Genomic DNA, 57,283 nt, shown 5'->3' with positions numbered 1-57,283 from the left:
AGCACGAACCAGGCCGCGTCCGCGCCGGTGACGGTCACCGCGTTCCCCGTGGCGCTTCGGGTGCCGCCCTCGGTGAGCACCTGGACCTGCGCCTCGTGGACCAGCCCGTTGTCGGCGAGCGCGCCGCGCACGGTCAGCCGCCCGTCGGCCGCGACCACCTCGGTGCCCGGGTGGGGCCCGGTGTGGCGCAGGGTGAAGGACACCCGTCCCGGCCGGTCGGCGGAGAACCGGCCGACGATCACCCCGGCCGGGTGGGAGGCGAAGTACTCCCGCAGGTAGCCCACACCGCCGGCCCGGTAGCTGACCCGCGCGACGGCCTCAGCAAGGCTCAACTCGCGCCGATAGTCGTCGACTTCGACCGGCGTGTCGGACTCCTGGGGAAACTCGACGGTCAGCTCTCCGAACGTCTGGTAGGCGCCGTAGCCGGTCTTGGGATGGCCGAGGCGCCCGGCCACCTCCTCCGGCGTGGCACGACCGCGCGCGTCCAGCGTGGCGCGCACCTCGGCGAGCGCGCCCGGCCTGGGCTCGGGCCAGTTGCCGAAGTCGTAGCCGGGCGAGCCCGGCCCGCCGGTCCACAGGGTCTTCTCGTTGAACTGGACGCGTTCGGTGGCGACCGTGCCGTAGATCGTGGCGCCCAGCGCGCCGTTGCCGATGGGCAGGGTCTCGCTCTCCCAGTCGCGCGCCGGCCTGGCGTACCAGAGCGTCAGCTCCGGCGACGGCCCGGCCGGCGGCCTCGCTCCCTCGGTCATGCCCGCCGCACCTCCCTGGCTGCTCCCTCGGACGGCCGGGGCGGGCCGTCCGGCGCGGCGCCCCGCGGCCGGGGCGTCGACGCCGAGCCAGGCTAGACATCCCATCGCACACCGACAAGAGGCGGCGAGCGTACCGGTTGAAACCACCTGGAACCGGCAACCAGCCGCTCGGGCCCGTCCATTACATGGGATGACCGAGCCCGTGAGCGGCGGGCGGCTCCACGGGAAGGATCAGGCGGCGACCAGCCGGGTCGCCGTGCGCGCCCCTGGGCTGGCCTCGACCAGGCCACGCACCAGCGCGTCGCCCGCCGCCGCCAGCGCCGCGTCGTCCATCGCGCCGAGCGCGTCCAGCACGAAGAACGCGCGGGTGGTGCTGAGGGTCAGCTGGGTGCGGGTGCACTGGCGCCAGTTCCAGCGGCGGCAGGTGACACCCAGGTCATCGCGCCAGACCGGCTCGCCGGGCTCGGGCGACTCCACCACCGGCTCGCCGCCGGCGGTGGTGACGAACTCCTCGTCACCGACGGCGCGGGCCAGCCGGGGCACGCCCCGGTAGTGGTCGAGGTCCTCGCCGCCGAGCGGCACCGCGTGGGCGATGGAGACCGCGTTGTAGATGTCGGTGAGCCGGTTGATCCGCGGCAGCCCGGCCGGCACCCGGCGGAGCAGCGCGTCGGCGCTGGGCCGGGTCCGCTTGGGCTTCATGCCCGCCGCCTTGAACGCGTCCCGCCAGGCGAGCACATGCGGGTCGTCCTCGTATGAGCCCTCGGCGTACCGCTCGGTGACGGTCCGCTCCGCGCCGGCCAACAGCCGTTCGCTCACCTCGTCGGAGGGCCCGGGGACCAGCCCCTCGGCCACGATCAGCAGGGCCCGGTAGTCCGGGCGGAGCGCCGTGATCTCCGGCGCCACGGTGGCCTGGGCCAGCCAGTCTTCGAGGGTGGTACCGGGGTGGGAGGCAGAGGTGGACACATCGCTCCAGGTAACGGTGGGTGACGGCGGCCAGTGTAACGGCGACCGCTGACACCCCGGTCCGGGTCACCGCGCGATGGACCGGCCACCGAACCGACGGTCCCGCCGTGTATCCCGTGGGACCGGGCCGGCCCCGGTCTCGCTCGGATCCTCCGGCGGCCCGCCCGCCGATCACCGGCTCGGCCCGCCGAACCGGTGCGCACCCGCTCGTCGGGCGGCGACACCGGGGCGGGCGACTACGGGCCGCCGGTGTGGCGGTGGCTCCGGGACGGCCCCGGCCCGACGGCCGGGCTCGGCCACTCCGCCAAGGGCTGGCCGAGCGGGGTGGCCTGAGGGCCCCGACGACTCGGGGCCCAGGCCATCGGCGGGTCAGCGGCGGCCACCCCGGGCCACCCGCACCACCACGGCCGGTCGCTGTGGCGACCTGCCGCTTCGGCACGGTGTGGGCGGCCTGGCGCTCGGCGTGCGCCGGCGCACGCCGAGCGACCACCGGGGTATGTCGGGACGCCGAAGGCCGGTTCCGGGCCAGGGGGTTCGCCCCGCCCATGGCCGGCCACGGGTGGCCCCGCCAGGTCAGCCGCCCGGCCAGACCATGGGGAAGAGCCGTCGGCGGGCGGCCCGCCAGAGGTAGTCGGCGCCCTCGGAGCCGGCCGTGCCCGGAGCGTCCCCCAGGAACCGTTCGGCCAGCGCGGCGTGCCGGCCCCGCCAGGTCACCACGGCCTCGTCGAAGCCGAGCAGCGCGGCGTGCACCCGGTCCAGCGCGGCGGCCGGCGGCCCGGCGGCGCGGTAGCGCGCCAGGGAGTCGGCGACCGAGGGCGCCGCCAGCCTGGCCCGGAGCCGCTCCCGGTCGGCCTCGGTCAACCCGTGTGTGAGCAGCAGCCGTTCGTCGCGCAGGCCGCAGAGGAACTCGATCTCGCGCCACTGCACGGACTGGAAGCCGCTGGTGTTGCCCAGCCTCGCCCGGACCCGGGCGAAGGCCTCGGGGGTGAGCGTGGAGAGCGCGTCGAACTGGTCGTTGAGCACCCGCATCATCTGCGGCAACGCCTCGACGCGGTGTGCCGCCACCGTGCCGTCGCCCGCGCGCAACGCGCGTCCGGCGGCCTCCAGATGGCACAACACGATGGCGAACCAGATCTCGCACGACTGGTGGGTGGCGAGGAACAGCGTCCAGTCCGGGTCCTCCTCGTGCACCCTGGCCACCGGAAGCAGCTGGTCAAGGCGGAGCAGTTGCCCGTAGCTGAGCGGGGGTGGGTCGGGATTGCCGACCTCCTCCGCCAGTTCGTTGACAGTCATGCCCCCAGCATCGCAGCCGGGCCGGTGGATGACGCCGGGCCGTCCCCGCGCGGCCCGGGAGACGACGGGGCCCGTGGTGCGCGGGTCAACCCGTGTGACGGGCGGGGCGGTTGGGGTGAGTTACGGGCCGCCTCGGGGCGGCCGGCGAACGATTGGGGAGCGGTCAGCGGACCGTGGACACCGGTCAACGGACGTCGGTCAGCGGACCAGCGGGAGGAAAATGGTGTCGACGATCTCCTCGATCACCTCGGGGGCGACCGGCCGCAGCGTCATCATCGCCTCGCTGCGCAGCAGTTCGAAGGGGAGCGAGGCGATCCGGGGCGTGAGCTTGGCGGGATCGATCTCGCCGCGCTCGATGGCACGCCCCATGATCTCGTCGCGCCCGGAGCGGCGGCCGGCGAGGACCGCCTCCCGCAGCTCGGCGAAGCTGGACTCGGTCTCGGCGAAGTAACCGGCGAGCAGCATGCTGAGCTGGGCGAGGAACGGGCCCCGCTTCTCATTCATCTCGGTGAGGGTGGCGATCAGGTCGCCGCGCAGCGACCCGGTGTCGGCCGGGGCGACCAGCTGGATGACGTTGCGGCGGACGACCGCCGCCTCGACCAGCCGCTGCTTGTCCGGCCAGCGCCGGTAGAGCACCGGCTTGCTGGTGCCGGCCCGCCGGGCGACGGAGTCCACGGTCAGGTTCGCGTAGCCCCGTTCGCTCAACTCGTCCCAGGCCGCCTCAAGGATCGCCGCCTCAAGCGCTTCGCCGCGCCGTCGCCCCACAAACACTCCTTAGAAACTTTGACGTTCCTTATCGCCGTACTCTACTCTGTCAAATAAGAAACGTGTGCGTATCTAATGGCGGGTGGGGGACCGGCGGAGCGTCACGCCGGGACGTACGCGAGCCCGCGGTGAGGAGACCTGGATGGAACCGAGCAACACCGAAAGCCGGGCACCCCGGTTACACACCGGCTGGAACGGACGGCTCATCGGCCTGGTGGCCCTCCTGGCCATGGTGAACTTCGTGGTCGACTCGGCCATCACCGCGCCACTGCTGGTCCTCCCCGAGATGCTCGACCACTTCGACACCGACCAGGCGGCCTGGCTGAACGCCACCGCGATGCTGGCGGGCGTGATGTGGGCGCCCCTGCTCGGGAAGAGCGCCGACATCCACGGCAAGCGCGCGATGCTGGTACTGACCCTCCTCCTCAGCTGCGCGGGCGCCCTGCTGTGCGCGGTGGCCCCCGGTATCTGGCTGTTCGTGCCGGGACGGATGCTGCAGGGGGCTTCGCTGGCGGTCGTGTTCCTCTCCGTCGCCATCGTCCGAGGGATCTGCGCGCCCCGCGTCGCGATGGTCGTCGTGGGCATCGTGACCTCCGGCTCCGCGGTGCTCAACATCGCGTCGCGCTTCCTCGTCGAAGACCTGGCCAGGGAGTTCGGCTTCCAGGTCCTGTTCCTGCTGTCGGCCTGCGTCGCGGCCGCGATGGCGGTCTGGGTACGCGCGGCGCTGCCCGAGTCCCCGGTCAGGACACCGGGCCGGCTCGACGTCGCCGGCGCCGTCCTCCTCGGCGGCGGACTCGCCGGGGTGCTCGGCTACGTCAGCCTGGGCCCGGACCTCGGCTGGCTCGCCGGCGGGCCGCTGGCGCTCCTCGTCGGCGGGGCCGCGGCCCTCGCCAGGTGGTTCCTGGGCGCGCGCCGCAAGCCGGACCCGCTGATCGACCTCCGGGACCTCGGTGGCCCGCTGGCGCTCATGCTGCTCGTCGTCTTCCTCGGAGCCGGCTCCTACCAGAGCATGCTGCAGCTCATCCCGCTCATCGGCGATGTCCCCGCCGACCAGGGACTCGGGTACGGACTGGCCGACGAGGGGTCCGTAGCCCTGCTGCTCGCGGCGCCGGGCGTCGGGGTCACGCTCGGCGGCCCGGCCGCCGGCTGGCTCGCCGCCCGCGTCGGACCGGCCTCCACGCTGGCCTGGTCGGTCCTGCTCGGGACCACGGCGACGCTCGGCATGTTCCTCGGGGCCTCCCGGCTCCCCGCCGCGCTCTGCTTCGCGTTCCTGTTGGGCGTCACGGTCGGGGCGCTCGGCACGTCCGGCTTCAACATGGCGGCCAGCCTGGCCGCCCCCGAACGGCAGGGCATCGTGTCCAGCCTCGTCATGGTCATGGTCTCGATCGGGTCCGTGGTGCTCAACTTCGTGGGCGCGGCCGTGCTCAGCTCGACCACCGTGGTCATCGACGGCGAGACGACGAACTCGGCCACGGGCATCTTCGGCTGCGTCGCCATCGCCTCCGCCGCGTTCGCCCTCGCCGGGGTGCTGGTCGTCCTGCTGGTGCGCGGCACCCGCGGCGTCCACCAGGCGCCGCCGCTCGTACTGGAGCGGAACCCGGGCTGAGCGCCCCCGACCCGGCCGACGGAAACCGACGGCTCCCTCGGGCACCGGGGCAGCCGCGTCGCACCTCCCACCTTCCCAGCGCAACCAAGGAGTTGACACATGAACCGCAGTCCCGCACCGAAAGGCCGGGTCCTGGTCTCCGGCGCGAGCATCGCGGGCCCGGCCGCGGCGTTCTGGCTACACCGCTACGGATTCGCCGTGACGGTGGTGGAGAAGTCCCCCACGCTCCGGAGCGGCGGCTATCCGATCGACGTGCGCGGCACCGCCGTGGAGGTGGCCCGCCGGATGGGCGTGCTGCCACGGCTCCGCGACGCGCATATCGACGCGCGCCGCCTCACCTTCCTGCACGCCGACGGAAGCACCGCCGCGGTGGTGCGCCCCCAGGCGGTGGCCGGCGGCGTCGAGGGGCACGACGTCGAGGTGCCACGCGGGGAGCTGGCGGACATCCTGTACGACACCGTCCGCGACGAGGTGGAGTTCGTGTTCGACGACTCCATCGCCGCGCTCACCGAACACGAGCACGGTGTCGACGTGACCTTCCGCAGCGGCGTCCAGCGCGACTTCGACCTGGTCGTGGGCGCGGACGGGCTGCACTCGCACACCCGGGAACTGATCCTCGGACCCGAGCGGCGGTTCCGCCGCCACCTCGGGTACCGCTTCGCGGTCTTCTCCGTACCCAACACCCTCGGGCTCTCCCATGAGGCGGTCATCTGGAACACCCCCGGCCGGGCCGCCGCGCTCTACGCGGTCAGGGACAGCGCACAGCTCCACGCCTTCCTCACCTTCGTCCACCAGGAGTCCCCCGGTGCCGCGCCGCGCGACACCGAGGCGCGACGCGACCTCGTCGCCGCCGTCTTCGCCCGGGACGGGTGGGAGATACCGACGCTGGTCGGCGCCCTGCGCGCGGCGCGTGACCCGTTCCTCGACACCGTGAGCCAGATCCACCTGCCCCGCTGGTCCCACGGCCGGGTCGCGTTCGTCGGCGACGCCGCCTACGCTCCGTCGTTCCTGACCGGCCAGGGGTCCAGCCTCGCCCTCATCGGCGCCTACGTGCTCGCCACGTCGTTGGCCGCCCAGCGCGACCACACGGCGGCCTTCGCCGCCTACGAACGCGCCATCCGGGCCTTCGTCGAACGCAACCAGGCACAGGCGGGACAGGGCGAGGCGGCCCTCTTCCCCACCACCACCGAGGCCCTTGACCAGCGCAACGCCAGACTTCGCGACCTGGCCGCCGCGCCACCGGCCACCGGGCGGCCGGACCACACCACGCTCACCCTGCCCGAGCCCCCTCCCGGCCACCGGATCACCGCCGCGGCCCCCTCCACCGGCGGCACCGGTTAACCGGGAGCCTCGGACGGGCTGGGGGCGCGGCGGGCGGGGCGGCTCAGGCCGGCCCGCCCCGGCCCTCGGCCAGCGCGTGCTCGACGTTGCGCGCCATGGTGGCCAGCGTCCGGACGGTGTCGCTGTACTGGTCGGGGGTCACCCCGTTCAACACCAGCACCCGGGTGCGCTGCACCTCGCGGGTCAGCTCCCGGTGGACCGCCCGGCCCTGCTCGGTGAGGGAGACCAGCTCCGCGCCGCGCGCCCGGCTGATCCAGCCCCGCCCGGTCAGCTCGTCGAGCAGCGGCTCGACCGCCAGCTCGCCCGGGCGCCAGAACGGGGCCAGGGCCTGGGCCAACTCCCCGCCCGTCCGGGGCCGCTGGGCCAACGAGTGCAGCACCTGCCACTGCCGGCGCACCAGCCCGTGGCCGGCCAGCGTGCCCTCCAGCTGCGCCTCCAACAGGTTGTCCAGATGTCTCAGCCAGTATCCGATCGGCCGCTCCGGCTCCATGTCGCCCCTCTCTCCCCCGGCTGGTCCGCCCCCGCGTCTTCCCCGGCACCACCCGCCGCCGGTGCGCCCCGGCGGCATGCATGTTCCTTTACATGTAACTCTACATGCGACCGGGCACGCTATCCTCTCCGGGCCGGGGCGGCCGGGAACAGACGGGACACAGCGATGCGGCGGAAACGATGACGCCTGAGGGACCGGCGGCCGGAACGGACGCCGCCGACCGGGACGTGGCGGCGATCGAGCGCGCCATGGTGGCGATCACGAGGGCCCGCGCCCGGCGCGCGCTCGCGCGGCTGAGCCGGCGCAGGAGCGCGCCACCGGGCCGGACGCCGGCCCTGCCGGACGCCGTCTTCGAACTGCTGGACGCCGTGGCCGCGGCGAACGGCCGCGGCGAACAGCCCACGGTTGGCGAGTTGGCGCCGACGCTCGGCGTGGACCAGCCGCGGGCCAGCCGCCTGGTGGGCCAGGCCGTCGAGGCCCGGCTGCTGCGCCGCGGCACCGACCGGCGGGACGCGCGGCGGGCGCCGGTGGTACTGACCGCGGAGGGGCGCCGGACACTGGACGCCGTCAGCGCCTTCCGTCGGCGGGTGCTCGGCGAGGCCCTCGCCGCCTGGCCGGCGGCCGACCGTGCGGCGCTGGCCCGGCTGCTGCCCCGACTGGTGCGGGACCTGGCGGCGGTGACCGAGGGGAGCCTGCCGGGGCCGCCCCCGGCGGGCTGAGCCACGCACTGGCGCACGCCCGGGGCGTGCGGACCAGCCTCGCGCGCCAACGGCGAGATGACCGGAAGCCGACGCCGGCCCCGCCGCCCCCGCACCGCTGGCGCCCGGGCCGGACCGGAACACCCCGGCGCCGACCGGGCGGCGGTTGGCCGAAGCAACGGGCGAATTTCGGGCGCGCGTGCGGGAGTTTCCCGCCACCCCGGCGCCCGCGCTTTCCGATCGCACAGCGTGAGAGGGGAGCCGCCCGGCTCGGCCGAGGAGGCACGGTAACCGGCCATCCAGGCGGAGCCCGGCGGCGAAATGGTCCGGACGACTGTCAGACCCCAGCCCTAAGGTAGCCGGCAGATCACCCAGGGTGACGGCGTGGGGTCGTGCCGCCGCGCCGTCAGCCCGCTGGTCCCAGCCGAAAGAGGCGATGCCGTGCGACCGTTCCCCCTCCCCCAGACGTCCGAGTCCCCCCACGCCCCCGGGGCCCGTCCCGCCCGGCGGTGGCCCCGATGAGCGGCCGCCGGGGCGCCGCCCGCGGTGCCGAGCCGACCGATCCCGACTCCCCGGAGGAAGTGTCCGAGTCCGAACGCGAGTTGTTCGGCGGCCAGCTGGTGTACGACACATCCTGGGCCCAACACGAGTCCGACCGCTACCAGTTGAACCTGCGTGCCATGCTCCGTGCCCTGCCCCGACTGGTCGGCGGCGCCGTCGGCCTGGCCTGGCGCGCCGACCGGGCGGCCACCACCCGGGTGGCGGTCGCCGAGCTGCTGCGCGGCGTCTGTCAGGCGCTCGGCCTGCTCGGCGTCAACTGGCTGCTGACCAGACTGCTGGCCGGCGGCGAGATCACCGACCGGCTGCGGGACGCACTGCCGGTGGCGGTGCTGCTGGGGCTGGTCGCCGGGCTCGGCGCGGTCTGCGGAGCACTCTCCACGCTGGCGGCCGGGCCGCTGGAGCCGAAGGTCGAGCGCGTGGCCAGAGAGCGCTACCTGGAGCGGGCCTACCAGGTGGAGATGGCGGCGATGGAGGACGACGACTTCCACCGGCTGCTGGAGTCCGCCCAGTACGGCGCTTCCTCGGCGCGCCGCATGATCCCCCACAGCGTCGCGGTGGTCGGCTCGCTGCTCTCCCTGGTGGCGGCGGGCGCGGTGCTGACCGCGCTCCATCCGGTGCTGCTGCCGATGCTGGTGGCCATCGTGCTGCCCCGCGCCTGGGCCACCCTCAGCGTGTCCAGGCGGCGCTACCGCAGCTTCCACCGCTGGGTCCAACACAGCCGGGGCGCGGCGATGTTGAGCCGGCTGATGACCGACACCGACGCCGCGCCCGAGATCCGGGTGCACGGGATCGGCCCCTACATCCTGCGGCACTTCCGTGGCATGTCGGTCAGCCAGGAGGCCGAGCAGGCACGCCTGGCCCGGCTGGCGGCCCGCACCGAGCTGCTGGCCGCGGTCTGCACCGGCCTGTTCACGCTGGCCACCTACCTGCTGCTGGCCGGGCTGCTGTGGTCGGGCGTGATGGCGCTGGCCGCCGCCGGCACGGCCGTGCTGGCCATCCGCACCGGCACGGGGAACCTGGACGGTCTGGTCCGGCAGCTCAACTACCTGCACGAGGAGTCGCTCTACGTGGGCGACCTGGACCGGCTGCTCGCGGAGTCGGAGGACCGCCGCATCCCCCGTGGCGGGCGCCGGCTGCCTGACCCGGTGCGGTGCGTCGAGTTCGACCGGGTCTCCTTCGCCTACCCGGGTGGGGACGGCGAGCCGGTCCTCCGGGAGGTCTCGCTCCGGCTGCCGACGGACCGCGGCGCGGTGGTGGCGCTGGTCGGGGAGAACGGCTCGGGCAAGAGCACCCTGGCGAAGCTGCTGTGCGGGCTCTACCTCCCGGACGGCGGGACCATCAGGTGGGACGGCGTCGAGGTGACGGAGCTGGACCGGCAGGAGATCTTCGACTACTGCGCGATCGTGCACCAGGACCACTACCGCTGGCCGATGACGGCCCGGGTGAACACCACCATCTCGCGCACCGACCGGCCGGTGGACGAGCGGCGGTTGGCCGGCGCCGCCGCGCACGCGGGCATCGAGCGGCTGGTCGCCGAGCTGCCGAAGGGCTGGGCCACCCTGCTCTCCCGCACCTTCCGGGGCGGCCACCAGCTCTCCGGCGGCCAGTGGCAGCGGATCGGCATCGCCAGGGCGCACTACCGGGACGCGCCGCTGCTGGTGGTGGACGAGCCGACGGCGGCGCTGGACGCCAAGGCGGAGGCGCGGGTCTTCGACCAGATCAGGGCGCTGGCCGACCGGGGGCAGACCATCGTGTTGATCACCCACCGGATGGCCTCGGTACGCCACGCCGACCAGGTGCACGTGCTGCATCAAGGACGGTTGGTGGAGTCCGGCTCCCCGGAGGAGCTGCTGGCTGACGAGGACGGCCACTACCGGGCGCTCCACGATCTCCAGGCGGCGCAGTTCCGGCCGGTGCCGGCGCCGCGCCCGGCCGACGGCGGGCCGACCGCCGGGGACGAGGCGGCGGCGCCGGTGGACTCCGGCCGCCAGGAAAGCGGGGGCGGGGGTGAGTTGACGGGCGCCGGCGCGGGCTGACCGGCGGCCGGCCCGGCGGTGGCCCCGAGCGGGCCGGGGCCACCAGCCAGCCGCCGGGCCGGACCGTGGCGAGCGGGGCTGGCAGGGCGGGCGGGACGGTTCCGGGGGCGGGGCGCGCCTCGCGCGGGCTAGATCCCGAGCAGGTCCACCAAGTCGTCGGCGTGCTCTTCCTCCTCCTCCAGGATGGACTCCAACAGCCGCCGGGTGGTGGGGTCGTCGTTGCCGAGCCAGCGGATGATCTCCTGATAGGTGGAGATCACGATCCGCTCCGCGAGCAGGTTGTCCTTGAGCATCCCCTTGAGGTCGCCGTCCTTGGGGGTGGTGTAGTCGGTGGTGGCCCGCTGGGCCAGGGTGGCGGGGTCGAAGTCCGGGTCGCCACCCAGCTGGGAGATGCGCTCCGCCGCGCGGAGCGCGTGGTCCAGCTCCTCCTTGGCGTGCTCGGTGAACTCGGCGGAGACCTGGGCGCGGTCGATGCCCGTGGCGGCGATGGCGTGCCGGGTGTAGCGCAGCCAGCACACCACCTCCGTGGCGACCACGTCGTTGAGCACCCCGATGACCCGGTCGTGGTTGAGGCCGTAGGTGTCGGTCACCGGCCCCGCCTCCATCCGCTTCCTGGCCTCGTCGCGAATCCGGGTCACATCGAGGACGAAGTCGTCGGTCATGCGGGGTCTCCTTCGTGCGGGGGTGGGCGGCGCCTTCGGCGGTCCGGGCGCCCCGGTTCCGGACAGTAGGCAGCCGTCAGCGGCCCGCCGACCGGCACACGCGGAGGCGCCGCCGGCCGGTACCCCAATGGCGCAGTCCGCGCGACGCGGCCGGTGCCCCGGCCGCGTCGGGGGTCAGCCGGCGGGGGCCGGCTGGTCGCGCGGGCACCACACGGTGCCCCGCCCGGCGATCCGGCCGTGGGCCAGCGCGTGACCGCAGCGGGGGCAGGTGCCGCCCGGCTCGTCGCGGTGCCCGGTCAGCCAGGACCCGCGGGGCGGCACCCGGCCGGCTCGGACGGAGATCCGCAGCACCTGCTTCAACGACCGGCTGATCCGACCGGTGGCCGCGCGGTCGAGCCGGTCGGTGCGGTGGGCCGGGTGCAGCCGGGCGTGCCAGAGGACCTCGTCGGTCAGCAGGTTGCCCAGCCCGGCGATCCGGGACTGGTCGAGCAGCGCGGCCTTCAGCTGCCGGGGGCGCCCGCCGAGCGCCGCGTCCAGTTGCTCGCGGGTCAGCGAGAGCGCGTCCGGGCCCTGGTCGGCGAGGAGCCGGTCCACCTCCCCCGGGGTGGGGGCGAGCCAGAGCCCCTTCAGCTTGCGCTGGTCCCGGAAGCGCAGCTGCCGGCCGTCGTCAAGGGTGAACAGCACCCGGTCGTGGGCGGCGGGCCGCTCGTCGGCCGGGGCGCTGACCAGCTGTCCGGTCATCCCGAAGTGGAGGAGGACAGCCGGCCCCCCGGTGTGCAGGACGAGCCACTTGCCGTGCCGCTCCGGCCGCCCGATGCGGGCTCCGGTCAGCGCGTCCCGCAGCCGACGGGCGCGCAGCCCGCCGCGCAGCACCCCCGCGTCGGTGACCTCGACCCGCGTCACCCGGTGGCCCCGGCCGCACCGGTCGAGCACCCGCCGGTACTCCTCGACGTCCGCCAGCTCCGGCATGGGGCGACTCCTGGCTCCCGGGTGGGTCGGCTGGGTGGGCTGCTGACCGGTCCAGTCGGGGCGTGGCCGGCGGCACCGGCCGGCCCGCGTCGGCCGGCACGCCGGAACGGCGCCACCCCGCTCCCCCAGGGTGCGCGCCGCCCGAGGCGCCGGCAACTCGGCGCCCAGGGGAGCAGGCGCCGCCCGGCCGGCCGCCGGTCCCCCGGATATTCGGGTGGGACGGCGGCGCCACGGGACGCAGGATGGGCGGATGGATGACGACGGCTACCACGACCTGATCGCCGAAGGACTCAACGCCCCGTTCGAGGGATGGGACTTCGGCCGCTGGCAGGGCCGCCTGACCGACCCGGAGGCGGCCCTGCCGTGGAGCTACCGAAGGCTGGTGAGCGAACGGCTGCCGGCCGTCGGCTCGCTGCTCGACCTGGGCACCGGCGGCGGCGAGTTCCTCTCCACGCTGACCCCGCTGCCCGCCCGCACGGCCGCGACCGAGGACTACCCGCCCAACGTGCCGGTGGCCCGGCGCCGGCTGGCACCGCTGGGCGTGCGGGTGGTGGAGCCGACAGCGGACGGGCGGCTGCCCTTCCCGGACGGCACCTTCGAGCTGGTGACCAGCCGGCACAACGCCTACCACCCGGACGAACTGCGCCGGGTGCTCACCGACGACGGCGTGCTGGTCACCCAGCAGGTGGGCGGCCGGGACCTGGAAGAGCTCAACGCCGCGTTGGGTGCCCCGGCGCACGGCTACCGCGACCTCTGCCTCGACTCGGCGGTCGCCGAGCTGCGCGCCGCCGGGTGGCGGGTGAGCTGGCAGGCGGAGGCGCGGGTCCCCGAGCGGCTGCCGGACATCGGGGCGCTGGTCCTCTTCCTGCGGATCACCCCCTGGCAGGTGCCGGACTTCACGGTGGAGCGCTATACGACGGCGCTCCGGAGGCTGCACCGGGAGATGCGGGCCGGCCGGCCGCTGGAGGTGAGTTGCCACCGTTTCGCGCTGGTCGCCCGACCGGGTCGATCCGCCGGAAACGCCCACCCCGCCATCCCGGAGCCGCTATCCTGAGCAGAACCCGCCTCCGTCGGGGCTGGCCCAGCCAGCCCGGATGGTGCCAACGCGGGCCATCTTCGGGCCCGGCCCACCAACCGGGTCACTACCGGGCCGCACGGCGCCCAACTCGTCCCTATTGTCCGCCAACTCCTCGGGTTGGTAGACAACTGCCGATCAGTGGTGGCGAAGTAGCGGACTGGTCCACCAGCTTGGCTGCGGCACCCCGCGTACCGTCGGCGGGACGAGCGGCACGGGCGGCCGTGCCCACCGGTCCCCGGGCCCCGTGCCCCGCGGGTCCCGCTGGGTACGGACGCGAGACGCCGGCACCGAACGCCGACACGGGACGGACGATGGCACGGGACAGCACACGCCACCTCAAGGAGGCCCTCAGCGCCTGGCAACAGGCCCGCGACCTGCGGGCGAGCGGCCGGACCATCCGGTCGGGGCTGGCCTACCAACGCGGCGTCAACGCCCTGCTGCTGTACCGGACGCAGCCGGCGCGGACGGCGTCCGAGGCGGGCCGAACCGCGCGGGCCGACTTCGGGCCGGTGTTCCACGCGCTGGGCGCGCTCACCCGCGAGGGCGTCCCGGTGATGGCGGACGCCAGGTCCCGCCGGTTCGCCTCGCTGCACGCCAGGACCGGGCTGGCCGCCGCGCACCTGGCCGACCCCAGCCGGGGTGTGCCCGAGGCCATCGGCCCGACGCTCTCCACCACGTCGGAGTCGCTGACGCGGATCGCGCCCGGCGACGAGGCGCCGGTGCCGCCCGACGAACGGATCGCCGGGGCCGCCGCCTCGCGCCTGCTGATGGCCCGGCTGATGGCCGACTACCCGGCGGTGCTGGCGCGGGAGCGGCGGCGCTGGACGGTGGTGGACTCGGAGCCGCTGACGTTCGTCCGGGAGCGCCGCCGGTTCCGCGCCGCGGTGCTGCCGGACTGTGTCGGGCTGGACTTCCGGGCCGAGGTCCGCCGGCTGGCCGGGGACGGCGAGCGGATCTACACGGAGCTGACGCGGGCCCTGCCCCACTACCGGGAGGCGCTGGAGCGGGCGCGCGAGGAGCGGGCGGCGATCCTGGCGCTGGTCGGCGACTGAAGCCGACCCCGCCCACCGCCCACCGGCCACTCCACCCCCAACGGCCGCCTCGTCGGCGGCGGCGAACCCGCGCCTGGCCCGGGGAACCGGGCGCCGGCCGTTCGGCGTCCACCAGGTGTTGTTCCCCTCGATCCGGCGGCGGCCGGATCGAGGGGAGCCTTCTCACTCCGCCGAACCCGCCCGCCCGGGGGCCGGTCCGGCGCTCAGCTGGCGCCCTCGTCCAGCACCCGCTGCAGCTCGCCGCTCGGGTGCACCTGCCGGTAGCTGCCGTCGAGCAGCCCCACCGCCTCGGCCTCGGTCCGATCGACGGCACGCAGCGCACCCGCGGCGGTCTCGGCCGCGCCGCCCTCCCCGCGCACGGTGCCGGGCGGCAGCATGTCCGGCCGGTGGTAGATCTCCGGCTCGCTGGGGAACGGCGTGCACAGCGACGCGTCGTGGTCGACCACCCGCCAGACGCCTGCGGCGATCAACTGCTCGTCGGTGTACAGCGGATGGGGCCTGGCCGGGGGCGGCGCCGGTCCGCCGATCCGGGGCAGCGGGAAGGTTCCGCGGAAGACGCCGAGCGCCGTGCCGAAGCGGTCACGGGCCAGGACCACCGCCAGATGGTGCCCGCCGGTGGCGGCCGGGATGGCCAGCAGGTCGCCGACCACCGGTTTGGGCACCCGCTTCGGCGGGGCGCTCAGGCTGATCCGCACCGGCTCCTCGGCCGGCACGTCGGCGAAGGCGACGGCCGCCGAGGAGCGCACGGCCGACAACAGCGCGGTCAGTTCGGCGAGCGTGACCGGGCGGCCGTGCCCGGCGGCACCCCCCTCGGCGAGGAGCGCCAGCAGGTCGGTCGCCTCGGTGAACGCCGCGTCCGGCAGCTCCCCGACCCGGGACGCCCCGGCCGGCCGGTACCGCCGCCCGCGCCCCAGGTGCGCCCGGAGCCCGACCGGCAGCGCGACGCTGTCGGCCAGCGCGGCGTCGCCGGTGGGCACCGCCCAGCCGAGCACGTCGAGGAACTCCGCGAGCGTCGGCGGCCCGGCCAGCCACTCGGCGAGTTGGGCGACGACCGCGGCGCAGCGCTTGGCTGCGGCTTCGTGGAGGTCGGGCGAGAGGGGTGTGTCGCTCACGGTGAGGATCCCTGGGTGCTCTGGCTGTTGGTCGGGGGCTGCTGGTTCGGCGGGGCCGGCTGGGCCGGCGGTGGCTGTGGCGGTTGCTGCGGCGGTGGCTGTGCTGGCGGCTGGGCCGGTGGCTGTTGCGGCTGAGCCGGGGGTTGCTGTTGCTGGGGCAGCGGTTGCGGCGCGCCGGGCTGCGGCGGGTTCTGGGGCGGGTTCTGCGGTGGGTTGGCGTTGCCCTGCTGGGCCTGTTGCAGCTGGTTCTGGTAGGCGTCGTACTCGGGTCGGCTGCTCGCGGAGAGCGGCTGTTGCCGGTTGCCACGGTAGTTGTTGCCGACCTGCCCGATCACCGTGTTGTGGGTGGTGGCGTTCTGCTGTTCCAGCAGCCGGGCCTCGCCGTAGGTGCGGTCGCCCGGCACGACCTCCATCCGGTCGCCGTTGGCGGGGTTGAACCGGTTGCGGTTGGCCGCGTGCCGGGCCTGGGTCGAGGCGGCGGTGGAGCTCCCGCCGAACATGCCGGAGTAGTAGACGTTGCCGTTGGCGTCCCGCAGCACGTAGTTCTTGTACCCCGTCCGGCTCAGATGGCCCTGCCGGATCTGCCCGTTGTAGGGGACGAGCCCCAGTGGGTCGGCCCACAGGTGCGGGTTGTGCGGGTAGGTGTACGCGTTGGGCGCGGGGGCCAGGCCGAGCGGGTCCAGGCTGGCGTAGCGGCCGGTCGCCGGGTCGTAGTGCCGGTAGAGGTTGTAGTGCCAGCCGGTCTCCTCGTCGGCGTACTGCCCCGGGAAGCGGAGCGGGGTGTCGGTGGTGCTCTCCGGGGTGGCGACGGTGGCGCCCCACAGCGCGGCGCGGGCCTCCCAGACGATCTCCCCGGCGGTGCTGACCAGATGGGTCGGGGTGCCCACCAGGTCGGTGACGATCGCGTGGAACCGCTCGTCCACCTCGGCCTGGTCGAGAGCGGTGCCGAGAAGCGGGGCGGGAACCGGGGCGGGAACCGGCCCCGCCGGGCGCCGGTGCGGGACCCGCTCGGTCTGGGCGACCGGGTGCAGCCCGAGGTGGTCCCAGGTGAGGGTGGCGGGACGGGCCGGCCCGGTCGCGTCGGCGACCCCGCCGCTGGTCTGTTCGACCAGGGTCAGCAGGCACCAGGTGAAGTCGACGCGCTCCGCGACGGTGACGCCGTCGGCGGCCAGGCGTTCCTTGGCCACCCGCCGGCCGAACGGATCGTGCTGGTAGCGCCAGACGCTGCCGTCCGCCGTGGTGACGGAGGTGAGCCGGTCCTCGGCGTCCCAGGTGTAGCGCCAGGTGTCCGGGCCGTCGGTGCCGTGCTCGCGCTGCCGCAGGGTGACCCGCCCGGCGGCGTCGTGCTGGTAGCGGAAGGATCCGGCGCGGGTGAGCCGGGTCCCGGCGTAGGACCGGTCGCCGGCGGCGTCCCTGTCGGGCCCCGGCACGTTCCAGTGGGCGGTGGTCTGGTTGCCACTGGCGTCGTAGGCGTAGGTCTCGGCCCAGCCGGGTGCCTGGACGGCGGTGACCCGCCCCCGGGGGTCCAGGGTGTAGTGGGTGGTGCCGGTGGGATCGGTGAGCGAGGTGAGGTAGCCGTCCGCGCGGTAGCCGTAACCGCGCCGGTGGACCTCCCGGTTGGCCGGCTCGGGGTGGTCGGTGGCCACGGTCTGGGCGGTGAGCCGGTCGATCGGGTCCCAGTCGTGTGTGACGGTCAGCCCGTCGTCGAACCGGCGTCCGGTCTCCCGGCCGAGGGCGTCGAACGAGAAGGAGACGGCGCGCCCGCCGGTCACCAGGCGGGCCGGCTGACCCAGCGGGTCGTAGGTCCAGGTGCTGACGTGCCCGCTGGGGGTGGTGCGGGAGCTGAGGCGGCCCAGGGAGTCGTAGCCGAGGGTGAGGGTGCGGCCGTTGACGGTCTCGGTCCGCAGGTTGCCCAGGGCGTCGAACGAACGGGTCAGCGTCACGCCGGGCGAAGTCGCCTCGACGACCCGGCCCAGCGCGTCCAGCACATAGCTGGTGGTGTCGCCGGCGTCGGTGGTCCAACCGGTCAGCTCGCCGCGTTGGTCGCGCCGGTAGGTGACCGTCTGGCCAGCCGCGTTGGTCCGGGTGGCGAGCCGGCCGGCGGCGTCGTGGGTGTAGCGGGTGGTGCGGCCGTCGAAGTCGGTCTCCGACCGCAGGCGGCCGGCCGCGTCGTAGCTGTAGCGCCAGCTGCGGCCGGCCGGGTCGGTGACGGCGGTGAGGTTGAGTTCGGTGTCCCGGCTGAAGGTGTAGCGGACGCCGTCCGGGCCGGTCTGGGAGGTCGGCAGGTCGAAGGGGCCGTAGGTGTAGCGGATGCCGTCGCCGGTCAGCGAGTCGTGGTGCAGGAGGTTCTCCTCGCCGTCCCACTCCCAGGTCTCCCGGTACCCCAGGGCGTCCGTGCGGCTGTCCGGGAGGCCGTCGGCGGTCCAGGTGAGGCGGGTCTCGCCGCCGAGTGGGTCGACGAGCCGGACGGGGCGGCCGAACGCGTCCCGGTGGACCCGGGTGACCTCGCCGAGCGGGCTGACGACGGCGACCGGCAGGCCGGCCGGGTCGGTCCGGATCCAGGTGGTGTGGCCCTCCTGGTCGGTGACAAAGGCCAACGCGCCCCGCTCGTCGTAGCCGAACCGGGTGCGGTGGCCGGCCGGATCGAGCAGCGCGGTGCGGTTGCCGGCCCCGTCGTAGGACTGCTGCCAGCGGGAGCCGTCCGCCGTCACGATGGTCTCGGGCAGCCCCAGCTCGTTCAGCTCGGCCCGCAGCCGCGCCCCGTCGGGGTGGGCCACCTCAGTGAGGCGGTCGGCGGGCCCGTAGCGGTAGGTGGTGGTGTGCCCCAGCGGGTCGGTGACGGACAGCAGGCGGTCGTAGCGGTCCCAGGTGCGCCGGGTGGTGTTGCCCAGCGGGTCGGTCTCGGCGACCAGTTGGAAGCAGTCGTTGAAGTCGTAGCGGGTGCTGTTGCCCAGCGAGTCGAGCACCGTGGTGCGGCGCTGGTCCGGGTGGTAGGTGTAGCTCCACTCCAGCGCGCGGTCGGTGCCGGTGGCGAAGACGCACCGGCCGGCGTCGTCGTAGTCGTACCGGTACCAGGTGCCGTTGCGGTCCTCCCAGCGCGTCAGGCGGTCCCGCGCGTCGTACCCGAAGCGCTGGGGCCGGCCGGCGGCGTCGCGGACCTCGGTGAGCCGGCCGGCTCCGTCGTAGCCGAAGCCACGCAGCACCGGCCGGTCCGGGGCGCTGAGCAGGGCCAGTTCGGTGATCCGGCCGTTCGCGGTGGCGATCCCGACCCGATAGCCGCCGGAGTGCGCCAGTTCCCTGGGCGCGCCGCTCGCGTCGTGCCGGACATCGACCCGGTTGCCGTTGCGGTCGGTCACGGCGGCGAGCGGCAGAATCCCGCCGGCGCCGCCGGGGAGTGGGGCGAAGTGCAGGGTGTGCCCGGTCTCCGGCTGGCTGACCGTCAGGGGCGCGCCGCCGTCGCCGTTCCAGGACAGTCCCCAGCGGGGGCCTTCGACGGGCAGCACCCGCTGCTCCGGGTCGGCCAGCGGGACCGGGTACTCCAGGGTCATGCCGTCGGCGGTGTGGAACCGCACGCCGTACTCGCCCAGCACCAGCCGCTGGTCCAGGGTGGAGGCCCAGGAGCGGCCGAACCAGCGGCCGTCGCGGTAGTCGGAGACGTGGTACCGCTCCAGCAGCAGCGTGAGGACGCCGGGCAGTTCGACGTCGGTGGCGGGCAGCACGACCACGCCGGTGGCCAGGTCGACCGGGTCGTCGGACAGGCTCCGGCTGCCGAACGCGACGCCTCGTTCCCGCACCTGCGGCCCCTGCCGGCGGGCGCCCTGCGCCACCCCGCGCACCCCCGTCCTGGCCGCGCCGCGTGCCCCGGCGGCGAGCGCGCCCACGCTGGTGAGGCCTTTGAGTCCCGGGATACAGTCCAGGGCGGCGAAGGCGACGTCGAGCAGGGAGCCCTGGCCTCTGGCGTACTTGATCAGGGTGTCGGCGAGGACGACGACGGCGGCGGCGACCACGACCCAGGCGAGCGGGCCGCCGATGATCATCACCACCACGCCGAGGACGGCGACGATCACCTTGCAGATCTCGACGAGGGTGTCCCAGGCGTCGCTGAGCCACTCGATGAGCTTCTGCCACCACTTCTTGTTCTGGATGCCGGCGTCGGACGCCTCCTCGATGCCCCGCGCGCACTCCCGGGCCGCGTCCTCTCGTAACTCCTGTGCGTCCAGGGCGAGTTGGCGGGCGGCGGCGAGTCGTTCCTCGGCGTCGGCGACCCGGGCCTGGGCGGCGCCGAGCGCGGCACCGGCGGCCTGCGAGTCCCGGGTCGCCGCCCGCACCTCGGCCTCGTCCGGCGGCTCGGCGTCCGCCCGCTCGCCCTCCCGCTGGAGCCGCTCGGCCTCCTCACCGGCCCGGCCCACCCAGTCCTCGGCATCGCCCAACGCGCCCTGCGCACCGGCCAGATCGGCCTGCGCGGCGACCGCCCGGTCCAGCGCCCGGTCGGCCATCCCCTGCGCGGTCTGCAACCGCGGCCAGTACGTCTGGAGTGCCTGCGAGCAGAGGGCGTAACTCTCCTCCAGCTTGGTCAGGTTGTCCGGCACCCCGTCGAACTCGGCACGGAAGGTGTCCGCCGACCGACCGGCCCAGTCCAGGATGGCCCGCTCGGACGCCAACCCCCGGATCTTGCCCAGCGCCTCACCGACATCGTCGGCGAACTCCTGTAACTCGTCCGCCAACTCCCGTACGTCGTCGGGGCTTCCTGGTGTGGGATCGGAGTCCAGGTCCAGCGGGCTCCAGTCCGACGGCCGAGCCATCGCAACCCCCGTGAGTGAGCAGCCGACTACGCCGCATGACAATAGGGGCGTCGTCGGCGCCGCTCAACCGGCCCGAACGCCCTGGCCGGGGGCGCGAATCGCGTCCCGCCCGCCCGCGTTGACGGAAGGCCAGGTCAACCCGAGCCGGAAAGGGGCGTGCGCGGGGGGCGCGTGGCAGCGGGCGTGCACCCGGTGGGGTCGGAGCCCGGCGGTCACCCGCGGGTCGCAGTCGCTCCAGCCGGGGTCGGGGTCGGCGACGCGTCGGCACGAGGTCGGGCGCAGCCCGTTGGGGCGGCCGGGGCAGGTGCCCCGGGGGAAGCGGGAGACCATGTCGAGGGCGAGCGCGCCGCCCCCGCCGGCGCCCCCCTCGACCGGCCGCCTTCGGCCCCACCGGCGCCGGGGGGGGTCGGCGCCGGTGGGGCCGAAGGCCCGGGCGCCCCGAACAGACCGCGGGACGCCCCGAAAGAGCGTCAACACCCCGCGTCAACCACCGCCAGCGCGCTCCCGCGCCGCCCGTCGACGCGCCCGCCACTCACCGGCACCACGCCCCCCAGCCGCCCCGCCGGCCACGGTCCGCGAGCGCCCCACCCGACCGCGTGACCACCGACGGCTTCGCTGCCAGGCATTAAAGAAGCGTTAAGATTGCCGGGTTCTGGCAATGCGGGAGCACCCTTCCGGCTGTCATCATCAATTCACCAGCAGGAAGCGGTGGCAACGGGAGCGAGGCTCCCGGGGGTGGTTGCCTGATGCCGGCATGACGGTGTCCTGGCAACCAACCGCGACGGGATCTCCCGGTGGGGTGTGCGGCGGCGACGTCGCCTCCGGGAGGCGTCGTCGGCCACCGCGGTCCCGGGCCGCGCTGGGGGGCCGGTCCGGGACGGACGCTGGTGCCGCCGGGGGTGGGGCGGCGGGGGATGGACGCGGCCCCTTGGGGGGCGGCCTGGCCGGGTCGGATGCCCAGCGTGACCGGACCGAGGCCGACGGGTGAGCGAGGGGAGCCACGCCCGACGGCCGAGGGGGGTCCCGGTGACGCGGGTAGCCGACGGCGGCGCTGCGGCGGGGGGCCGAGCGCCGCCGGCCGGGCCAGGGGCCGCGTCAGCATGTCGCGGCGGGGCGGGAGTTGAGCGGCCTCCGCCCCGCCGCGGCATGCCGGGGGGCGGCTGGCCGGACTCAGAGTTCCTGGTCCGGCCAGCCCAACAGCCGGGCGCCGATCACCGCCGTCTGAAGCGTGTAGCGCTGGAACGAGTCGGACGGATCGGCCCCGGTCAGCTGCTCGATCCGCTTCAGCCGGTAGGTGAAGGCCCGCACGCTCAGCGACAGGCGGCGCGCCGCCTCGGCCGCGACGCAGCCGGAGTCGAAGTAGGCGTCCAGGGTGCGGACCAGCTCCCGGGGGCCGCCCCTGGCGCCCCGCAACGGGCCGAGCACCGTGCTGACCAGGTCCGCCATGGCGTGCCTGTCCCGGTTGAGCACCGGGAAGACCAGCAGCTCCGCGGCGCGCAGCACCACCGGTTGCAGGCGCAGCTTGTCCGCCAGCTCCAGCGCGGTCAGCGCCTCCTCGTAGGACTGCACCACCCCGCCGGGGCCGGGATGCGCCCGACCGATGGCGACCCGGACGTCCCGCTCGCTGGTGCGCTCCATCGCCAGCGCCACCCGGGCCTGCTCGGCGAAGTACTCCACCACGTCCGGCTGGTGGCCCGGGGCGACGCAGACCAGCCGGGCGTCCTTGGTGGTCAGCAGCACACGGCGCGGCCCGAACCTGGTGGTCAGCGCGGTCTCCACGCGCCGGGTCAGCGGGTCGGTGTCGTCGTGCGGCTGGTCCCCCCAGGCCACCGCGACGGTGTGGGTGTGGGCCAGCTGGAGCCCGAAGCGCTCCGCCCTGGCGGAGAGTTCGCCCAGGTCGCTGCGGCCGTGCAGCAGGTCGTCGATGAACTCGCGGCGGGCCGCCTCGTCCCGGCGCACCGCCACCAGCTGAGCCCGTTCGTACCCCTCGGCCAGCGCGTCCACGGCCTGCTCGGTGGCCGCCAGCACACAGCCGGCGGCCGAGCTGATCTGACGGGTGCCGGCGGCCCCGGTCACCCCGGGCAGCTCGGGCCAGGCCTCCCGGGCGGCCGCCAGGTGGGCCCGGATCAACTCGCGCAGGCCGAGACCCGCACGCGCCGCGCGCTCCCCCAACTCCCGGCGCTGATCCACCTCCTGGCGGAACAGCCGCCGCCCGGTGACCGAGACGTCGGCCAGAATCTCGGCATATCCGTCCAGATAGTGAACCGGTATCGCTCGGTGTGGCACGGGATGTTCGCCCTTCCTGGGCGGTTCGCTGCTGGGGCACGCTGGCGCGCCCAGCCTACGCAACGACACCCGTTGGGCTACTCCAGGGGCCTGACCGGCGCGCGCCCCCCGGCGCGCGCCCTACTGCACTCCGGGTGAGCGGCCCGACACTCGACCGGGGCGGGCCGCCGAGCCAGCCGGGTCCGGGCCCGACCAGTGCCCGAGCGGAGCGGAAAGGCAGGGAGATGCGCGTGCGCAGGGACAGCCACGGGGACGAGCGACACAGCGACGGGCGACACACGGAACACCAAGGGAAGCACGGACCACACCCGGGTGCGCCGGACGCGCCCCCCGCGGCTGCCGGGGGCGCGCTCTGGGCCTGGGCCCGCGCCTGGGCGCGCGCGGCCCACCCGGTGCCGGTGCTGGTGGTCACCGGACTGACCGCCTGCCTGGCGGTCAGCCTGGGGCACTCGGCCGCCTCCACCATGCTGCTGGTCCTGGCCGTGCTGACCGGGCAGCTCTCGGTCGGCTGGCTCAACGACCTGGTGGACGCCGGCCGGGACGCGCGGGCCGGCCGGGTGACCAAGCCGGTCGCCCAGGGCCGGCTGGCGCCCGCAGCGGTGACCGCGATGGTGGTCGGCTCGGCCCTGGCGGCGATAGCGCTCTCCCTGGCCTGCGGCTGGCCGGCCGCCCTGGCCCACCTGGTGGCCCTGGTCTCGGCCTGGGTCTACGACCTGGGAGCCAAGGCGACGGCCTGGTCGGTACTGCCCTACCTGGTCTCCTTCGGGCTGCTGCCGGCCTTCGTCAGCCTCGCCCTGCCGGGTGGCCCGCTGCCGCCGCTGTGGCTGGTGGCCTCCGGAGCGCTGCTCGGCGGCGCGGCCCACTTCGTGAACACCCTGCCCGACCTGGCCGACGACGCCCGGGTCGGGGTGCGCGGCCTGCCGCACCGGCTGGGCGCGGTGGGCAGCCGGGTGGCGGCGGCCGTGGCGCTGCTCGGCTCCGCGCTGCTGCTGGTCGGGCCGCCGGGACTCGGCGGCGACCTGCGGTTGCTGGCGCTGCTGGTGGCGGCGGGCACGGCGTTCGTCGGGCTGCTGCACCGGGACCGGCGACGCGGCGACGCCCGGCTGGCCTTTCAGACCGTGCTGCTGGTGGCGGCCCTGGACATGGGCCTGCTGCTGACCGCCGGGCTGTCGGCGGGCACGGCCGGCTGACCGGGCCCGCCGACGCTCCGAAGGTCGGCGCGCGGCGCTCAGCCCTTGACCGCGCCCTGCATGATGCCGCCCACGATCTGCCGACCGAAGACCACGAACATCACCAGCAGTGGCAACGTGCCCAGCAGGGCCCCCGCCATGATCACCGACTGGTCGCGCACATAGCCGGCGCTGAGCCGGGTGAGCGCGACCGGGACGGTGAGGTTGGCGTCGTCCAACGCGATGTAGGGCCAGAAGAAGTCGTTCCACGCGTGCACGAAGGTGATCATGAACAGCACCGCCATCGCCGGCCTGGCCACCGGCAGCACCACGCTCCAGAAGATCCGCAGCGAGTGCGCCCCGTCCACCCGGGCCGCCTCCACCAACTCGTCGGGCAGCGCGTCGGCCAGGTACTGCCGCATGAAGAACACGCCGACGGCCGAGACCAGGGTCGGGAAGATCACCGACGGCAGCGAGCCGCCCAGGCCGAGGTCGCTCATCAGCATGAACAGCGGCACCACGCCGAGTTGGGGCGGCACCATCATGGTGCCGATCACCAGCAGCAGCAGGATGTTCCGGCCGCGGAAGCGCAGCTTGGCGAAGGCGAAGCCGGCCAGCGTCGCGAAGAGCACGGTGGTCAGCGCGATCACGCCGGCCACCACCAGGCTGTTGGCCATCGCCGCGCCCAACCCGGCGTCCTGCCAGGCGGTCTTGAGGTTGGTGAACAGGTTGGGCCCGGGCAGGAACGGCGGCGGGCTCTGGGTGACCCTGGTGTTGTCAGTGGAGGCTGCCACCATGGTCCAGTAGAGCGGGAACAGGGAGAGCAGCGCGGCCAGCCCCAGCAGCACGTAGGCGAGCGGCCCGCCGTGGTGTTGCCGGCCCGCGCCGGGGCGGAAGCGGCGGCCCCGGCGGCCGCCGGCCGGGGTGGTCTCGTGGTCCATCTCGGTGGTCATCGACATCGACGGCTCCTGGTCAGGCCCGGCGGGACAGTACTCGCCGCAGCACCCGGTGCAGCACGAAGAGGAGGATCAACAGCAGGAACATCGCCCAGGCCACCGTCGCGGCCCGGCCCATCTGGTAGTTGCGCCACCCCTCCTCGTAGAGGAGCAGGCCCAGCGTCTGGTACTGGTTGTCGGCCCCGCCGGTGATGCCGTTGACCCCCTGGCCGAAGATCAGTGGCTCGCCGAAGAGTTGGGTGGCCCCGATGGTGGAGAGCACGATGGTGAAGACGATGGTGGGCCGGATACCGGGGATGGTGACCCGCAGGAACTGCTGCCAGCGGGAGGCCCCGTCGATCGCCGCGGCCTCGTAGCGCTCCCGGGGGATCGCCTGCATCGCGGCCAGGTAGAGCAGCGCGTTGTAGCCGGTCCAGCGCCAGATCACCATGGTGGAGATGGCGAACTGGGCGGGCCACTTCTGACTCTCCCAGTCCACGTGGTCGAAGCCGAAGAGGCTGAGACCCCAGTTGATCATGCCGAAGTCGCGCTCGAAGAGCATGGTGAAGACCAGCGCCGCCGCACCGACCGAGGTGGCGTACGGGGTCAGCGCGGCGACCCGGAAGAACGCCGAGCCGCGCAGCCGGTAGTTGAGCAGGTGGGCCAGGCCGAGGGCCATCAGCAGCTGGGGGACGGTGGAGAGCACGCCGATGGTGAAGGTGTTGCCCAGCGCGTTCCAGAAGCGGTCGTCGTTCCACAGCGCGGTGTAGTTGTCGAGGGCGAGCCACTCCATCGAGTCCATGGTGGCCAGCTCGACCCGGTGCAGGGAGACCCAGAGGGTGTAGATGAGGGGGTAGGCGCTGAAGGCGGCGAAGATGACGAAGAACGGGGCGATGAAGGCGTAGGGCGCGACGCCGAGGTCGAGGCGGTGCGGCAGGTCGCGCCAGCGCCGGCGTCCCTCCGCTCCGGACGCCGGAGAGCGGGTGGCCACGGCTGGCATTCCTTTCTCGATGTCCCCGGGGGCCGGGACGACAGGACGACGAAGGAGGCGGGAGGGGGGCCGTGGCGGCCACGGCCCCCCGGTGACGGGGCGGGCGCTCTACTCGACGGCCCGGGCGATGTTCTCCTCGGTGGCCCGCCAGGCCTCGTCCGGGGTGTCGCCCTGCGACTCGATCCGCTGGAGCCCCTGTCCGAAGGCGTCCTTGATGGTGCCGTCCTTGCGTCCGAGCACCTGCTCGTCGGGGATCTCTTGGGCGGCGGCGCCGAAGATCTCACCGATCGGGGCGTCGTTGAAGTACGCCGACGAGGTGCTGGTCACCGCCTCCGACTCGATGGCCTCGGTGGAGGACGGGAAGTTGCCCAACTGCTCGAAGATGTACTGCTGCTGCTCGGGCGCGGTGAGCCAGGCCACCAGGTCCATGGCCTCGTCCCGCACCGGGCTCTCCTCGACCACGGAGAGGAAGGAGCCGCCCCAGTTGGCGCCCTGCGGGGCCCGCGCGATGTCCCAGTTGCCGGCGTTGGCCTCACCGGCCTTCTCGCTGATGTGGGCCAGCATCCAGGCGGGGCAGACGGCGGTGGCGAAGGTGCTGTTGGCCAGCCCCGGGTCCCACTCGGGCTGGTACTGCCGCAGCGCCGCCGTCATCCCGGAGCCGGCGGCCTCGGCGGCCAGCTCCCAGGCCTCCAGGACGACCGGGTTCTCCTGGTAGATCAGCTCGCCCTCGGCGTCGTAGAACTGCTCGGAGCTGCCGTAGACCATGGCGTTGAAGAGCCCGGTCGAGCTGTCCATGTAGGACAGGTCGGGGTCCGGGGAGTTGGCCATGAACTCCTCGCCGACCTCGACGTAGGCGCCCCAGTCGCCCTCCCAGAGAGCGGCGACCTCCTCCCGGTCGGTGGGGAGCCCCGCCGCCTCGAACATGTCCCGGCGGTAGCAGACCGCCATCGGCCCGATGTCGGTGCCCAGGCCGAGCACCTGACCGTCCGGAGTGGACAGCTGGTTGAGCTTCCAGGGCAGGAAGTGGTCGGTCCCCGGGGTCTGGGAGAAGTCGGCGAACGCCTCGGCCTGGGTGTCGACGATCTCCTTGGCCCGGCCGATCTCGATGCCCTGGATGTCCTTCAGGCCGCTGCCGGCGGCCAGATGGGTCTGGAGCGCGGTGTAGTAGGTCTGCTCGTCACCGGCGACCTCGGCCTCGATCCGGATGCCGGGGTTCTCCTCCTCGTACCTCTCCAGCAGGTCGGTCTCCTCGAAGCCCATCACCCCGAAGAGACCCATGGTGATGGTGACCGTGCCGTCGTCGGCGCGACCACCACCGGTACTGCCGCCGGTGGAGCAGCTGGCGAGCATCACCAGCGGCAGGGCCGCCGCGACGGCGGCGCCCCGGCGGGAACGAAACAGCTTCCGGATTGTGCCCATGCGATCCTCCACCGCGCCGGGGCCTTCGCCCCGGACGCCACGACAGAACCTTGCTCGGGTGGTGCGGAGTGCTGCGCGATGGCACCGAGCCCACCCGGAGTGGGAGCGGTTCCATAGCGCTCGCAGCCTTGCTTCCGTACTCGGAACTGTCAAGAAGTGAAGACCGAACTCGCTGTGAACGTACAAGATTTGAACGCAACGCTTGACAAGCCGTCAGCTTCTGAAAAGCTGACGCCGCCGGCTCACTCCTCGTCCAGCACCGGCTCCCCGGCCGGCCGGGTGGCCAGCCCACGGGCCATGTACTCCTCGGTGGCGACGTCCATCCCGACGTCCCGCTGCGCCCGCTCGGAGAGGGTGAGCCGCAGCTCCAGCAGCTCGTGGTAGATCTGCGCGGTGTCGATGCCGCCGCGCAGCTCCAGCGGCACCCGGCGGACGGTGGGCCGGAAGACGTCGCGCACCCAGCGGTGGGCCAGCACCTCGGGGCGGGCGCCCAACGGGTCACCCGGGGCGTAGTCGTCCTGGCCGGCCATCCAGGTCTCCAGGTCGTTCAACAGACTGCGGGCCTGGTTCTCCTCCGCGTCCAGACCGGTCAGCCGCAGCAGCTGCCGCTGGTGGTGGCCGGCGTCCACCACCTTGGGCAGGAAGGTGACCGAGTCCCCGTCGGGCGAGCGCTGGATCTGCATCTCGGCCACGTCGAAGCCCAGCTCGTTCAGCCGCCTGATGCGGCGGTCGATGTAGTGCTTCTTGTGCCTGGGGTAGACCGAGGTGCGGGTCAGCTCGTGCCACAGCTCGCCGTACCGGGTGACGATCTCCTCGCCGAAGAGGACCGGGTCGACGGACGGGTGCAGCGAGCCGCCGGCCTCCAGGTCCATCAGCTCGCCGGCGATGTTGACCCGGGCGACCTCCAGGTCGTACTCCCGCTGCCCGCGGCTCAGCCGTGGCTGGATCTGGCCGGTCTCGGCGTCCACCAGGTAGGCGGCGTAGGCGCCGGCGTCCCGGCGGAAGAGGGTGTTGGAGAGCGAGCAGTCGCCCCAGGCGAAGCCGTCCAGATGGAGCCGGACCAACAGCACGGCCAGCGCGTCCAACAGCCGCTTGATGGTGGTCGGCCGCATGGTCGTCTCGAACATCGAGCGGTAGGGCAGCGAGCCCTTGAGCTGCCGGGTGATCAGCACCGGCTCCAGCGGCCCGCCCAGCGCGTCCGTCCGGCCGGTCACCACCGCGACCGGGTCGACCGCGGGCACCGCCAGCCGGTCCAGGTCCCGGAGCAGCCCGTACTCGCGGACGGCCGCCCACTCGCCCACCTCCTTGACCGCGAACACCTCGCCGCCGGCCCGGGCGAAGCGGACGACGTGGCGGGAGATACCGCGCGGCAGCGAGACCAGGTGTTCCTCTGGCCAGTCCACCAGCGGAACGTCCCACGGCAGGTCGAGCAGCGTCGTGGGGTGCTCCGGGTCGGTGGCGGTGATCTGGAGTTCCATGCCCCCAGTCTGCGCCATCGACCCGGAGCCGGGCGGCGGGCCCCGGTGTGCGCGCCGGGTGTTACCAGATCTCGGCGACCCACTCCGGGTGGTCGATGAACGGGTTCCGGTTGTGCTGGTAGTTCTCGAAGATCACGTCGTTGCGACGCTGCTCGGCGGCGCTGACCGGGTCCTGCTCGTGCCATTCGAGCAGCACGCTCAGCCGACCGTGGTAGGGGGCGGAGCCGTTGTTGGTCGCGTCGTTCAGCTCCAGGTCGGCGAAGCCCTCGTCGCCCTCCCAGCGGACCGCCATGTAGAAGAGCATCCGGGCTATGTCGCCCTTGAACTCGTCGGCGGGCTCGAAGGAGTCGCTGTCGCGGTAGTTGCCCGGGGCGCCGGAGACCTCGCTGCCGCCCTCGTCGAAGTCCAGGTTGCCGCGGCTGCTGTTCACCTGGACGTCGGTGGGCCGCAGGTGGTGGACGTCGGTGCCGGGGCCGCGCGAGGTGCCGAAGTCGCCGTGCGACTTGGCCCAGACGTGCTCCCGGTTCCAGTCGCCGACGTTGCCGCCGTTGGCGTCGGCCGAGCGGGACTCGCCGGTGTAGAGGAGGATCACGCTGCCGGGGTCGGCCGGGTCCTGGTCGGCGTCCTTGAGCGCGTCCCAGACCTCGGAGTACGACAGGGTGGTGACGTCGGTGCTGATGATCTCGTGCAGCGCCTGCTTGAGCGGCTCGCCGGTGAGCCCCTCGGCGTCGGCGTAGTAGGCGTCGTCGAAGTAGGGGGCGTCCACGCTGGTGGCGTCGGTGGCCGGGGCGGCCGGGGCGGCGGCCCCGAGCAGCGGCACGGCGAGCGCGACGGACAGGGTGGAGACGGCCAGGGCGCGGCCGGCCTTGGTGGGGCGCATGTGGGGGGACCCTTCCTAGTCTGGTACGCCGCGGCGATGCAACGTTTCTGCACGCGGCGGGAGTTGGACAAGGGGAGTCTTCCCCGCCCACGCGGTTTACGCGCGTCACGGCCACTTCGTCATGCTCCTGTCACCAATCGGCCGTCCGCCGTTGGGCTCCCGGCACGCCGGCCCTGGCTACCGCCGTTCAGCCCGTCGGCGGGATAGGCAGGCGGCATGGCGGAGATCTTGTTGGCCGGATTCTGGGGCCTGGTGGCCGGCTCGGCGCTGCTGTTGGGCGCGGCACTGGGCTACGCGGTACGGGTGCCGCGCTGGCTGACCGCGGCCGTGATGGCCTTCGGCTCCGGGGTGCTGCTCTCGGCGGTCGCCTTCGAGCTGCTGGGCGAGGCGAACGCCCGCGCCGGGCTGTCGCCCGCGGTGGTCGGCACCCTGCTGGGCGCCGGCGCCTACACCCTGGGCAACGTCCTGCTCGCCCGGCACGGCGCCCGGCACCGCAAGCGGTCGGGCGACCACCCGGAACAGCGCCAGCCGTCCGAGTCCCAACAGGCGGGGTCCGGGCTGGCGCTGGCGCTGGGCGCGCTGCTGGACGGCGTGCCAGAGACGGCCGCGATCGGGGTCAGCCTGCTGGACGGCGGGGCGGTGAGCACGGTGACGGTGGTCGCGGTCTTCCTCAGCAACGTGCCCGAGGGGCTCTCCAGCGCGGCCGGGATGCGCGGCGCCGGCCGCGGCCCGGCCTACGTCTTCGGGGTGTGGGGGGCGATCGCGGCGGCCAGCGCCGTCTCGGCGCTGCTCGGGTACGCGGTGCTGGGCGGCCTGTCCGACGCGGTGATCGCGGCGGCCACCGCGGCGGCCGCCGGCGCGATCCTGGCCATGGTCGCCGACACCATGGTGCCGGAGGCGTTCGCGGATGCCCGGCTGGCCAGTGGACTCGTCCTGGTCTGCGGCTTCCTGGTGTCGTTCGGGCTCTCGCACGCCTGACGGGCGCCCCGGGGCATGGCGCGTCCCGGTCGGCCGCCCCGCGCTGGCTACCCTGACGGGACGTCGGCGCCCGGGGCGCGGACCTGACCAGGTCGCCACCGCGGGCGGTCCGAACCTGGCGCCGGCGCCGCCGATCGACAAGCCTGGCAGACAGCGCGGACCCGGCCGGGGTCCGATCGAGGAGGAGCAGTGCCAACCGCCCCCCGTCACACCCTCAACGACGACCGCACCCTGCCCCCCGTGGGCTTCGGCACCTACCCGCTGGACGACGCCGAGGCGGAACGCTCGGTCGCCGACGCCGTCCGGCAGGGCTACCGCCTGATCGACACGGCGGTGAACTACCGCAACGAGGCCGGCGTGGGCCGCGGCCTGGCGGCCGCCGGGCTGCCCCGGGAGGAGCTGGTGCTGACCACCAAGCTGCCCGGTCGGCACCACGGGTACGAGGAGACGCTCGCCTCGTTCGAGGAGTCCAGGGCCCGGCTGGGCGTGGAGTACGTCGACCTCTACCTCATCCACTGGCCCAACCCCAGCGTGGATCGCTATGTCGACTCCTGGCGGGCCATGGTGAAGCTCAGGGACGAGGGGCTGGTGCGCTCCGTCGGGGTCTCCAACTTCACCCCGGCGCAGCTGACCCGGCTGCGGGAGGAGACCGGCGTGCTGCCGGCGGTCAACCAGATCGAGCTGCACCCGCTCTTCCCGCAGGAGGAGGCCAGGGCCTTCCACGCCCGCCACGGCATCGTCACCGAGAGCTGGAGCCCGCTGGGCCGCGGCAGCACGCTGCTGGCCGACGAGCGGATCGGCGAGCTGGCCAGGACGCACGGGGTCACGCCGGCCCAGGTGATCCTGCGCTGGCACCTCCAGCTGGCCGCCGTGCCGATTCCGAAGTCCGCCGACCCGGAGCGCCGGCGGACCAACCTCGACATCTTCGGATTCTCCCTCAGCGCCGAGGAGATGGCCGTCGTCGCCGACCGCCCGCACCGGCGGCTGGGCGGCGATCCCGAGTACCACGAGGAGATGTGAGCCACCCGGCGCTCGCCGGCGCCGCGCGTCGCCGGGCGTCGTCGCCCCGGCCGGGCCCATCCGGCCGCGGACCTTTCCACTACGGGAGTTGATTGCAGATGGCTGGGCAGGCCCAGATCGGGGTCACGGGGCTGGCGGTGATGGGCCGCAACCTCGCCCGGAACCTCGCGCGCCGTGGCCACACGGTCGCCGTGCACAACCGGACCGCCACCAGGACACGGGAGTTGGTCGAGCGGTTCGGCCAGGAGGGGACCTTCGTGCCGGCCGAGTCGGCGGCCGACTTCGTCGCCGCGCTGGAGCGGCCACGCCGGATCGTGGTGATGGTGAAGGCGGGCGCCGCGACCGACGCCGTGATCGACGAGTTCGCGCCGCTGCTGGAGCCCGGCGACATGATCATGGACGGCGGCAACGCGCACTACGCCGACACCCGCCGCCGGGAGGCGGCGCTGCGCGAGCGCGGGCTGCACTTCGTGGGCTGCGGCATCTCCGGCGGGGAGGAGGGCGCGCTGCACGGACCGAGCATCATGCCGGGCGGCTCCCCCGAGTCCTACGCGGCGCTCGGCCCGCTGTTGGAGAGCATCGCCGCCGAGGTGGACGGCGAGCCCTGCTGCACGCACATCGGCCCGGACGGTGCCGGGCACTTCGTCAAGATGGTGCACAACGGCATCGAGTACGCCGACATGCAGCTGATCGCGGAGGCCTACGACCTGCTGCGCCGGGTGGCCGGCTACGAGCCGGAGCGGATCGCGGAGATCTTCCGCGGCTGGAACGAGGGCCGGCTGGACTCCTACCTGATCGAGATCACCGCCCAGGTGCTGGCCCACCGGGACGCCGAGACCGGGCGGCCGTTCGTGGACGTGGTGCTGGACCAGGCGGAGCAGAAGGGCACCGGGCGGTGGACCGTGCAGACCGCCCTCGACCTGGGGGTGCCGGTCTCCGGGATCGCCGAGGCGGTGTTCGCCCGCGGGCTGTCCGGGCACGCCGAACTACGCGCGGCGGCCAGGTCGCTGCCCGGCCCGACCCGCCCGACGCTGCACCCGGACGACGCGGCGCGCTTCGCCGACCAGGTCGAACAGGCGCTGTACGCCTCGAAGATCGTGGCCTACGCCCAGGGCTGGCAGCTGATCCAGGCCGGCAGCGAGGAGTACGGCTGGAACATCGACCTGGCCGCGGTGGCCGCGATCTGGCGCGGCGGCTGCATCATCCGGGCGCGGTTCCTCAACGGCATCCGCCGGGCCTTCGGCGGGGCCGAGCCGCCGGTGACGCTGCTGACCGACGAGCTGTTCGCCGGCGACCTGGCGGCGGCGCAGAACCCGTGGCGCCATGTGGTGTCCAGGGCGACGGAGTTGGGGGTGCCGGCGCCCGGCTTCTCGGCGGCGCTCGCCTACTACGACGCGCTGCGCGCGGAGCGGCTGCCGGCCGCGCTGATCCAGGGACAGCGGGACTTCTTCGGGGCCCACACCTACCAGCGGGTGGACCGGGAGGGCGGCTTCCACACGCTCTGGGGCGGGGACCGGACCGAGGAACGCGCCTGACCCGGCCGGCGGGGGCGGTCGCCCGCCCCCGCCGGTCCCTCACTCCCCCCTGGTCAGCCGCACGGTGTCCCGGTACCAGGCACCGCTGTCCTTGACGGTCCGCCGCTGGGTGTCGTAGTCGACCCGGACGATGCCGAACCGCTTGTCGTAGCCGTAGGCCCACTCGAAGTTGTCGAAGAGCGACCAGGCGAAGTAGCCGCGCACGTCCGCGCCGGCCGCCCTGGCCCGGGCGACGGCCGCCAGGTGGCCGGCCAGGTAGGCGGTGCGGTCGGCGTCCGGCACGGTGCCGTCCGGAGCGACCCGGTCGTCGAAGGCGGCGCCGTTCTCGGTGATCACCATCGGCAGGCCGTACTCCCGCTGAAGCCGCAGCAGCAGTTCGGTGAGACCGCTGGGGACGATCTCCCAGTCCATCGCGGTGCGCGGCCGGCCGAACGGCACCATGCGCACCACCGGCAGGCCGTGCTCGTCGGTCTCCGCGCCGTGCTCGTCGGTGCCGGCGAACCGGTGGCTGGTGTAGTAGTTGACGCCCAGCAGGTCCAGCGGGGCGGCGATGGTGGCCAGGTCCCCGTCCCGCACCGGCAGGGTGACGCCCCGCCGGGGGAGTTCGGCCAGCAGGTCGGCCGGGTAGCGGCCGTGCACCAGGGCGTCCAGGTAGAGCCGGGTGCCCAGGCCGTCGGCCCGGCGGGCCGCCGCCAGGTCCGCCGGGCTGTCGCTGGCCGGGCTGCCGTGGCCGAGGTTGAGCACGATGCCCAGGCTCAGCTGCCGCGCGTCCTCGGCGGCCGCGGCCCGCATCCGCTCGGCGGCCAGCCCGTGGCCGAGCAGCAGGTGGTGGACGGCGTGCAGGGCGTCGCCGAAGTCCCGCCGGCCGGGCGCGTGTACGCCCTCGTGGTAGCCCAGCATGGCCGAGCACCAGGGCTCGTTGAGGGTGGTCCAGTGGGTGACCCGGTCGCCCAGCGCCCGGTAGGTCAGCTCGGCGTACTCGGCGAAGCGGTAGGCGGTGTCCCTGGCCGGCCAGCCGCCGGCGTCCTCCAGCTCCTGCGGCAGATCCCAGTGGTAGAGGGTGGCCCAGGGGGTGATCCCCCGGGCCAGCAGGGTGTCCACCAGCCGGTCGTAGAAGGCCAGGCCCCGGGCGTTGGCCGGGCCCCGGCCGCCGGGCTGGATGCGGGGCCAGGCCAGCGAGAAGCGGTAGGCGTCGACGCCGAGGCCGGCGATCAGCTCGACGTCCTCGGGCATCCGACGGTAGTGCTCGCAGGCGGTGTCGCCGTTCTCCGCGTTGGCCACCGCGCCCGGGACCCGGCAGAAGGTGTCCCAGATGGACGGGGTGCGGCCGTCCGCTTCGGTGGCGCCCTCGATCTGGTAGGCGGAGGTCGCGACGCCCCAGGTGAAGTTCTCCGCCAGCTCGGGGATGGCGCGGGCCGGGCCGGCCTCGGTGGTCGTGATGGGGGAGGTCATGGTGTGCGGTCGCTCCTGTCAGTGGTCGGCGTGCAGCCAGCAGGCGACGGTCCGGCCGTCGTCCGCCGGGACGGGCCCCAGCGTGGGCACCCGCTGGGCACAGGGCTCGAACGCCTTGGGGCAGCGGGGGTGGAAGGCGCAGCCGCTGGGCATCGCCGTCAGGTCGGGCGGCGAGCCGGGGATGCCGGTCAGCTCCCGGCGCGGGCCGTGCAGCGCCGGGAAGGAGTGCAACAGGCCGTGGCTGTAGGGGTGGTGGGCGGTCCGGTAGATCTCCCTGGCCGCCGCCTCCTCGACCACCCGGCCGCCGTACATGATGGCGATCCGGTCGGAGAACTCGATCAGCAGCGAGATGTCGTGGGTGATGAAGACGACCGAGAAGTCCAGCTCGTTGCGCAGCCGGACCAGCTGCTTGAGGATCTGCCGCTGCATCACCACGTCCAGCGCGGTGGTGGGCTCGTCCAGGATGACGATCTCCGGGTCGAGGGCGAGCGCCATGGCGATCATCACCCGCTGCCGCATCCCGCCGGAGAGCTGGTGCGGGTAGCTGCCCAGCCGGTCCGCGGAGATCCCGACCAGGGCGAGCAACTCGGCGGCCCGGTCCTGGCGTTGGGCGCCGGTCAGGTCCGGCCGGTGTGCCTTGAGCACGTCGGTGAGCTGGGAGCGCACGGTGTGCACGGGGTTGAGCGAGTTCATCGCGCCCTGGAAGACCAGCGAGATCTCCGACCAGCGGAAGGCTCGCAGCCCCTCGGGGTCCAGGTCCAGGATGTCGATGGGCTGGCCGGTCCTGGGGTGGTAGCGGACCTCGCCGCCGGTGATCACGCCGGGCGGCGGCAGCAGCCGGGTGACGGCGTAGGCGAGCGTGGACTTGCCGGAGCCGGACTCGCCGGCCAGGCCGAGCACCTCGCCGCGGTGCAGGGTGAGGTCGATGTCGCGCACCGCGTGCACGGCCTTGGCGCCCAGCCCGTAGTTGACGTTCAGTCCGCTGATCTCCAGGACGGGTGGGGTGCTGGTCATGCCGGGTCGTCCTTCCGGGTGGGGCCGTCCGACGCCGCCGCCGGCTCGGGAGGCTCGGCCGGCGCGGGCACGGTGGCGACGGGCGCGGCGGCGGACGCGGTTGCGGACGCGGTGGCCGCGGCGCGTTCGGCGCGCAGCACGGGCGTAAAGCCGACCCGCATGCGCACCGCGCGGTCCGCCTTGTCGTTCCGCAGCCGGGGGTTGATGAACTCGTCGATGCCGAAGTTGATCAGCGCGAGGGCGGTGCCCAGCAGCGCGATGCACAGCCCGGCCGGTACGAACCACCACCAGGCGTCCTGGGCCAGCGCCTGGTTGCTCTGCGCCCAGAACAGCACGGTGCCCCAGTTCCACTCGGAGATGTCGGCGATCCCTATGAAGGCCAGGGTGATGTTGGAGAGCACCGCGAAGATCACCGTGCCGATGAAGCCGGAGGCGATCACCGGGGTGAGGTTGGGCAGCAGCTCGAAGACGATGATCCGCCAGGTGGACTCGCCGGTGGCGCGCGCCGCCTGCACGTAGTCCCGGTTCCGCAGCGAGAGGGTCTGCGCGCGCAGCACCCTGGCACCCCAGGCCCAGGAGGTCAGGCCGATCACCGCCGCTATGGTCAGGTCGCTGGTCTCCGGCAGGAAGCTGGTGATGATGATGATCAGCGGCAGCCCGGGAATGACCAGGAAGATGTTGCTCAGCGAGGAGAGCGCGTCGTCCCCGAAGCCGCCCAGGTAGCCGGCGGTCACCCCGATCAGCACCCCCAGCACGGTGGCCAGCACGGCGGCGACGAAGCCGACCACCAACACCCCCCGGGTGCCGACCAGGATCTGGGAGAAGATGTCCTGCCCGGTCTGGGTGGTGCCGAAGGGGTGGTCCCAGGAGGGCGAGGCCATCAGCTGGTCGCCCCGGGCCGAGGGGTCGTAGGGCGCGAGCAACTCGCCGAAGATGCCCAGCAGGACGAAGACGCCCAGGATGGCGAGCCCCACCAGGGTCTTGCCGTTGCGCAGGAAGCGCAGCCGGTCGCGGCGCGGGGCCGCCTCGGTGTCGGCGGCCGCGACGGCCGCCTCGGTGGCCTGGAGTGCCATGGCCGTTACGCCTCCCTTCGGGTTCGCGGGTCGAGCAGCAGGTAGATGAGGTCGGCCACCAGGTTGGCGGCCAGCACCGCGAGGGTGATGATCAGGAAGACGCCCTGCATCAGCGGGTAGTCCTTGGCGCCGACGCCCTGGAAGAGGATGTAGCCGATGCCGGGATAGGAGAAGACCATCTCCACCAGCAGGGTGCCGCCGACGATGAAGCCCAGCGAGAGCGCGAAGTTGGAGATGCTGGGCAGGATCGCGTTGCGGGCCGCGTAGGAGAACATCACCCGCCGCTCGGGCAGCCCCTTCGCCTGCGCGACCAGCACGTAGTCCTCGGCGGTGACCGAGACCATCATGTTCCGCATGCCGAGGATCCAGCCCGCTATGGCGCTCACCACGATGGTCAGGGCGGGCAGCGTGCCGTGGTAGATGGTGCTGGAGATGAACGGCCAGTCGAAGGCCGGCACCAGGCTGTTGTCGTAGCCGCCGGAGGCCGGGAAGACCGACCACTGCACGGCGAACAGCGCGATCGCGATCAGCCCCAGCCAGAAGTAGGGGATGGCCGAGAGGAACGTGGTGACCGGCAGCATGTTGTCCAGCCAGGAGCCGCGCCGCCAGCCGGCGTAGATCCCGATGCCGGTGCCCAGCAGGAAGCTGATGACGGTGGTCAGGCCCATCAGGCCCAGGGTCCACGGCAGGCTCTGCCCGATGATGTCGGAGACCCCGGTCGGGAAGTAGGTGAACGAGGTGCCCAGGTCGCCGCGGAACAGGTTGCCCCAGTAGTCGAGGTACTGGACCCAGATGGAGGACTCGTTGTCCAGGCCGAAGAGGGTGCGCAGCGAGTCGATCGCCTTGCTGTCCAACTGGCCCTGGTAGCGGGTGATCAGCGCCTGGACCGGGTCGCCCGGCATCAGCCGGGGGATGAAGAAGTTGATGGTGATGGCGGCCCAGGCGGTGAAGAGGTAGAAGCCCAGCCGCTGGAGGAGGTATCTCACGCCGACGCCTCCCGGGCCGCGGGCCGTTCGGCCGGCTCGGGGGCGTAGAGCCAGCAGGCCGCCCACTGGCCGTCCGCCAGGTCGAAGCGCGGCGGGCTCTCGGTGCGGCAGCGGGCCATCGCCTTGGGGCAGCGCGGGTGGAACCGGCAGCCGCTGGGCGGCGAGATCAGGCTCGGCGGCTCGCCCGCGGTCTCGTTCTCCCGCTCCTCGGCGACCACCTCACCACCGGCCGGGTCGGTGGCCGGGGTCGGGTCGCCGGCGACGATCCGGTCCGGGTCGGGCGCGGAGGAGGTCAGCAGCTGGGTGTAGGGGTGGGCGGGCCGCTGGGTGACGGTCTCGCTGTCGCCGCCCTCGACGAGCCGCCCGGCGTACATCACCAGCGTCTCGTCGGCGAAGTAGCGGGCCGAGGCGATGTCGTGGGTGATGTAGAGGATGGCGAGGTTCAGGCGTTCCTTCAGGTCCCGCAGCAGGTTGAGGATGCCCAGCCGGATGGAGACGTCCAGCATCGAGACCGGCTCGTCGGCCAGCAGCACCGCGGGGTCGGCGGCCATGGCGCGGGCGATGGCGACCCGCTGCCGCTGCCCGCCGGAGAGCTGGTGCGGGAAGGAGTCCAGGTAGCGCTCCGGCGGACTGAGGTGGACCCGGCCCAGCAGCTCGGCGAGGGCCTGCTCCAGCTCCGCCGGCCCCTGCCCGGCCCGGCCGTGGATGCGCAGCGCCCTGGTCAGGTGGTAGCGCACGGTGTGGGTGGGGTTGAGGGAGCCGAACGGGTCCTGGAAGATCAGCTGGACCTGCCGGCAGTAGGCGCGGAACGCGCGGCCCCGGCCGACCCGGGTCGGCCGGCCGTGCAGCAGCAGCTCGCCCGAGGTGGTCGGGTAGAGCTGGGCCAGCAGGCGGGCGATGGTGGACTTCCCGGAGCCGGACTCGCCGACGACGGCGGTGACGGAGCCCCGGCGGAGGGTGAGGGAGACGTCGTCCACCGCGTGCACGACGGGCCGCGCGCGGTCGGCGAAGTGGCGCAGGGTGCGGCGGACCGCGAAGTGCTTGCTGACGTTGCGCGCCTCCAGGACCACTTCGCCGGCGGGGGGCGGGCCGGCCTCGGCGGGGGGCGGATCGGGGGTGTGGGACATGGCGGTGGGCTTCCTGTCGTACGTCGGCGGAGGCGCCCGCCCCGCCGCCTGGGGCGAGTTGGCGACGCGGCGGGGCGGGCGGGCTGGGTGGCCGCTCGGCGGCCGTGACCTCTCGACGGCCGGCTCAGCCGTCGGCCGGCTCCAGGTTGAGCACGATCTGGAGGGCGTTGCGCTGGGTGGGCTGCGGCGGGGCGTACGGGTCCTCCTCGGTCGGCCAGCCGACCCAGTTGCGGGTGGAGAACTCGGCGCCGATGGGCGAGGCCACGGTGGGGATCATCGGCACCTCCTCGACGAAGACCCGCTGGAGTTCGTTCATCGCCTCGGTGCGGGCGGCGTCGTCGGTGGCGTTGGCGTACTCCTGGAGCGCCGCGTCGGCGACCTCGCTCTGGAAGCGGCCGAAGTTGCCGCCGGCGGAGGCCTCGCCGATCGGCTTGTAGAGGGTGCCGTCCATCACGTGCTGGTAGCTGTCGTAGGGGGTGGCGCCGCCGTTGGTCCAGTGCAGGGTGGCGTCGAAGCCGCCGGCGTCCACGGTGTTGCGCCAGCCGTCGACGGTGGCGGTCTCGACGGCGGCCTCGATGCCGATCTCGGCGAGGTTGTCGGAGATGACCGACAGCGAGGTCAGGTAGTCGGACCAGCCGGCCGGGTCGACCAGGGTCATGGTGACCGGCTCGCCCTCCGGCGTCAGCAGGGTGTCGCCCTCGTAGCCGTAGCCGTTCTCCTCCAGCAGTGCCCGCGCCGCCTCGACGTCCCGCTCGACGGTGACGCCCTGGTACTCGGGGGCCAGGAAGCTGTCGCCGGCGGGCAGCGGCAGGCCGGTGGGGCTCTCCACCACCGGGAAGGCGCCGGCGTGCCCCTGCTCGTGGATGGCCTGCCGGTCCACCGCGAGGTTCATCGCCTGCCGCAGCACGACGTCGTCGAAGGGCTCGCGCTCGGTGTTGATCCACAGGCCGTGGATGCCGAGGCCGGTGGGGAACCAGAGGTTGAAGTGCTCGGGGTCGTGCGAGAGGTAGACGTCCTCGTAGTTCGGGATGAAGACGTAGGACCACTCCAGCTCGCCGTTGGACAGCGCGGTGGTGGCCGCGTTGTTGTCGTTGTAGCTGGTGTAGCGCAGCTCCTCGACCTCGGGCAGCTCCTGCCAGTAGCTGTCCCGGCGGGTGAGGGTGACGGTCTGGGGGGTGAAGGTCTTCAACGTGTAGGGGCCGGTGCCGACCGGCTCCTGGTCCTCGTAGGTCTCCGGGTTATCGACCTGCGACCATATGTGCTCGGGAACGATAAAGGTCTGGTAGATCTTGACCTGGTTGACGAACTGCGAGGAGCCGAAGGTCAGTCGGACCTGGTTGCCGTCCTGGCTGATCTCCTCGAACGGGATGGCCCCCGTGTTCAACCCCGGGTGGTCCTTGAGCAGTTGGAAGGTGAAGGCGACGTCCTCGGCGTCGAAGGCCTCGCCGTCCGACCAGGTCGGCCCCTCCCGGACGGTGAGCACCAGCTCGGTGAACTCCTCGTTCCAGGACCACTCCTCGGCCAACCAGGGGGTGCCCTCCTGCTCGGGCGCGATGCCGTTGGTCATCACCAGCGGTTCGTAGACCACGGCGCGGTAGCCGAGCGAGGCGCCGGCCGAGGTCTCCAGCAGCGGGTTGCTGTTGTTGGCCTGCGGACCGTTGGGCATCCCCACGTTCAGCACGCCGTCGCCGCCGCCACCGTTGTTGCCCGAGCGGTTGCTGTTCGCGTCGGAACACGCCGCCAACAGCGAGAACGACAGCGCCACTCCGGTCGCCAGGGCGATGGTTCTACGGGATCGCGATTGGACTCTCACGGTTCTGCTCCCAGGTGATCTGTACGGGTGGTGAAATCTGGCCGGCACGGGCTTGGGCAGTCGGTCAGCCCGGCGCGGAGGACCTGATGACCAGTTCGGTGGGCAGCACGACGGCGTCCCGGCGCAGCGGGGTGACCCCGCGCAGGTGGTCGAGCATCCGCCGGGCCGCCGCCTCGCCCATGGCCTGCATGGGCTGGCGCACGGTGGTCAGCGACGGCTCGGTGTAGGCGGCGCTGGGGATGTCGTCGAAGCCGATGACGGCCACGTCGTCGGGCACCCGGCGGCCGGCGGCCCGCAGCGCCTGGAGGACGCCGGTGGCGCTGAGGTCGTTGTGGCAGAAGACGGAGTCGAAGGGCAGCCGCTCGGCGAGCGCGTGGTCGATGACCCGCTGACCGCAGCGGACCGTGAAGTCGCCCTCGAAGACGTGGGAGTCGGGCCGCGCCGCGCCGTGCTCGGCGAACACCCTGGCGAAGCCGTGCAGCCGGTCCTGGACACAGCCGAACTGGGCCGGCCCGGTGACCACCAGCGGCGCCCGGCGCCCGGCGGCGATCAGGTGCTGCGCGGCCGAGGCGGCGCCCTCCCGGTTGGTGGTGGCCACCGAGGGGAACGTGCCGCCCTGGCCACGATCGTCGACCAGCACCAGCGGCAGCCCCTGGTGGTGCAGCGCGGCGATGGCGCCCCTGGTGTTCTCCGGCTCGATCGCCAGCACCCCGTCGAAGGCACGGGCCGAGACCTGGCTGGTGAACTGGGCCATCGACTCCTCCCCACGGTTGCAGGTGAAGAGCAGCAGCCCGTAGCCGGCGGCCTCCAGGGTGTCGGCCACCCCCTGCAGCACCTCGCCCACCCAGGGCCAGGTGAGCGAGGGCACCAGCATGGCCAGGGTGCGGCTGTTGCCCCTGGCCAGGCCGACGGCCCGGGAGGAGGGCACGTAGCCCAGCTCGGCGATCACGGCGCGGACGCGCTCCGCGGTCTCGGCGTCCACCTCGCCCTTGCCGTTGAGCACGCGCGAGACGGTGGTCTTGCTGACCGCCGCGTTTCGGGCGACATCGGCGATGGTGACACGCATGGGGGAAGCTCCTCGGCACGCTGAGCGAAGGCTGCCGCAGGCATGCGGCGGCAGCGCCGACACCGGTCCCGGAACCGGTTCCGGCGATGTTGCGTGGGAGTTAATCGTCTAGACCAAGTGGCGTCAATACGTCGCGCCAAGGTCTTTTGACGCGCGATCAAGGCCGGTTATCCCTTCAAGAGTTGAAGGGGGAAATCGATACACCAGCCCTGACCTGGCGGTGCGGTGTCATGGTCACATATCCAGGACGCGCCCACCGGGTCGGCCATTTGACGGACTCGGAGGCGGCCGGCGGCCCCGCCAACCCGCGCCCGCCCCCGGACGCTGGCAGCGTGCCGACGGGGGACACGTCCGCCGGGCCGAGGGAGCGCGCGATGCAGATTGGTTACAAGCTGGCGGCGGAGGCCTTCGGCCCCGCCGAGCTGGTGCGGCAGGCGGAGCTGGCCGAACGGGCCGGCTTCGACTTCGTGGAGATCAGCGACCACTTCCACCCCTGGCTGGACGTGCAGGGCCACTCCCCGTTCGCCTGGGCCGTGCTCGGCACCATCGCCGCCCGCACCGAGCGCATCGAGCTGGCCACCGGCGTCACCTGCCCCACCGTGCGCTACCACCCGGCCGTGATCGCCCAGGCCGCCGCCACCCTGGCGCTGCTCTCGGACGGCCGCTTCACCCTCGGCGTTGGCTCGGGCGAGCGGCTCAACGAGCACGTGGTCGGGCTGGAGTTCCCCGACTCGGTGCAGGTCCGGCAGCAGTTGCTGCGGGAGGCGCTGGAGATCATCGGGCTGCTCTGGCAGGGCGGCTACCGCTCCTACGAGGGCCAGCACCTGCGCCTTGAGGACGCCCGGATCTTCGACCTGCCGCCCACGCCGCCACGGCTGGCGGTGGCGGCCGGCGGCGCCGACGCGGCCCGGATCGCCGCCGAGTTGGGCAGCGCGCTGTTCGCCACCGAGCCGCGCGGCGAGCTGGTCGACGCCTACCGGGAGGCCGGCGGCGACGGGCCGCGCTACGTCGAGATGTCCGTCTCCTACGCCGTGGACGAGGCGGAGGCGGTGCGCACCGCGCTGACCAACAACCGCTGGGCGGTGACCGGTTGGAAGGTGATGAGCGAGCTGCCCAACCCGGTCAACTTCGACGCGGCCACCACCACCGTCCGGGAGAGCGACATCCGCGAGCAGTTCGCCTGCGGCGCGGACCTCGACCGCTACCTGGCGGTGGCACAGCCGTTCGTGGACGCCGGCTTCGACCGACTGGTGCTGATGAACGCCGGGCCCGACCCGGACGCCTTCATCGACTTCTACCAGCGGGAGCTGGACGGCCCGTTGCGCGCGCTGACCCCCGGCGGGCGCTGACCCGCGCGGCCGGCGCCCGCCGCCCCGGGCGCCGGCGCCGCTCAGCGCGCGGTCTCCGTGTGCCACAGCACCGTGCCGTCGGCCGCCCGGACCGCCACGTCGCCGTCGGCGCCGACCACCAGCACCGCCCCCGGGTTCCCCTCGGTCGGCGTCGCCCAGACCGCGTTGTTCTCCGCGTCCACCAGGACCAGCCGCCCGTCCGCCCAGAACTCGGCCCGGCCGGCGACCCCACCGGTGTAGCCCGCCTCCCAGCGGACCTCCTCCCGCTCGTCGCGGACCCTGAGGTCGCCGTCCACCTCGAACCTGAGCCGGGCCGAGCCTGAGCTGACCACCTCGCCCCGACGCAGCACCAACGGCGCCGCCAGCACCCGGTCCACCGGCTCCCCGCCGACCGGCACCTCCCCGGCCGCCAGCATCCGCAGCGCGCTCAGCGAGGGCGCGAAGGCGTAGAGCGCGCCCTCGGTCCGCACGAACTGCCGCAGCGCCAACCGCACCGTGCTGTCCGGCGAGCCGTGCACCGGATAGGCGATCTCGCCGTCCCGCCCGATGACCCCGTCCCGGCCCACCGGCTCGGCCCGCTCGGGGAAGTCGTCCGCGTCGATCCAGGAGCGCTGGATGAACTCGAACTGGGCCACCAGATCGCCCTGGTAGGCGACGAAGACCAGGCCGCGGGGCGCGTCGGGGCCGTTCTCCGCGCCACCCGTCGGGTCGAAGCGCTCCCCGAACGGCACCCCGCGGCGGATGATCCGCCGACCGTCCAACGCGCCCTGGAGCGCGACCGGTTCGCCGTCCTCCAGCCGCGCCAGCAGGCCGTCGCGCGGATTGGTCTTGCGCAGGTGGGCGCAGAGCGGCACCACCCGGCCCAACTGGTCGTCGCCGTAGGCGATGTCGTTGTCCGCGTCGGTCTCCGGGTCAGCGTGCGGGTCCGCGTCGGGATGCTTGGCCACCGGCGCGCCCGAGCGCCACCGGCCCATCAGCCGGGCGGCCAACCACTCGCTGGTCGCCTCCGCCGGCACCGCCCCTCGCTCGCGCAGCTCGGCCACCGCGTCGCCCAGCTGCGCCCACCAGCCGGGCACGTCCTGCCCGAGCCGGCGCACCACCTGGAAGGAGCCGTCCCGCATCCACTCCGGCAGCCAGTCGGGCAGCCGGTGGTCCTTGGGGTGGCCGACCAGGAACTCGCCGGGCGCGATGATCCGGGTGCCGGGCTTGCCGAGCTGCTGGTCCGGGTGGTCCGGGTCCGGCTCGTCGAAGTCCCGCACGCCGGGCTGGCTGATGCCGTCCTTGAAGCCGAAGTGCTCCCGGCCCCGCAGGCTGCCGGCCAGCGTGCCGGCCGGCTGCTCGAAGGTGACGGTCAGCCCGTGCTTCTCGGCCGCCGACCGCTCCTCGGCGAGCGCCCCGGCCAGCTCCTCGGCGCGGTCCGCCGCCAGGGTCAGCACCGCGTGCACCGTCGGCTGCCCCGGCCCGCCGAAGAGCCACCGGTCGGGGGCGCTGGGCCCGGTGTCGCCGAGCAGCTCGGCGCGCTCGGCCGGGCCCTGCCGGAACGCCTCCTGGGTGGTGCCCCGGGGCACGTCCGGGTAGGGCTCGCCGCCGACCAGCTCGCCCAGCCCGGCGTGGGTGAAGCTCAGCGCCCGCCAGGTGGCGTGCGCACGAGCCGGGTCGACGCCGGAGCGGGCCCGCCTGGCGCGGCTGAAGTCCCGGTTGAACTCGGCGACGTCCCGGGTGTTCGCCACCCGGCGGCGCACCTGGTTCAGCCAGCTCCTGGCCTGGTCACGGCCGGGGAAGGTGAGCAGCAGCAGATGGACGTGGTCCTTCTTGAAGCCGGCCAGGACGTCGCCCTGGATCTCGGTGCTGCGACGCAGCGGCAGACCGTCGGGCTCCGGCCCCGGCTCCGGCTCCCGGCCCTGGGCGGGCAGCAGGCCGGCGGCGGCCGGGGCGTGGGATGGATCGGTCGAGTGCGGCATGGGCTCTCCGGAAGTGGGCACGGTTGGCGGTCCCTGGCAGGCGGAGGCGTCCCCCCGCGCCCTGGGAAGCTACCGACGGGCACACCGGAATAGACCGTTCCGCCACGGAGACCACCCCTTCGGGGAGAGCCGCGTTGACGCGCCGGTCAACCGGGGCGTGACGGCTCGGCGCGAAGCGGCCGGGCGGCCGGGGTTTTCCGCCGCCGGCACCGGTTACTCGGGGCGCGTGTCGGACGCCTGGCGCCTGCCGGGCCGACCCGGCCACGCACAGCGCCACGAGCAGCCGAGCGACGGAAAGAACGGTGGACCAGGACATGCGTATCGCGTTTCTCACCGCGCACGAGGGCGTCGAGCAGGTGGAGCTGACGGAGCCGTGGCGCGCGGTGGCGGCCACCGGCGAGACCCCGCAGCTGATCTCCACCCGCGCCGGGACCGTGCAGGCGTTCAACCACCTGGACAAGGCCGACACGTTCCCGGTGGACGGCACCGTGGCGGACGTCTCCCCTGAGGAGTTCGACGCCCTGGTGCTGCCCGGCGGCGTGGCCAACCCGGACGCCCTGCGCACCGACCCGCGGGCGGTGGCGTTCGCCCGGGCGTTCTTCGACGCCGACAAGCCGGTCGCGGCCATCTGTCACGCCCCGTGGACGCTGATCGAGGCGGACGTGGTGCGCGACCGGACACTGACCTCCTGGCCGTCCCTCCAGACCGACCTGCGGAACGCGGGCGCCCACTGGGTGGACGAGCCGGTGCAGGTGTGCCTGGCCGACAGCGGGCCGCTGGTCACCAGCCGCAAACCGGACGACCTGCCGTACTTCAACGAGGCGATGCTGCGCGAGTTCGGCCGGATCGCCGCCTGACCGCCGTACGGTCGCGACCACGCCGGAGGACGTCATGAATCTCGGATTTCTCACCCCCCTGCTGCACCAGCCCGGCCCCTGGGCCTCGGTGTACTTCAACACCTCGGAGATCGCCGAGGACGCGGTGCCGCAGCTGGCGCTCCAGGCCCGGGCCGCCGCCGACCAGCTCGCCGCGCAGGGCGCCGACCAGGAGACCTGCCGGGCGGTCCACACGGCGCTGACCGACCTGGACCGGTACGAGGCCGGGCACGCCCTGTTCGCCACCGACGGCCGGGTGGTGCTGGACATCCCGCTGACCGCTCCCCCGCCGTCGCCGCCGCTGACCGAGTGGGGCCCGCTGCCCAGGCTGGGGCCGATCCTCGACTTCGGGGAGCGGCGCCCGCCCACGCTGGTCGCGTTCGTCGACCGGAAGGGGGCGGACCTCCAGTACCGCGGCACGCACGGCCGGCCACGCCCGCTGGACGAGGTGCGGGGCCGGGAGTGGCCGATCCACCGCACCGGCCGGATCGACTGGTCGGAGCGCCACTTCGAGCTGGCGGTGGAGAACACCTGGGAGGAGAACGCCCGGCTGATCGCCCAGACGCTCGCCGAGGACGCGGCCCGCACCGGCGCCGAGCTGCTGGTGCTGGCCGGCGACGCCCGCGAGCGGCGGGCCGTCTTCGACCAGCTGCCGGAGCCGCTGCGGGCCATCACCGTGGAGAGCGAGTACGGCGGCCGGGCCGCCGGGGCCCGCCCCGAACGGCTGGAGACGGAGGTCGCCGAGGCCAGGACGGCACGGGACACCCGGCGGGCGGCCGAGCTGTACGACCGCTTCCTGGCCGGGCGGGTGCCGACGGAGGAGCGCCGGGTGGACGCCGTGGAGGGCGTGCCGGCGCTGCTGGCGGCGGCCAGGGAGCACCGGATCGACACCCTGCTCGTCCGGCTGGACGGCCCCGACCTGCACCGGGACGTGTGGATCGGCGAGGAGCCCGACCAACTGGCGGTGCGCCGCTCGGAGTCGCAGTACCTGGGCGAGCCGGACCCGCTGGCGGCCCGCGCGGACGACGCGCTGCTGCGTTCGGTGGCGGCCACCGACGCGGACGTGATCGTGGTGGCCGGGAGCAGCCCGGAGGACGGGCCGGTGGTGGCCACCGAAGGACTGCCGGCCGGCGGCCTGGGCGCGCTGCTGCGCTGGCCGTACCGGGACGGGGTGCCGGACGGCGGGCACCGCGCGCCCGGCTGACCACGCGCGACACGGGCCGGCGCACCCGCCGGTTAGGCCGCCCGCGTCCGGGTACCCGGGCGCGGGCGGCCCGACGCGCGGGCCCGAGCAGACAGCCGCCGACCGCGGGAGGCAGGGGCAGATGACATCCGCAGACCTAGACCTGGCCGAGCTGGGGCAGCAGCTCCGGGTGGACGCGGTCCGCGCCACCTCGTCCGCCCACTCGGGGCACGCCACCTCGTCCATGTCGGCCGCCGACCTGATGGCGGTGCTGCTGGCCAGGCACCTGTCGTACGACTTCGACTGGCCGGAACACCCGGGCAACGACCGGCTGATCCTTTCCAAGGGGCATGCCTCACCGCTGCTGTACGCCGCCTACCGGGCGGCGGGCGTGGTCAGCGAGGAGGAGCTGATGTCGTTCCGCACCCTGGGCAGCCGGCTTGAGGGGCACCCGACCCCGCGGCTGCCGTGGGTGGACGTCGCCACCGGCTCACTCGGGCAGGGCCTGCCGATCGGCGTCGGCGTGGCGCTGGCCGGGGAACGGCTGGGCGAGTCGGAATCCCGGGTGTGGGTGCTGTGCGGGGACAGCGAGCTGGCCGAGGGCTCGGTGTGGGAGGCGTTCGAGCACGCCGGCTACGAGCGGCTGGCCAGCCTGACCGCGATCCTGGACATCAACCGGCTGGGCCAGCGCGGCCCGACCCGGCACGAGTGGGACCTGGACGCTTACGCGCGCCGCATCCGCGCCTTCGACTGGCACACCGTCGAGGTGGACGGGCACGACCCGGCGGCGGTCGACGCGGCCTACGCGGAGGCGAAGCGGGTCACCGACCGGCCCACCGCGATCCTGGCCCGCACCCGCAAGGGGCGCGGGGTCAAGGCGGTGGAGGACCTGGAGGGGCACCACGGCAAGCCGGTGCCGGACGAGGCCGAGGCGGTGGCCGAGCTGGGCGGGGTGCGCGACCTGCGGGTCGAGGTGGCCCGACCGGCGGCGACCACGGTGCCGCGCCCGCCGGGCGGGCCGCGGATCGAGCTGCCCGCGTACACCGTCGGCGACCGGGTGGCCACCCGGGACGCCTACGGCGAGGCGCTGGCCGCGCTCGGCTCGGCGCGGCCCGAGGTGGTGGCGCTGGACGGCGAGGTGGGCGACTCCACCCGGGCCGAGTTCTTCGCCAAGCGCCATCCGGACCGGTACTTCGAGTGCTACATCGCGGAACAGGAGCTGGTGGCCGCCTCGGTCGGGATGGCGGTGCGCGGCTGGCTGCCGTTCGCCTCGACCTTCGCCGCGTTCTTCACCCGCGCCCACGACTTCCTGCGGATGGCCGCGGTGAGCGGGGTCGGGCTGTGTCTGGCCGGCTCGCACGCCGGGGTGGCGATCGGCGAGGACGGGCCGTCCCAGATGGGCCTGGAGGACCTGGCGATGTTCCGCGCGCTGTACGGCGCCACGGTGCTCTACCCCTGCGACGCCAACCAGACCGCGCAGCTGGTCGCGGAGCTGGTCGGCGAGAGCGGGCTGCGCTACCTGCGCACCTCGCGCGGCGCCGACCCGGTGCTCTACGGCCCTGACGAACGGTTCCCGATTGGCGGCAGCAAACTGCTGCGCTCCTCCCAGGACGACCGGCTGACCGTGGTCGCCGCCGGGGTGACCGTGCACGAGGCGCTGCGCGCCGCCGACGAGTTGGCCGAGGAGGGCGTGCCGGTGCGGGTGATCGACCTGTACTCGGTCCGGCCGGTGGACGCGGCGGGGCTGCGGGAGGCGGCCGAGGCGACCGGCTGCCTGCTGACCGTGGAGGACCACCGGCACGCCGGCGGCCTGGGGGACGCGGTGCTTGAGGCGTTCTCGGACGGCCGGCCGGTGCCCCGGCTGCTGCGGCTGGCGGTGGACTCGATGCCCGGCTCGGCCACGCCGGAGCAGCAGCTGCGGGCCGCCGGCATCAACGCGGGCGCCATCGCCACCGCGGCCCGCCAGTACCTCGCCGGCTACGGCGGCTGAGCTGCGGCGGCCCCCGGGGAAAGTCGGTGGAACGGTCGAGGCGCGCGGGTCTATAGTCGCCGGGCTACTGATCCATCCGGGTGAACGAGGTGTATTGATGACGGTCCGCGCAGCGGCCGCCGACTCCGGTCGGCGCGCCCCCACGAACGCCATGACCTCAGCAACCCTAAGGATCACCTCTCGTGGATCTGCCACGTATCTTCACCATTCGCGAAAGTAGCCACCGCATCCACAACCCGTTCACCCCCGGCAAGCTCGCCGCCCTGGGCCAGGCACTGCACCTGCCGCCCGGGACCCGGGTGCTCGACCTGGCCAGTGGATCGGGCGAGATGCTGTGCACCTGGGCCCGTGACCACGGCTTCACCGGGACCGGGGTGGACATCAGCAGCAGGGGCGTCGAGAAGGCGCGGGCCCGCGCCGCCGAGCTCGACGTCGCCGACCGGGTCACCTTCGTACACGACGACGCCGCCGGCTTCGTCGCGGACGAGCCCGTCGATCTCGCCGCCTGCGTCGGCGCCACCTGGATCGGGGGCGGTGTCGCCGGCACCGTCGAGCTGCTGGCCAGGAGCCTGCGGCCCGGCGGCCTGATGCTGATCGGCGAGCCGTACTGGCGCCGGGAGGTGCCCGACGAGGCGACCGCCCGGGCCTGCCACGCCACCGCCAGGGCCGACTTCCTGCCGCTGCCGGGGTTGGTCGAGCAGTTCGGCGCTCTCGGGTACGACGTCGTGGAGATGATGCTGGCCTCGCAGGACAGCTGGGACCGTTACCAGGCGGCCCAGTGGCTCAACCTGCGGCGCTGGCTCGACGCGCATCCCGACGACGAACTGGCCGAGGAGGTGCGGGCCGAGCTGACCACCGAGCCCGTGCGGTACACGCGCTACCAGCGCGAGTACCTCGGCTGGGGAGTCTTCGCCCTGATGGGCCGCTGACGGCCCGATGAGCGCGGGTCCGGGCGACACACCGCCCGGGCCCGCGCTTTCCCCTTGCCGGAGGGGCGGGGGCAGCGGTGCGGGCGGGGCCGGCTACCCGAGGGGCCGCGCGGACCTGGTGGCAGCGGGCACGGTGGACGCGGCGGGCACGGTGGACGCGGCGAGCAGGCGCTCGGCGGTCTCGGTCAGCTCCGGCAGCCGGCCCAGGGTGCGCCGGGCGCGGGCCGCCAGGTCCTCGGTGGTGTGGATGCCGAGGTCGGCCAGCAGCGCGGTGAACCCGGGGGCGTGCGCGGCCCGCTGGTCCGGCGTGCCGTCGGCGGCCAACACCAGCTGGCAGCGGGCGTAGGAGGCGACCAGCCAGAACAGCACCTCGCGGTGGTGCCCGGCACGGACCAGCTCCCGGGTGCCGTCGACCGCGATGGGCCGGGCCGCCGGGCTGACGTCGGAGCGGAACGGGAACGGGGTGCGGGCGACACCGGCCGCCGTGTCGAACGCGTCGGCCAGCGCCGCCAGATGGACCTCGGCCCGCTCGGCGGTCAGCTCGGCGCAGCCGAGATCGGCCAGCAGCGGCGGATAGGCGGCCAGCAGGCCGTGTTCGGCGAGCAGCTCCCTGGTCCGCAGGTAGCGCAGCCGCACGGTCGGATTGCGCAGCCCGGCGGCCAGCAGCACATGGGTGCTCACCCCGGTGGGGAAGAGCCAGCCGATGACCAGCTCCGGCCAGGGGGCGGCCGGGTCAAGATCGCCCCGGTCGTACCGGGTCAGCCCGTTACGCACCCGGGCCAGGGCGTGCTGGTAACGGCGGCGCGCCCAGTCCGGCTCGGCGAACCGCTCGGCCACGTCCCGCTGGAGCCGGCCGAGGCGGCCGGTGGGGTCGGCGATCAGCGTGTCGGTGCGGAAGGCCCCGGCCAGGTGGTAGTCGGCGAGCACCTCGTCCGCCGAGGCGAGGACCGCCTCGGGCACCAGGCTTACCTCGACCAGCGCGCCCCGGTGGGTGAACTTCCCCGGCTTGGTGGGGGGATCCGGGTCGGCGGTGACCACCATGACGTCCGTGTCGGAGCCGAGCGGCACCTCGGCCGCGTCCGGCAGCCCCACCGTCGACCCACTGAAGTAGGCGCCGACGAACCAGGGCTGTCCGGACACGTGCTCGCGCACCCAGTCCCGCGCGGCCGCGCGCGCTTCCTTGATCAACATTCGGCCAGGATGGCGTCGATCAGGGCTGTTCGCCAAACCGGGCGCGGGCCAGGTAGTCCGGCTTGGGGTCGAGGGCCGCGGCCAGCCGGAAGTGGCGCAGCGCCTCCTCGCCACGCGCCGCTCGTTGCAGCGTGCGCGCCAGCGCGAAGTGCGCGTAGGCGTTGTCCGGCTCGCGCTCCAGGACCAGCATGAACTCCTGCTCGGCGCTGCGCAGTTGCGCGCCGAGGAAGAAGGCGCGGGCGCGCAGCAGCCGGGCGGAGGTGTTCTCCGGGTAGGCGCTGACCAGCGGGTCGAGCAGCGTCAGCGCGCCGCGCGGGTCCCCCGAGTCCAGCAGCCGCTCGGCGGCCCGGTAGGCGATGACATGGGTGGCGGGTGACGTCTGGGACACGGTGCCCTCCGATCGTGACCTGGCGGCCGGGCGGCGTCGGCGCGAAGCCTGGTGTGCCGGTCAGAACACGGCCGGGCCGCCGGGTATTCCCCCACCGCCCGAATACCGCGCCCACCACTCGTGCGGGGGGCCTGGTCGCGGAGTCCACGTGCGATCGACGCCGTGCGGCTACGCTCAGTGGCCGTGGAAGAGACCGAGACCCTGCCCCGCCATCGCCGTCTCCTGATCCTCGCCATCTGCTGCATGAGCCTGCTGATCGTCAGCCTGGACGTGACCGCCCTCAACGTGGCCCTGCCCGATCTTGGCCGGGAGCTGAACGCCGATGTCTCCGGACTCCAGTGGACGGTGGACGTCTACACCGTGGTGCTGGCCTCCTTCCTGATGCTGTCGGGGTCGATGGCCGACCGGCTGGGCCGGCGCCGGGTGTTCCGGGTGGGGCTGGTCGTCTTCACCGCCGGCTCGGTGGCGTGTGCGCTCGCCCCCGGGCTCGGCTGGCTGATCGTCTTCCGGGCCGCGCAGGCCGTGGGCGGCTCGATGCTCAACCCGGTGGCCATGTCGATCATCACCAACACCTTCACCGACCGGCGGGAGTTGGCCCGGGCGATCGGCGCCTGGGGCGGGGTGGTGGGGATCTCCATGGCGATCGGGCCGATCGTGGGCGGCGCCCTGGTGCACTCCTTCGGCTGGCGGGCGATCTTCTGGCTCAACCTCCCGATCGGACTGGCCGCGCTGCTGCTGACCACGCTCTACGTCCCGGAGTCCCGGGCGCCCAGGCCACGGCGGCTCGACCCGGTGGGGCAGCTGCTGGTGATCACCCTGCTGGGGTCGCTGACCTTCGGGATCATCGAGGGGGGACGGTCCGGCTGGGGCTCTCCTCTGCTGTTGACGGGGGTCGGGGTGGCCGCCCTCGCGCTGGTCGGACTGCTGGTGTACGAGCCGCGGCGCGAGGAGCCGCTGCTGGAGCTGGACTTCTTCCGGAGCGTGCCGTTCAGCGGGGCCTTCGTGATCGCGGTGGCCGCCTTCGCCGCGCTGGCCGGCTTCCTCTTCCTCAACACGCTCTACCTGCAGGACACCCGGGGGCTCAGCCCGTTGGAGGCCGGGCTCTACCTGCTGCCGATGGCGGCGACCACACTGGTCTTCTCGCCGCTGTCGGGGCAGTTGCTCGGGCTGATCGGACCGCGCGGCCCGCTGGTGGTGGCCGGGGTGGCGATCACCTTCAGCGGGGCGCTGCTCTCGGGCACCGACACCACCACCTCGGTGGCCATACTCTTCACCGGCTATGTGATCTTCGGCGTGGGCTTCGGGCTGGTGAACGCGCCCATCACCCACACCGCGGTGACCGGGATGCCCAAGGCCCAGGCGGGGGTCGCCGCCGGCGTCGCCTCCACCGGGCGGCAGGTCGGCTCGGCGCTCGGCGTCGCCGTGGTCGGCACCGTGCTGGCGGCCGGCTCGCGCACCGCCGGCTGGTGGGTGATCAGCGGCTGTGGCGCGCTGGTGCTGATCCTGGGCGCGCTGACCACCGGGGCCAGGGCCCGCCGCACGGCGGAGCGGATCGACACCGGCGGCCAGGGCCCGAAGGGCTGAGCCCCGCCCCGCCACCTCAGTCGGCTATGAACCCCCGCGCCACGTCCTCCAGTCGTGCCCGGTACGCCACCCACCAGGCGGCGTCCTCGGCCGGCACGTTGTCCCCCGGGGTGCGCAGCCCCACCGCGCCGTCCGTCAACTCCCGCACGATGTCCGCGTGTCCCGCGTGTCGGTTCAGGTCGCCGGTCACATGGACCACGATCCGGTGCAGCGTCACCCGCGACCGCTCGGGGGCCCACCAGGGCACCCGGCCCGGCGTCTCCAGCGGCAGCTCGGCGATCAGGGCGTCGGCCCGCTCGGCGACCCGCCGGTACTCCTCGACCAGCGCCTCCCGGGACTGCTCGGCGGTGGCCCACATGTCGATGTTGGGCACGCTCTCGTCGAACTCCCAGCTGAGCGGCGGCATCGGCCGGTCGAAGACCTCACCGAAGTAACCGTGCTCGACCATGGTGGCGTGCTTGACCAGGCCCAGCAGATTGGTGCCGGTGGGGGTGAGGGGGCGGCGGACCTCGTACTCCGGGAGGCCGTCGAGCTTCCACACCAGGGCGTCCCGCGCCTCCCGCAGGTACTTCAGGAGGAAGGCCCTGACATCGGTGAGGTCAGTGGTGCTGTCAGTCATACCGCCACTCTGACACGCACCACTGACACTCCACCCGGACCGCCGAACGCCGGGCGCCGAACGCCGGGCGCCGGCCGCGGCTCAGCCGGCGAACGGCGCCGTCGAGCCCCGGGCGACGAACCTCGGCGCCGGGGACCAACGGGGCGTCACCGGGCGGCCGTCGATCAGCTCCAGCACCGACTCGGCCACCGAGACGCCGAACTGGTAGACGTCCACGCTCATGGTGGACAGCGGCGGCGAGGCCAGCCGGCACATCGTCGAGTCGTCCCAGGCGAGCAGCGACAGCTCGGTCGGGACCTCGATCCGGGCCGCCTTGGCCGCGCCGAGGCCGGCGATCGCCATCACGTCGTTGTCGTAGATGATCGCGGTCGGCCGGTCCCGGCGGCGCAGCAGTCTCTCGGTCAGCTCGGCCCCCGCCTCGGCCGAGTAGTCGCCCTCCACCATCACCGGCTCGATCCCGGCGGCCTGGCACCCCGCCACCAGGGCCGCCGTCCTGGCCCTGGTGTGGACCAGGTCGCCCGGCCCGGTGACCCGGGCGATCCGGCGGTGGCCCAGCTCCAGCAGCCGGGCCAGCGCCTCCCGGATCGGGCCGGTGCTGTCGGTGACCACGGCCGGGACGTCGGGCTCGCCGTCCCAGGCGCCCACCATCATGGCGGGCAGCCCGAGCCCGGCGAGCACGTCGGGGCGCCGGTCACCGACGGTCAGGTTGACCACGATGACGGCCTCGACCAGGTCACGCTCGGCCCAGCGCCGGTGGGTGGCGATCTCCTCCTCGTGGGTCCCGACGACATGGAGCAGCACGGACAGGCCGCGCTCCGCCAGCTTCTCCTCGATGCCGGCGATGAACTCCATGAAGAACGGCTCGACCCCGAGCAGTCTCGCCGGCCTGGCCAGGACCAGGCCGACGGCTTCTGACCGACCCACTCAGCCCTGCACCACCGCGTGGAGGGAGTTGACGCCACGGAGCACCAGCGGGCCGGTCAGCGCCGCGGCGTCCAGCTCGGCGGTGGTCCGCACGGTGAAGGTGTGCCGCTCCCCGGCGAGCAGGGTGACGAGCGCGTCGTCCGCCACCGCGTCCGGCGCGGCCCGGTCGGCGAGCAGCGTCACGTCCCGGGCGAAGGAGGCGGCGCGCACCTCGACCTGGTAGCCGTCGGCCACCCTGGTCACCTCGGCGGTCAGCGCCGCCGGGTCGTAGGCCAGGTCGCGGTCCTCCTCGAACAGGTGGAAGGAGCGGGTCTCGCCCACCGTCGCCACCAGAACCTCCCGTCGCGCGTCAGCCGGCTTCAACAGAGAGTCGGCCAGGTCGAGTTCGGCGGTCGAACGGGCCGCCACCTCGAAGGGCATGGTAGCGGTCTCCCGCACCTCGCCGTCGAACGAGACGCGTTCCAGGCGGAGTTCACCGGTCCAGGCGTCGGCGGTGTCGTTCACCGCGACCAGCGCGGTCCGGCCGGCCCGCGGCTGGAAGGTGAGCAGTCGGGGCGCGTAGGCGTGCTTCAGGCCGTACCACAGCGGCTTGGGGCGCTCCTCGCTGTCCACGGCCGCCCAGGAGGTCACCGGCCAGCAGTCGTTGAGCTGCCAGACCAGCGAACCGGCGGTGCGCGGCCAGTACGACCGGTAGTGCTCGATACCGAAGGCGACGGCCCTGGCCTGGTTGAGCTGGGTGGCCCAGTGCCAGTCCTCGAAGGTGCTGGTCTCGGGGAGGTGCGGGGCCATGCCGCGGTCCAGCTTGCCGTTCCCGTCCTCGGCCTTCTGGTGCAGCATGAAGGCCGGCGACGACTTCTCCAGCGGGCGCTCGGTCACCCAGTCGGTGAGGGTCGTCCAGGTGGGCGGGCCCTGGAAGCCGAACTCCGAGCAGAACCGCGGGATGTAGTCGCGGTAGGTGGTGTAGTCGACGCGGTTCCACACCTCCCACTCGTGCCGAGTGCCGTGGTCCTGCTCGTTGGGGTGCACCTCGGTGATGTCGAAGCCGGGGCTGTACGGGCTGCCCGCGGAGTAGGGGCGGTCCGGGTCGAGTTCGGCGACGATCCGCGGGAAGAGGTCGGTGTAGTAGCCCAGGCCCCAGGTGCGGCCGTCGAGTTCCTCGGGCCAGCCCCAGTCCCGGAAGCCCCAGAGGTTCTCGTTGCCGCCGTTCCACAGCGCGAGCGAGGGGTGCGGGGTGAGCCGGGCGACGTTCTCCCGCGCCTCCGCCTCGAACTCGGACCACAGTTCGGGCTCCTCGCCGTAGGCGGCGCAGGCCAGCAGGAAGTCCTGCCAGACCAGCACGCCGCGCTCGTCGCACAGCTCGTAGAAGTCCTCGGTCTCGTAGATGCCGCCGCCCCAGATGCGCAGCATGTTCATGTGGGCGTCCAGCGCCTGGTCGATCCGGCGGGACAGCCGCTCCCGGGTGATCCGGGTCAGGAAGTGGTCGTCCGGGATCCAGTTGGCGCCCTTGGCGAAGATCCGCTCGCCGTTGACCACGAAGGTGAAGGGGGTGCCCCGCTCGTCCGGAGTGGTGTCCACGGTCAGCGTGCGGAAGCCGATCCGCCGCTCGTAGCCGTCCAGTTCCTCGTCGCCGGCGCCCAGCGTCACCCGCAGGTCGTACAGCGGCTGGGCGCCGTAGCCCACCGGCCACCACAGCTCGGCGTCCGGCACCTCGACGGTGACGGTGCCGATGGCGGCCCCGGCGGGCACGGTGACCCGGGCGCTGTGGCCGGCGACGGTCGCGGTGAGCGTGAGGTCGCCGTCCTCGCCCAGACCGGAACGCTCGATGTCGGCGTGCACCTCGACCCGCCCGGCGCCCTGCTCGGTGACGCCGACCAGCGGGCGCACCGTGGCCAGCCGGGCGATCCGCCAACGCTCCAGCCGGACCGGCTTCCAGATGCCGGCGGTCTGCAGGTCCGGGCCCCAGTCCCAGCCGAAGCTGCAGGCCATCTTGCGGATGGCGTTCATCGGGTGCGGGTAGGCGCGCGGCCGGTAGCCGATGCGGGCCTCCGCCTCCTCGGCGAAGGCGAGCGCGGAGCGGAAGGTGACGGACAGCTCGGCCGGGCCGCCGTCGAGCAGCTCCCGCACGTCGAAGCGGTAGCTCCGGAACATGTTGGCGGTGGAGCCGAGGGTCCGGCCGGCCCACTCGACGGTGGCGACGGTGTCCAGGCCGTCGAAGACCAGGTCGACCCGCTCGTCGGCGGCGGCGGCCGGGGCGGCCACGGTGGTGGCGTAGCGCCAGTCGGTGCGGTGCGCCCAGACCAGCTCCTCCTCGGCGCGGTCCAGGTAGGGCTCGCCGATGAGGCCGGCGGCCAACAGGTCCAGGTGCGCGCTGCCCGGCACTTCGGCGGGCACGGTGCGCCCGGCGATGTGCTCCGGCACCGGACCGGCGACCGCCGTCAGCTGCCAACCGTCATGCAGGGCATGGCGAATCATGGTGATTACTCCCAGGTGATGTTGGGCTCAGGCCGAAATGATTGTTATGGAGCCGAATTAAGTAAGTCAACAGGTCAATCGACCCCCTCCTGCCGCAATCAGACGGTATTGCCCGGGTTTTGGCCGTTCGGCCGCCGATTCCACGCCACTCGAGCGTGAGCCAGGTCACGTCCGGCCGGGCAAGTGCTGCTCGTCCACGCTCACTTCGAGCCGCCCGGCGACCGCGGGGTACGACCCGGCGGGGGACGGCGGCGCAAGCCACCGTCCCCCGCCCTGGTCGTTCGTCACCCGCTCAGGAGGGGCTGACCTCCGGTCCCGCGCCCTGCGCCGGGACCGAGACCGGCCGGTCGAACTCGTACCACTCCCCCGTGACGTGGTCGTAGCCACGTGCGAGGTCGGCGCGGCTGATCGCGCCCGGC

The 57,283-nt window shown here is 73.7% G+C and carries 45 protein-coding genes (2 of these 45 running past the window's edge); 16 read left to right on the top strand and 29 right to left on the bottom strand.

Features of this window, described 5'->3' with window-relative positions:
• The 4 genes from RM844_RS19470 to RM844_RS19455 all read right to left on the bottom strand — a co-directional run.
• Nucleotides 1–749, bottom strand: partial view of a glycoside hydrolase family 95 protein gene (locus RM844_RS19470; protein WP_311668556.1) — the 5' portion only. The gene continues 1,582 nt to the left of window position 1, outside the view; 749 of the gene's 2,331 nt are visible here — the first part of the coding sequence; its start codon is at nt 747–749; the stop codon falls past the left edge of the window.
• Nucleotides 750–980: 231 nt separating this feature from the next.
• A complete protein-coding gene (locus RM844_RS19465) occupies nt 981–1,712 on the bottom strand; it encodes a B3/B4 domain-containing protein (protein WP_311668555.1) in 732 nt (243 codons plus the stop codon).
• Between the two features lie 573 nt (nt 1,713–2,285).
• A complete protein-coding gene (locus tag RM844_RS19460; RefSeq protein WP_311668554.1) occupies nt 2,286–3,005 on the bottom strand; it encodes a tryptophan 2,3-dioxygenase family protein in 720 nt (239 codons plus the stop codon).
• A gap of 198 nt (nt 3,006–3,203) precedes the next feature.
• Nucleotides 3,204–3,770, bottom strand: a complete 567-nt coding sequence (locus tag RM844_RS19455; RefSeq protein WP_311668553.1) for a TetR/AcrR family transcriptional regulator — start codon at nt 3,768–3,770, stop codon at nt 3,204–3,206.
• Nucleotides 3,771–3,912: 142 nt separating this feature from the next.
• On the opposite strand from RM844_RS19455, the gene RM844_RS19450 reads away from it, so the two are divergent.
• Both RM844_RS19450 and RM844_RS19445 read left to right on the top strand, forming a co-directional pair.
• Nucleotides 3,913–5,376 (top strand): MFS transporter, encoded by a 1,464-nt coding sequence (locus tag RM844_RS19450; RefSeq protein ID WP_311668552.1) that lies wholly within the window; start codon nt 3,913–3,915, stop codon nt 5,374–5,376.
• 99 nt (nt 5,377–5,475) lie between these two features.
• On the top strand, nt 5,476–6,717 hold the full coding sequence (locus RM844_RS19445; protein ID WP_311668551.1) for an FAD-dependent monooxygenase: 1,242 nt from the start codon (nt 5,476–5,478) through the stop codon (nt 6,715–6,717).
• A 43-nt stretch (nt 6,718–6,760) separates the two neighbouring features.
• On the opposite strand, the gene RM844_RS19440 is transcribed toward RM844_RS19445, so the two are convergent.
• Complete coding sequence (locus tag RM844_RS19440) at nt 6,761–7,207, bottom strand: MarR family winged helix-turn-helix transcriptional regulator (protein ID WP_311668550.1); 447 nt, start codon at nt 7,205–7,207, stop codon at nt 6,761–6,763.
• Nucleotides 7,208–7,386: 179 nt separating this feature from the next.
• Between RM844_RS19440 and RM844_RS19435 the strand changes: the two genes are divergently transcribed.
• Together RM844_RS19435 and RM844_RS19430 are read left to right on the top strand one after the other, a co-directional pair.
• The gene (locus tag RM844_RS19435) at nt 7,387–7,926 is read left to right on the top strand and encodes a MarR family winged helix-turn-helix transcriptional regulator (protein WP_311668549.1); all 540 of its coding nucleotides are present in this window, start codon (nt 7,387–7,389) and stop codon (nt 7,924–7,926) included.
• A 497-nt stretch (nt 7,927–8,423) separates the two neighbouring features.
• Nucleotides 8,424–10,502, top strand: a complete 2,079-nt coding sequence (locus tag RM844_RS19430; RefSeq protein ID WP_311668548.1) for an ABC transporter ATP-binding protein — start codon at nt 8,424–8,426, stop codon at nt 10,500–10,502.
• A gap of 128 nt (nt 10,503–10,630) precedes the next feature.
• Here the strand turns inward: RM844_RS19430 and RM844_RS19425 are convergent, their stop codons facing one another.
• On the bottom strand, nt 10,631–11,164 hold the full coding sequence (locus RM844_RS19425) for a ferritin-like domain-containing protein (RefSeq protein ID WP_311668547.1): 534 nt from the start codon (nt 11,162–11,164) through the stop codon (nt 10,631–10,633).
• A gap of 174 nt (nt 11,165–11,338) precedes the next feature.
• Nucleotides 11,339–12,133, bottom strand: a complete 795-nt coding sequence (locus tag RM844_RS19420; RefSeq protein ID WP_311668546.1) for an Fpg/Nei family DNA glycosylase — start codon at nt 12,131–12,133, stop codon at nt 11,339–11,341.
• Nucleotides 12,134–12,383: 250 nt separating this feature from the next.
• On the opposite strand from RM844_RS19420, the gene RM844_RS19415 reads away from it, so the two are divergent.
• A complete protein-coding gene (locus RM844_RS19415) occupies nt 12,384–13,187 on the top strand; it encodes a class I SAM-dependent methyltransferase (protein ID WP_311668545.1) in 804 nt (267 codons plus the stop codon).
• A gap of 335 nt (nt 13,188–13,522) precedes the next feature.
• Complete coding sequence (locus RM844_RS19410) at nt 13,523–14,263, top strand: hypothetical protein (protein WP_311668544.1); 741 nt, start codon at nt 13,523–13,525, stop codon at nt 14,261–14,263.
• Between the two features lie 203 nt (nt 14,264–14,466).
• Here the strand turns inward: RM844_RS19410 and RM844_RS19405 are convergent, their stop codons facing one another.
• From RM844_RS19405 to RM844_RS19395, 3 genes are all read right to left on the bottom strand, one after another.
• Nucleotides 14,467–15,375 (bottom strand): hypothetical protein, encoded by a 909-nt coding sequence (locus tag RM844_RS19405; protein WP_311668543.1) that lies wholly within the window; start codon nt 15,373–15,375, stop codon nt 14,467–14,469.
• A complete protein-coding gene (locus tag RM844_RS19400) occupies nt 15,372–20,177 on the bottom strand; it encodes an RHS repeat-associated core domain-containing protein (RefSeq protein ID WP_311668542.1) in 4,806 nt (1,601 codons plus the stop codon). Before RM844_RS19400 ends, RM844_RS19405 begins: the two co-directional genes overlap by 4 nt.
• Nucleotides 20,178–21,347: 1,170 nt before the next feature.
• Nucleotides 21,348–22,463 carry a PucR family transcriptional regulator gene (locus RM844_RS19395; protein WP_311668541.1) on the bottom strand — a complete coding sequence of 372 codons (1,116 nt, stop codon included), beginning with the start codon at nt 22,461–22,463 and terminating at the stop codon, nt 21,348–21,350.
• Nucleotides 22,464–22,693: 230 nt separating this feature from the next.
• Between RM844_RS19395 and RM844_RS19390 the strand changes: the two genes are divergently transcribed.
• The gene (locus RM844_RS19390) at nt 22,694–23,653 is read left to right on the top strand and encodes a UbiA family prenyltransferase (RefSeq protein ID WP_311668540.1); all 960 of its coding nucleotides are present in this window, start codon (nt 22,694–22,696) and stop codon (nt 23,651–23,653) included.
• Nucleotides 23,654–23,691: 38 nt separating this feature from the next.
• On the opposite strand, the gene RM844_RS19385 is transcribed toward RM844_RS19390, so the two are convergent.
• The 5 genes from RM844_RS19385 to RM844_RS19365 form a co-directional block, all read right to left on the bottom strand.
• Entirely contained in the window at nt 23,692–24,585 is an 894-nt protein-coding gene (locus tag RM844_RS19385; RefSeq protein ID WP_394814551.1) for a carbohydrate ABC transporter permease, read from the bottom strand.
• Between the two features lie 19 nt (nt 24,586–24,604).
• Nucleotides 24,605–25,567, bottom strand: coding sequence for a carbohydrate ABC transporter permease (locus RM844_RS19380; protein WP_311668539.1), 963 nt, complete (start codon nt 25,565–25,567; stop codon nt 24,605–24,607).
• 99 nt (nt 25,568–25,666) lie between these two features.
• Nucleotides 25,667–26,977: an ABC transporter substrate-binding protein gene (locus RM844_RS19375; protein WP_311668538.1), complete on the bottom strand. Its 1,311-nt coding sequence runs from the start codon at nt 26,975–26,977 to the stop codon at nt 25,667–25,669.
• Between the two features lie 242 nt (nt 26,978–27,219).
• Nucleotides 27,220–28,455, bottom strand: a complete 1,236-nt coding sequence (locus RM844_RS19370) for a DUF4032 domain-containing protein (protein WP_311668537.1) — start codon at nt 28,453–28,455, stop codon at nt 27,220–27,222.
• A gap of 61 nt (nt 28,456–28,516) precedes the next feature.
• Nucleotides 28,517–29,335: an endonuclease I family protein gene (locus RM844_RS19365; protein ID WP_311668536.1), complete on the bottom strand. Its 819-nt coding sequence runs from the start codon at nt 29,333–29,335 to the stop codon at nt 28,517–28,519.
• A 216-nt stretch (nt 29,336–29,551) separates the two neighbouring features.
• Here RM844_RS19365 and RM844_RS19360 point away from each other — a divergent pair, with 216 nt between their 5' ends.
• The 3 genes from RM844_RS19360 to gndA all read left to right on the top strand — a co-directional run bounded on the left by RM844_RS19360 (nt 29,552) and on the right by gndA (nt 32,868).
• Entirely contained in the window at nt 29,552–30,313 is a 762-nt protein-coding gene (locus tag RM844_RS19360; protein ID WP_311668535.1) for a ZIP family metal transporter, read from the top strand.
• A 189-nt stretch (nt 30,314–30,502) separates the two neighbouring features.
• Nucleotides 30,503–31,333 (top strand): aldo/keto reductase, encoded by an 831-nt coding sequence (locus RM844_RS19355; protein ID WP_311668534.1) that lies wholly within the window; start codon nt 30,503–30,505, stop codon nt 31,331–31,333.
• Nucleotides 31,334–31,431: 98 nt separating this feature from the next.
• Nucleotides 31,432–32,868: an NADP-dependent phosphogluconate dehydrogenase gene (gene gndA, locus RM844_RS19350; RefSeq protein WP_311668533.1), complete on the top strand. Its 1,437-nt coding sequence runs from the start codon at nt 31,432–31,434 to the stop codon at nt 32,866–32,868.
• 39 nt (nt 32,869–32,907) lie between these two features.
• On the opposite strand, the gene RM844_RS19345 is transcribed toward gndA, so the two are convergent.
• The 7 genes from RM844_RS19345 to RM844_RS19315 form a co-directional block, all read right to left on the bottom strand.
• Nucleotides 32,908–34,320 carry a GH1 family beta-glucosidase gene (locus RM844_RS19345; RefSeq protein ID WP_311668532.1) on the bottom strand — a complete coding sequence of 471 codons (1,413 nt, stop codon included), beginning with the start codon at nt 34,318–34,320 and terminating at the stop codon, nt 32,908–32,910.
• A gap of 18 nt (nt 34,321–34,338) precedes the next feature.
• Nucleotides 34,339–35,334, bottom strand: coding sequence for an ABC transporter ATP-binding protein (locus RM844_RS19340; RefSeq protein ID WP_311668531.1), 996 nt, complete (start codon nt 35,332–35,334; stop codon nt 34,339–34,341).
• Nucleotides 35,331–36,407, bottom strand: a complete 1,077-nt coding sequence (locus RM844_RS19335; protein WP_311668530.1) for an ABC transporter permease — start codon at nt 36,405–36,407, stop codon at nt 35,331–35,333. Before RM844_RS19335 ends, RM844_RS19340 begins: the two co-directional genes overlap by 4 nt.
• Nucleotides 36,408–36,412: 5 nt before the next feature.
• Complete coding sequence (locus RM844_RS19330; RefSeq protein ID WP_311668529.1) at nt 36,413–37,393, bottom strand: ABC transporter permease; 981 nt, start codon at nt 37,391–37,393, stop codon at nt 36,413–36,415.
• A complete protein-coding gene (locus RM844_RS19325; RefSeq protein ID WP_311668528.1) occupies nt 37,390–38,520 on the bottom strand; it encodes an ABC transporter ATP-binding protein in 1,131 nt (376 codons plus the stop codon). Before RM844_RS19325 ends, RM844_RS19330 begins: the two co-directional genes overlap by 4 nt.
• A gap of 124 nt (nt 38,521–38,644) precedes the next feature.
• A complete protein-coding gene (locus tag RM844_RS19320; RefSeq protein ID WP_311668527.1) occupies nt 38,645–40,333 on the bottom strand; it encodes an ABC transporter substrate-binding protein in 1,689 nt (562 codons plus the stop codon).
• A gap of 64 nt (nt 40,334–40,397) precedes the next feature.
• Nucleotides 40,398–41,399, bottom strand: coding sequence for a LacI family DNA-binding transcriptional regulator (locus RM844_RS19315; protein ID WP_311668526.1), 1,002 nt, complete (start codon nt 41,397–41,399; stop codon nt 40,398–40,400).
• 374 nt (nt 41,400–41,773) lie between these two features.
• Here RM844_RS19315 and RM844_RS19310 point away from each other — a divergent pair, with 374 nt between their 5' ends.
• Nucleotides 41,774–42,748 (top strand): TIGR03557 family F420-dependent LLM class oxidoreductase, encoded by a 975-nt coding sequence (locus RM844_RS19310; protein ID WP_311668525.1) that lies wholly within the window; start codon nt 41,774–41,776, stop codon nt 42,746–42,748.
• A gap of 41 nt (nt 42,749–42,789) precedes the next feature.
• Here the strand turns inward: RM844_RS19310 and RM844_RS19305 are convergent, their stop codons facing one another.
• Complete coding sequence (locus tag RM844_RS19305; RefSeq protein ID WP_311668524.1) at nt 42,790–44,709, bottom strand: Dyp-type peroxidase; 1,920 nt, start codon at nt 44,707–44,709, stop codon at nt 42,790–42,792.
• A 314-nt stretch (nt 44,710–45,023) separates the two neighbouring features.
• Between RM844_RS19305 and RM844_RS19300 the strand changes: the two genes are divergently transcribed.
• The 4 genes from RM844_RS19300 to RM844_RS19285 all read left to right on the top strand — a co-directional run bounded on the left by RM844_RS19300 (nt 45,024) and on the right by RM844_RS19285 (nt 49,686).
• A complete protein-coding gene (locus tag RM844_RS19300) occupies nt 45,024–45,566 on the top strand; it encodes a type 1 glutamine amidotransferase domain-containing protein (RefSeq protein ID WP_311668523.1) in 543 nt (180 codons plus the stop codon).
• A 34-nt stretch (nt 45,567–45,600) separates the two neighbouring features.
• On the top strand, nt 45,601–46,788 hold the full coding sequence (locus tag RM844_RS19295; protein WP_311668522.1) for a baeRF2 domain-containing protein: 1,188 nt from the start codon (nt 45,601–45,603) through the stop codon (nt 46,786–46,788).
• Nucleotides 46,789–46,909: 121 nt separating this feature from the next.
• Entirely contained in the window at nt 46,910–48,757 is a 1,848-nt protein-coding gene (locus RM844_RS19290; protein WP_311668521.1) for a transketolase, read from the top strand.
• Between the two features lie 182 nt (nt 48,758–48,939).
• Nucleotides 48,940–49,686: an SAM-dependent methyltransferase gene (locus RM844_RS19285; RefSeq protein WP_311668520.1), complete on the top strand. Its 747-nt coding sequence runs from the start codon at nt 48,940–48,942 to the stop codon at nt 49,684–49,686.
• 93 nt (nt 49,687–49,779) lie between these two features.
• Here RM844_RS19285 and RM844_RS19280 read toward each other — a convergent pair whose 3' ends face one another.
• Together RM844_RS19280 and RM844_RS19275 are read right to left on the bottom strand one after the other, a co-directional pair.
• Nucleotides 49,780–50,877, bottom strand: coding sequence for a hypothetical protein (locus tag RM844_RS19280; RefSeq protein ID WP_311668519.1), 1,098 nt, complete (start codon nt 50,875–50,877; stop codon nt 49,780–49,782).
• Nucleotides 50,878–50,896: 19 nt separating this feature from the next.
• Entirely contained in the window at nt 50,897–51,265 is a 369-nt protein-coding gene (locus RM844_RS19275; RefSeq protein ID WP_311668518.1) for a tetratricopeptide repeat protein, read from the bottom strand.
• Nucleotides 51,266–51,508: 243 nt separating this feature from the next.
• On the opposite strand from RM844_RS19275, the gene RM844_RS19270 reads away from it, so the two are divergent.
• On the top strand, nt 51,509–52,849 hold the full coding sequence (locus RM844_RS19270) for an MFS transporter (protein WP_394814550.1): 1,341 nt from the start codon (nt 51,509–51,511) through the stop codon (nt 52,847–52,849).
• 16 nt (nt 52,850–52,865) lie between these two features.
• On the opposite strand, the gene RM844_RS19265 is transcribed toward RM844_RS19270, so the two are convergent.
• The 4 genes from RM844_RS19265 to RM844_RS19250 all read right to left on the bottom strand — a co-directional run.
• Nucleotides 52,866–53,468 carry a DinB family protein gene (locus RM844_RS19265; RefSeq protein WP_311668516.1) on the bottom strand — a complete coding sequence of 201 codons (603 nt, stop codon included), beginning with the start codon at nt 53,466–53,468 and terminating at the stop codon, nt 52,866–52,868.
• Between the two features lie 81 nt (nt 53,469–53,549).
• Entirely contained in the window at nt 53,550–54,392 is an 843-nt protein-coding gene (locus tag RM844_RS19260; RefSeq protein WP_311668515.1) for a LacI family DNA-binding transcriptional regulator, read from the bottom strand.
• A complete protein-coding gene (locus tag RM844_RS19255) occupies nt 54,393–56,864 on the bottom strand; it encodes a glycoside hydrolase family 2 protein (RefSeq protein ID WP_311668514.1) in 2,472 nt (823 codons plus the stop codon).
• 292 nt (nt 56,865–57,156) lie between these two features.
• On the bottom strand, nt 57,157–57,283 hold the final stretch of the coding sequence (locus RM844_RS19250) for an ABC transporter ATP-binding protein (protein WP_311668513.1). 800 nt of this gene lie beyond the right edge of the window; only the last 127 of its 927 coding nucleotides appear in the window; its start codon lies beyond the right edge, outside the window — the gene reads right to left on this strand; its stop codon occupies nt 57,157–57,159.

The sequence above is a fragment of the Streptomyces chisholmiae genome (assembly GCF_031845445.1).
GTDB lineage: Bacteria > Actinomycetota > Actinomycetes > Streptomycetales > Streptomycetaceae > Streptomyces > Streptomyces chisholmiae.
The sequence above is the reverse complement of the archived record's forward strand: the minus strand, read 5'-3'. Positions and strand labels throughout refer to the sequence as shown.

What these genes read in the sequence shown, in the direction of transcription:
- RM844_RS19290 (WP_311668521.1), top strand. Translation starts at nt 46,910, where the DNA reads ATGACATCCGCAGACCTAGACCTGGCCGAGCTGGGGCAGCAGCTCCGG.
- RM844_RS19305 (WP_311668524.1), bottom strand. Translation starts at nt 44,709, where the DNA reads ATGCCGCACTCGACCGATCCATCCCACGCCCCGGCCGCCGCCGGCCTG.
- RM844_RS19420 (WP_311668546.1), bottom strand. Translation starts at nt 12,133, where the DNA reads ATGCCGGAGCTGGCGGACGTCGAGGAGTACCGGCGGGTGCTCGACCGG.
- RM844_RS19375 (WP_311668538.1), bottom strand. Translation starts at nt 26,977, where the DNA reads ATGGGCACAATCCGGAAGCTGTTTCGTTCCCGCCGGGGCGCCGCCGTC.
- RM844_RS19255 (WP_311668514.1), bottom strand. Translation starts at nt 56,864, where the DNA reads ATGATTCGCCATGCCCTGCATGACGGTTGGCAGCTGACGGCGGTCGCC.
- RM844_RS19425 (WP_311668547.1), bottom strand. Translation starts at nt 11,164, where the DNA reads ATGACCGACGACTTCGTCCTCGATGTGACCCGGATTCGCGACGAGGCC.
- RM844_RS19415 (WP_311668545.1), top strand. Translation starts at nt 12,384, where the DNA reads ATGGATGACGACGGCTACCACGACCTGATCGCCGAAGGACTCAACGCC.
- RM844_RS19360 (WP_311668535.1), top strand. Translation starts at nt 29,552, where the DNA reads ATGGCGGAGATCTTGTTGGCCGGATTCTGGGGCCTGGTGGCCGGCTCG.
- RM844_RS19380 (WP_311668539.1), bottom strand. Translation starts at nt 25,567, where the DNA reads ATGCCAGCCGTGGCCACCCGCTCTCCGGCGTCCGGAGCGGAGGGACGC.
- RM844_RS19265 (WP_311668516.1), bottom strand. Translation starts at nt 53,468, where the DNA reads ATGACTGACAGCACCACTGACCTCACCGATGTCAGGGCCTTCCTCCTG.
- RM844_RS19410 (WP_311668544.1), top strand. Translation starts at nt 13,523, where the DNA reads ATGGCACGGGACAGCACACGCCACCTCAAGGAGGCCCTCAGCGCCTGG.
- RM844_RS19400 (WP_311668542.1), bottom strand. Translation starts at nt 20,177, where the DNA reads ATGGCTCGGCCGTCGGACTGGAGCCCGCTGGACCTGGACTCCGATCCC.
- RM844_RS19450 (WP_311668552.1), top strand. Translation starts at nt 3,913, where the DNA reads ATGGAACCGAGCAACACCGAAAGCCGGGCACCCCGGTTACACACCGGC.
- RM844_RS19310 (WP_311668525.1), top strand. Translation starts at nt 41,774, where the DNA reads ATGCAGATTGGTTACAAGCTGGCGGCGGAGGCCTTCGGCCCCGCCGAG.
- RM844_RS19280 (WP_311668519.1), bottom strand. Translation starts at nt 50,877, where the DNA reads ATGTTGATCAAGGAAGCGCGCGCGGCCGCGCGGGACTGGGTGCGCGAG.
- RM844_RS19315 (WP_311668526.1), bottom strand. Translation starts at nt 41,399, where the DNA reads ATGCGTGTCACCATCGCCGATGTCGCCCGAAACGCGGCGGTCAGCAAG.
- RM844_RS19325 (WP_311668528.1), bottom strand. Translation starts at nt 38,520, where the DNA reads ATGTCCCACACCCCCGATCCGCCCCCCGCCGAGGCCGGCCCGCCCCCC.
- RM844_RS19460 (WP_311668554.1), bottom strand. Translation starts at nt 3,005, where the DNA reads ATGACTGTCAACGAACTGGCGGAGGAGGTCGGCAATCCCGACCCACCC.
- gndA (WP_311668533.1), top strand. Translation starts at nt 31,432, where the DNA reads ATGGCTGGGCAGGCCCAGATCGGGGTCACGGGGCTGGCGGTGATGGGC.
- RM844_RS19340 (WP_311668531.1), bottom strand. Translation starts at nt 35,334, where the DNA reads ATGACCAGCACCCCACCCGTCCTGGAGATCAGCGGACTGAACGTCAAC.
- RM844_RS19385 (WP_394814551.1), bottom strand. Translation starts at nt 24,585, where the DNA reads ATGACCACCGAGATGGACCACGAGACCACCCCGGCCGGCGGCCGCCGG.
- RM844_RS19435 (WP_311668549.1), top strand. Translation starts at nt 7,387, where the DNA reads ATGACGCCTGAGGGACCGGCGGCCGGAACGGACGCCGCCGACCGGGAC.
- RM844_RS19295 (WP_311668522.1), top strand. Translation starts at nt 45,601, where the DNA reads ATGAATCTCGGATTTCTCACCCCCCTGCTGCACCAGCCCGGCCCCTGG.
- RM844_RS19300 (WP_311668523.1), top strand. Translation starts at nt 45,024, where the DNA reads ATGCGTATCGCGTTTCTCACCGCGCACGAGGGCGTCGAGCAGGTGGAG.
- RM844_RS19270 (WP_394814550.1), top strand. Translation starts at nt 51,509, where the DNA reads ATGAGCCTGCTGATCGTCAGCCTGGACGTGACCGCCCTCAACGTGGCC.
- RM844_RS19335 (WP_311668530.1), bottom strand. Translation starts at nt 36,407, where the DNA reads ATGGCACTCCAGGCCACCGAGGCGGCCGTCGCGGCCGCCGACACCGAG.
- RM844_RS19440 (WP_311668550.1), bottom strand. Translation starts at nt 7,207, where the DNA reads ATGGAGCCGGAGCGGCCGATCGGATACTGGCTGAGACATCTGGACAAC.
- RM844_RS19430 (WP_311668548.1), top strand. Translation starts at nt 8,424, where the DNA reads ATGAGCGGCCGCCGGGGCGCCGCCCGCGGTGCCGAGCCGACCGATCCC.
- RM844_RS19365 (WP_311668536.1), bottom strand. Translation starts at nt 29,335, where the DNA reads ATGCGCCCCACCAAGGCCGGCCGCGCCCTGGCCGTCTCCACCCTGTCC.
- RM844_RS19345 (WP_311668532.1), bottom strand. Translation starts at nt 34,320, where the DNA reads ATGACCTCCCCCATCACGACCACCGAGGCCGGCCCGGCCCGCGCCATC.
- RM844_RS19445 (WP_311668551.1), top strand. Translation starts at nt 5,476, where the DNA reads ATGAACCGCAGTCCCGCACCGAAAGGCCGGGTCCTGGTCTCCGGCGCG.
- RM844_RS19370 (WP_311668537.1), bottom strand. Translation starts at nt 28,455, where the DNA reads ATGGAACTCCAGATCACCGCCACCGACCCGGAGCACCCCACGACGCTG.